49 protein-coding genes, 1 tRNA gene, 1 other RNA gene and 2 pseudogenes (1 of these 53 running past the window's edge) are annotated in these 57,671 nt (G+C 48.5%); 24 read left to right on the plus strand and 29 right to left on the minus strand.

The window, feature by feature from the left end:
• From BMW55_RS16560 to BMW55_RS16585, 6 genes and pseudogenes are all read right to left on the minus strand, one after another.
• A partial coding sequence (locus BMW55_RS16560; protein WP_089972187.1) for an RNA-guided endonuclease TnpB family protein occupies positions 1–803 on the minus strand: 803 nt, incomplete at its 3' end.
• A gap of 4 nt (positions 804–807) precedes the next feature.
• Positions 808–1,192 (minus strand): annotated as a pseudogene (gene tnpA, locus BMW55_RS16565) (IS200/IS605 family transposase).
• 15 nt (positions 1,193–1,207) lie between these two features.
• Positions 1,208–1,558, minus strand: coding sequence for a hypothetical protein (locus BMW55_RS16570; protein ID WP_089972190.1), 351 nt, complete (start codon positions 1,556–1,558; stop codon positions 1,208–1,210).
• A pseudogene (locus tag BMW55_RS16575) lies at positions 1,558–2,502 on the minus strand (ATP-binding cassette domain-containing protein). The gene BMW55_RS16570 and the pseudogene BMW55_RS16575 overlap by 1 nt, the downstream one beginning before the upstream one ends.
• Before the next feature lie 74 nt (positions 2,503–2,576).
• A complete protein-coding gene (locus BMW55_RS16580) occupies positions 2,577–3,293 on the minus strand; it encodes a pentapeptide repeat-containing protein (protein ID WP_089972193.1) in 717 nt (238 codons plus the stop codon).
• A complete protein-coding gene (locus BMW55_RS16585) occupies positions 3,286–3,642 on the minus strand; it encodes a PadR family transcriptional regulator (protein ID WP_089972196.1) in 357 nt (118 codons plus the stop codon). Before BMW55_RS16585 ends, BMW55_RS16580 begins: the two co-directional genes overlap by 8 nt.
• Before the next feature lie 364 nt (positions 3,643–4,006).
• Between BMW55_RS16585 and BMW55_RS20000 the strand changes: the two genes are divergently transcribed.
• The 6 genes from BMW55_RS20000 (at position 4,007) to BMW55_RS16615 (ending at position 7,919) form a co-directional block, all read left to right on the plus strand.
• Positions 4,007–4,069: a hypothetical protein gene (locus tag BMW55_RS20000; RefSeq protein WP_425283879.1), complete on the plus strand. Its 63-nt coding sequence runs from the start codon at positions 4,007–4,009 to the stop codon at positions 4,067–4,069.
• A gap of 37 nt (positions 4,070–4,106) precedes the next feature.
• Positions 4,107–4,607, plus strand: a complete 501-nt coding sequence (gene lepB, locus BMW55_RS20005) for a signal peptidase I (protein WP_089972198.1) — start codon at positions 4,107–4,109, stop codon at positions 4,605–4,607.
• 81 nt (positions 4,608–4,688) lie between these two features.
• Positions 4,689–5,297 carry a YIP1 family protein gene (locus BMW55_RS16600; protein WP_089972200.1) on the plus strand — a complete coding sequence of 203 codons (609 nt, stop codon included), beginning with the start codon at positions 4,689–4,691 and terminating at the stop codon, positions 5,295–5,297.
• A gap of 200 nt (positions 5,298–5,497) precedes the next feature.
• A complete protein-coding gene (locus BMW55_RS16605; RefSeq protein WP_139179534.1) occupies positions 5,498–6,724 on the plus strand; it encodes a pre-toxin TG domain-containing protein in 1,227 nt (408 codons plus the stop codon).
• Between the two features lie 16 nt (positions 6,725–6,740).
• Positions 6,741–7,055, plus strand: a complete 315-nt coding sequence (locus BMW55_RS16610) for a hypothetical protein (protein ID WP_089972204.1) — start codon at positions 6,741–6,743, stop codon at positions 7,053–7,055.
• Positions 7,056–7,370: 315 nt separating this feature from the next.
• Positions 7,371–7,919 (plus strand): hypothetical protein, encoded by a 549-nt coding sequence (locus tag BMW55_RS16615; RefSeq protein WP_089972206.1) that lies wholly within the window; start codon positions 7,371–7,373, stop codon positions 7,917–7,919.
• Positions 7,920–8,199: 280 nt separating this feature from the next.
• Here BMW55_RS16615 and cas6 read toward each other — a convergent pair whose 3' ends face one another.
• The 11 genes from cas6 to BMW55_RS16675 form a co-directional block, all read right to left on the minus strand.
• Positions 8,200–8,958 (minus strand): CRISPR-associated endoribonuclease Cas6, encoded by a 759-nt coding sequence (gene cas6 / locus BMW55_RS16620; protein WP_089972210.1) that lies wholly within the window; start codon positions 8,956–8,958, stop codon positions 8,200–8,202.
• 666 nt (positions 8,959–9,624) lie between these two features.
• Entirely contained in the window at positions 9,625–10,479 is an 855-nt protein-coding gene (gene cmr6 / locus BMW55_RS16625; protein WP_089972213.1) for a type III-B CRISPR module RAMP protein Cmr6, read from the minus strand.
• On the minus strand, positions 10,476–10,895 hold the full coding sequence (gene cmr5, locus BMW55_RS16630; RefSeq protein ID WP_089972217.1) for a type III-B CRISPR module-associated protein Cmr5: 420 nt from the start codon (positions 10,893–10,895) through the stop codon (positions 10,476–10,478). Before cmr5 ends, cmr6 begins: the two co-directional genes overlap by 4 nt.
• 12 nt (positions 10,896–10,907) lie before the next feature.
• Complete coding sequence (cmr4, locus tag BMW55_RS16635; protein WP_089972221.1) at positions 10,908–11,723, minus strand: type III-B CRISPR module RAMP protein Cmr4; 816 nt, start codon at positions 11,721–11,723, stop codon at positions 10,908–10,910.
• A complete protein-coding gene (locus BMW55_RS16640) occupies positions 11,724–12,824 on the minus strand; it encodes a type III-B CRISPR module-associated Cmr3 family protein (RefSeq protein WP_170839992.1) in 1,101 nt (366 codons plus the stop codon).
• Positions 12,824–14,737: a type III-B CRISPR-associated protein Cas10/Cmr2 gene (gene cas10, locus BMW55_RS16645; protein WP_089972228.1), complete on the minus strand. Its 1,914-nt coding sequence runs from the start codon at positions 14,735–14,737 to the stop codon at positions 12,824–12,826. The genes BMW55_RS16640 and cas10 overlap by 1 nt, the downstream gene beginning before the upstream one ends.
• Before the next feature lie 3 nt (positions 14,738–14,740).
• Positions 14,741–15,832 (minus strand): type III-B CRISPR module RAMP protein Cmr1, encoded by a 1,092-nt coding sequence (gene cmr1, locus BMW55_RS16650; RefSeq protein ID WP_089972232.1) that lies wholly within the window; start codon positions 15,830–15,832, stop codon positions 14,741–14,743.
• Between the two features lie 129 nt (positions 15,833–15,961).
• Positions 15,962–16,930, minus strand: a complete 969-nt coding sequence (locus BMW55_RS16655) for a hypothetical protein (RefSeq protein WP_089972234.1) — start codon at positions 16,928–16,930, stop codon at positions 15,962–15,964.
• A gap of 276 nt (positions 16,931–17,206) precedes the next feature.
• Entirely contained in the window at positions 17,207–18,577 is a 1,371-nt protein-coding gene (locus BMW55_RS16660; protein WP_244527609.1) for a tannase/feruloyl esterase family alpha/beta hydrolase, read from the minus strand.
• Between the two features lie 148 nt (positions 18,578–18,725).
• Positions 18,726–19,724: an extracellular catalytic domain type 1 short-chain-length polyhydroxyalkanoate depolymerase gene (locus BMW55_RS16665; RefSeq protein WP_342027767.1), complete on the minus strand. Its 999-nt coding sequence runs from the start codon at positions 19,722–19,724 to the stop codon at positions 18,726–18,728.
• Between the two features lie 905 nt (positions 19,725–20,629).
• The gene (locus tag BMW55_RS16675) at positions 20,630–22,231 is read right to left on the minus strand and encodes a PucR family transcriptional regulator (RefSeq protein WP_089972241.1); all 1,602 of its coding nucleotides are present in this window, start codon (positions 22,229–22,231) and stop codon (positions 20,630–20,632) included.
• Positions 22,232–22,434: 203 nt separating this feature from the next.
• Between BMW55_RS16675 and BMW55_RS16680 the strand changes: the two genes are divergently transcribed.
• From BMW55_RS16680 to ablB, 11 genes are all read left to right on the plus strand, one after another.
• Positions 22,435–23,799: an aspartate aminotransferase family protein gene (locus tag BMW55_RS16680; RefSeq protein WP_089972245.1), complete on the plus strand. Its 1,365-nt coding sequence runs from the start codon at positions 22,435–22,437 to the stop codon at positions 23,797–23,799.
• A 13-nt stretch (positions 23,800–23,812) separates the two neighbouring features.
• Positions 23,813–24,511, plus strand: a complete 699-nt coding sequence (locus BMW55_RS16685; RefSeq protein WP_089972249.1) for a CoA transferase subunit A — start codon at positions 23,813–23,815, stop codon at positions 24,509–24,511.
• Entirely contained in the window at positions 24,496–25,155 is a 660-nt protein-coding gene (locus BMW55_RS16690) for a CoA transferase subunit B (RefSeq protein WP_089972252.1), read from the plus strand. The genes BMW55_RS16685 and BMW55_RS16690 overlap by 16 nt, the downstream gene beginning before the upstream one ends.
• Before the next feature lie 13 nt (positions 25,156–25,168).
• Complete coding sequence (locus BMW55_RS16695; protein WP_089972256.1) at positions 25,169–26,353, plus strand: thiolase family protein; 1,185 nt, start codon at positions 25,169–25,171, stop codon at positions 26,351–26,353.
• A gap of 218 nt (positions 26,354–26,571) precedes the next feature.
• Positions 26,572–27,852, plus strand: a complete 1,281-nt coding sequence (locus tag BMW55_RS16700) for a peptidase (RefSeq protein ID WP_089972260.1) — start codon at positions 26,572–26,574, stop codon at positions 27,850–27,852.
• A gap of 3 nt (positions 27,853–27,855) precedes the next feature.
• A complete protein-coding gene (gabT, locus tag BMW55_RS16705; protein WP_089972263.1) occupies positions 27,856–29,205 on the plus strand; it encodes a 4-aminobutyrate--2-oxoglutarate transaminase in 1,350 nt (449 codons plus the stop codon).
• Positions 29,206–29,224: 19 nt separating this feature from the next.
• Positions 29,225–30,643 carry an aldehyde dehydrogenase family protein gene (locus tag BMW55_RS16710; protein WP_089972267.1) on the plus strand — a complete coding sequence of 473 codons (1,419 nt, stop codon included), beginning with the start codon at positions 29,225–29,227 and terminating at the stop codon, positions 30,641–30,643.
• Between the two features lie 240 nt (positions 30,644–30,883).
• The gene (locus tag BMW55_RS16715; protein ID WP_089972271.1) at positions 30,884–32,314 is read left to right on the plus strand and encodes a sigma-54 interaction domain-containing protein; all 1,431 of its coding nucleotides are present in this window, start codon (positions 30,884–30,886) and stop codon (positions 32,312–32,314) included.
• A gap of 241 nt (positions 32,315–32,555) precedes the next feature.
• Entirely contained in the window at positions 32,556–33,950 is a 1,395-nt protein-coding gene (gene kamA / locus BMW55_RS16725) for a lysine 2,3-aminomutase (RefSeq protein WP_089972408.1), read from the plus strand.
• Positions 33,951–33,988: 38 nt separating this feature from the next.
• Entirely contained in the window at positions 33,989–34,252 is a 264-nt protein-coding gene (locus BMW55_RS16730) for a YokU family protein (protein ID WP_089972280.1), read from the plus strand.
• Between the two features lie 71 nt (positions 34,253–34,323).
• Positions 34,324–35,169 carry a putative beta-lysine N-acetyltransferase gene (gene ablB / locus BMW55_RS16735; protein ID WP_170839994.1) on the plus strand — a complete coding sequence of 282 codons (846 nt, stop codon included), beginning with the start codon at positions 34,324–34,326 and terminating at the stop codon, positions 35,167–35,169.
• 42 nt (positions 35,170–35,211) lie between these two features.
• On the opposite strand, the gene BMW55_RS16740 is transcribed toward ablB, so the two are convergent.
• From BMW55_RS16740 to BMW55_RS16770, 7 genes are all read right to left on the minus strand, one after another.
• The gene (locus tag BMW55_RS16740) at positions 35,212–36,600 is read right to left on the minus strand and encodes an amino acid permease (RefSeq protein WP_244527612.1); all 1,389 of its coding nucleotides are present in this window, start codon (positions 36,598–36,600) and stop codon (positions 35,212–35,214) included.
• Between the two features lie 386 nt (positions 36,601–36,986).
• Positions 36,987–37,136, minus strand: a complete 150-nt coding sequence (locus BMW55_RS19535; RefSeq protein WP_170839993.1) for a hypothetical protein — start codon at positions 37,134–37,136, stop codon at positions 36,987–36,989.
• A 15-nt stretch (positions 37,137–37,151) separates the two neighbouring features.
• The gene (locus BMW55_RS16750) at positions 37,152–38,156 is read right to left on the minus strand and encodes a FecCD family ABC transporter permease (RefSeq protein ID WP_170839995.1); all 1,005 of its coding nucleotides are present in this window, start codon (positions 38,154–38,156) and stop codon (positions 37,152–37,154) included.
• Complete coding sequence (locus BMW55_RS16755) at positions 38,156–39,199, minus strand: FecCD family ABC transporter permease (RefSeq protein WP_425283878.1); 1,044 nt, start codon at positions 39,197–39,199, stop codon at positions 38,156–38,158. Before BMW55_RS16755 ends, BMW55_RS16750 begins: the two co-directional genes overlap by 1 nt.
• A 31-nt stretch (positions 39,200–39,230) precedes the next feature.
• The gene (locus tag BMW55_RS16760) at positions 39,231–40,175 is read right to left on the minus strand and encodes an iron-hydroxamate ABC transporter substrate-binding protein (RefSeq protein WP_244527610.1); all 945 of its coding nucleotides are present in this window, start codon (positions 40,173–40,175) and stop codon (positions 39,231–39,233) included.
• 38 nt (positions 40,176–40,213) lie between these two features.
• Positions 40,214–41,020, minus strand: coding sequence for an ABC transporter ATP-binding protein (locus BMW55_RS16765; RefSeq protein WP_089972304.1), 807 nt, complete (start codon positions 41,018–41,020; stop codon positions 40,214–40,216).
• Positions 41,021–41,312: 292 nt separating this feature from the next.
• On the minus strand, positions 41,313–41,783 hold the full coding sequence (locus BMW55_RS16770) for a hypothetical protein (RefSeq protein ID WP_089972308.1): 471 nt from the start codon (positions 41,781–41,783) through the stop codon (positions 41,313–41,315).
• Between the two features lie 1,005 nt (positions 41,784–42,788).
• Between BMW55_RS16770 and BMW55_RS16775 the strand changes: the two genes are divergently transcribed.
• The 7 genes from BMW55_RS16775 (at position 42,789) to BMW55_RS16805 (ending at position 52,776) form a co-directional block, all read left to right on the plus strand.
• Positions 42,789–43,955, plus strand: a complete 1,167-nt coding sequence (locus BMW55_RS16775) for an MFS transporter (RefSeq protein WP_089972312.1) — start codon at positions 42,789–42,791, stop codon at positions 43,953–43,955.
• A 115-nt stretch (positions 43,956–44,070) separates the two neighbouring features.
• Complete coding sequence (nirB, locus tag BMW55_RS16780) at positions 44,071–46,497, plus strand: nitrite reductase large subunit NirB (RefSeq protein WP_089972316.1); 2,427 nt, start codon at positions 44,071–44,073, stop codon at positions 46,495–46,497.
• Positions 46,498–46,533: 36 nt separating this feature from the next.
• Positions 46,534–46,839 (plus strand): nitrite reductase small subunit NirD, encoded by a 306-nt coding sequence (gene nirD, locus BMW55_RS16785; RefSeq protein WP_089972319.1) that lies wholly within the window; start codon positions 46,534–46,536, stop codon positions 46,837–46,839.
• 18 nt (positions 46,840–46,857) lie between these two features.
• On the plus strand, positions 46,858–49,035 hold the full coding sequence (nirB, locus tag BMW55_RS16790) for a nitrite reductase large subunit NirB (RefSeq protein ID WP_089972323.1): 2,178 nt from the start codon (positions 46,858–46,860) through the stop codon (positions 49,033–49,035).
• 15 nt (positions 49,036–49,050) lie between these two features.
• A complete protein-coding gene (nasC, locus tag BMW55_RS16795) occupies positions 49,051–51,177 on the plus strand; it encodes an assimilatory nitrate reductase catalytic subunit NasC (RefSeq protein WP_089972326.1) in 2,127 nt (708 codons plus the stop codon).
• A 68-nt stretch (positions 51,178–51,245) separates the two neighbouring features.
• On the plus strand, positions 51,246–52,127 hold the full coding sequence (locus BMW55_RS16800; RefSeq protein WP_089972328.1) for a uroporphyrinogen-III synthase: 882 nt from the start codon (positions 51,246–51,248) through the stop codon (positions 52,125–52,127).
• A gap of 358 nt (positions 52,128–52,485) precedes the next feature.
• Complete coding sequence (locus BMW55_RS16805) at positions 52,486–52,776, plus strand: DUF7010 family protein (protein ID WP_089972331.1); 291 nt, start codon at positions 52,486–52,488, stop codon at positions 52,774–52,776.
• 17 nt (positions 52,777–52,793) lie between these two features.
• On the opposite strand, the gene BMW55_RS16810 is transcribed toward BMW55_RS16805, so the two are convergent.
• The 5 genes from BMW55_RS16810 to rnr form a co-directional block, all read right to left on the minus strand.
• Entirely contained in the window at positions 52,794–54,389 is a 1,596-nt protein-coding gene (locus tag BMW55_RS16810) for a TolB family protein (protein WP_089972334.1), read from the minus strand.
• Between the two features lie 507 nt (positions 54,390–54,896).
• Positions 54,897–54,972 (minus strand) — tRNA-Thr (locus BMW55_RS16815).
• Positions 54,973–54,989: 17 nt separating this feature from the next.
• Positions 54,990–55,354, minus strand: a transfer-messenger RNA (tmRNA) gene (gene ssrA / locus BMW55_RS16820).
• A gap of 82 nt (positions 55,355–55,436) precedes the next feature.
• Positions 55,437–55,904 (minus strand): SsrA-binding protein SmpB, encoded by a 468-nt coding sequence (gene smpB, locus BMW55_RS16825; RefSeq protein WP_089972338.1) that lies wholly within the window; start codon positions 55,902–55,904, stop codon positions 55,437–55,439.
• Positions 55,905–56,120: 216 nt separating this feature from the next.
• Positions 56,121–57,671 carry the 3' portion of a ribonuclease R gene (gene rnr, locus BMW55_RS16830; protein ID WP_089972343.1) on the minus strand. It continues 729 nt past the right edge of the window, so the window shows 1,551 of its 2,280 coding nt (coding positions 730–2,280); its start codon lies beyond the right edge, outside the window; the stop codon is at positions 56,121–56,123.

Consider the following 57,671-nt stretch of genomic DNA (forward strand, 5'->3'; position numbering starts at 1 on the left):
CCTTGGTTTTCGCGAATCAGTTTGGTCGATAGCTTATGTAGAAAGTCATGCCTTGCGTTGACAATCTTTTCATGAATCTTTGCCACCTTGATTTTAGCTTTGTGCCAATTCGCCCCCCCTTTTTGACGGCGGGACAAGATTCTTTGCCAGTGTGCCAGTTTCTTTTCATACTTCCTGAAAACCTTTGGAGCGTTGATTTTTGTGCCATCCGAAAGGATGGCGAAGTTTTTTAAACCCAAGTCTACTCCGATGAATTTTTCTTTGTCCACCGGAACATAGGGACAGGCACTCATTTCACAAAGGATCGAAACAAAAAACTTCCCGGCGGGGTTCCGCCGGATTGTCGCGGACAGAATTTTCCCCTCGATTTTACGCGATTTTGCAAACTTCACCCATCCCAATTTGGGAAGTTTGATTTGGTTGCCCACTACTTCGATTGTCGGTTTTCCTTTCTTTGGGTAGTTACATTGGCTCGTGTAAGACTGGACGGGATTTTTCCTGCTTTTGAAGCGGGGACGGTCATTTTGTTTCTTGAAGAAACGGGAGAAGGCATCCGCCAAATTTTTCAATGCGTTTTGCAGGGAGGTAGAGTCTGCCTCTTTCAACCATTCCCGCTCTTTCTTCAACTCAGTGAGCAGCTTGGAGCAAGCGTTGTAGGTCCATCCTTTCCCCGTTTGCTCGTACTGTTCATTCCACTTTGCCAGAAAGTAGTTAAAGGTGAACCGGCTGCAACCAATGGATTTGTTAATGAGAGCCTCTTGTTCTTTGGTTGGATACAAACGAAATTTGAATGCCTTGTGCATGGACTCACCTCCTTGTTTGGGTCTCCATGTACTGATTAACAACTTCCAGTGTGACCGTTCCAACGGTCGCAACAAAAGGGATGGGATTCGTGATTTCAGATGTGGAAACTCTTTCCTCAATATTCGCGATGTGTACCCTTTGAGATGTTTAACTGCCCTGTGGATCCCAAACTCCGGGTCACATTGAATGAGCAAATGCACATGATCGGGCATGATCTCCATACTTGAAACGTCACTTCCAGCTCTCTTGCTTTTTCCATGAACAGCTCTTTCAGCCGGTCACTTACAGGCGGAACCAGCACTTTCCGTCGATCCTTGTGACAAAAAACAATATGATACTTGCAATCATATACGACATTTCGATTACTTTGAACCGTTCCCAAATTCATCACCTATTGCCAATTTTACAAACATTCATTAGACATGCACAAGGTATCTAATTGAGGGAACAAAAAAAGCAAAAGATGGTCAGGCTTGCGAGAGGGGGAAAACCATCCCCTCCCTCGCCTGACGCTCGCTCTCATCCCCATAGCTGAAGCCAGGGGTTTTCTCGCTCGCAAAGATATAAAATCGATATTTTTTACGGAACCGGTATCAATGGCTCCGCCGAACACATAAACAAACATGAACAGCATCATCAGCGGCGTTGCGGTTGCCGTGAGGATGGTGTCGATGTTTAATGAATGGCGCATGGAGCGTCCGGTCAAAACGATCGTATCACTGAGTTTAGTCTTGACTGTTGAAATGATCGGCATCAGGCATCTGCCCTTTCATAATTTTCCCCGATAATCGTAAGGAAAACATCCTCCAGTGTCGGTTGTTTTTGCAAACATTCATCCACAGGTATGCCTGCATGTTCAAGCCGATTCAGAATGGCTGTCAATTGCTTTATACTCCCGTCGGTCGTAACCTTAAGCATGTGATGCTCTCTATGAAGATTTACGTAATCCCCACCGAGTATATCGTGTGCCCGATGCACATCTTGTTCATGACGGAACTTCAGTTCAATATGTCCGCGCGGAAGCAACTTTTTTAATTGTGTGGGAGTTCCTTCCGCAACAATTTTTCCTTCATGGAGAATGGCGATCTGGTCGGCAAGCTGTTCGGCCTCTTCCAAATATTGCGTTGTCAGAAATACGGTAGTGCCTGAATGGGCAAGGTTTTTGATAATTTTCCATAATGCGATTCGGCTTTGTGGATCTCATCCGGTGGTTGGTTCGTCAAAAAAGATAACGGGCGGATTGCCGATCAAGCCCATCGCCAGGTCGAGCCGTCTCCGCATCCCGCCGGAATAAGTGGAAACCTTCCGATCGGCGGCGTCAAGTAACTGGACCTGTTCAAGCAGCTCATCCGCCTTTTTATTCGCATCAGGAAGATGGCGCAGTTTGCCGATCATGCGCAAATTCTCCCTTCCGGTTAACAAAGGGTCGACTGCTGCGTACTGTCCGGTCAAACTGATTTTTTCCCGTACCCGATCCGATTGGCGGACAACATCAAATCCACAAATCTCCACCTTTCCCTTGTCGGGCTTGAGCAAGGTGGTAAGGATTTTAACCGTTGTCGTTTTCCCCGCACCATTGGAGCCAAGCAAGGCAAAAATACTTCCCTTTTGTACAGTCAAATCAATTTTCTTCAGCACTTTCAAATTCTTATAGGACTTTTCAAGCCCATTGACTGAAATAACGGTATTCGTTTGCATCATTTGGTTCCTCCTGATAAAAACGCCATTACTCCTTAGGGAACTTACGCTCCGGACCGTTCATTTGGCGGAAACTAAATGACGGTGACATTTGTCAAATTTGCCTTATAACCTTTCAAAATAGCATAAGTCAACTTATCCATCGTCGCACCGTCAAAAATAGCGTCTTTTACCTTCGTTTTAAAAGAAACATTTCTAAAAACGGCATTTTTAAAAGAGGTTCCCTTTAACCCGGCAAAATCAAAAACAGTACCCGTAAAAATTTGATTATCAAAACAGATCCCGGACAAATCTGTATAGCTAAAATCCGTATTCGTGAGAATGCATTGATTAAACGTGGCTCCTCTCAGGTCGCACCATGTCAATTTTGCTCCAGTAAGATTGGCGCAATCAAACGTTACCTGTCTCAAATCACTGCTGTTAAAGGAACTATTTGTTAAATCTGAACCACTAAAATCTGATCCTTTTAAAGCACAGGATTTAAAGTTTCCATTGTGCAATGTAACGCCTTTAAAATCGGAATTTCGCAGATCTGTTTCTGAAAAATCCCTTAACACCGTCTGCTTCAGCTCTCTTGTCTTTTCAGTGATACTGTCGATGATCTCTGAGATATCTCCAATGGAGCTGATAGTCATACGGTAAGCAGCTTCGTCGTCATAACCCTGCTTTTGCAAATCATTCAGCTTCTCCTGCAAATCAATCAACAACTCTTCTTTCAATTCCTTCACCGGTTGCAAATCCTCGTAGGGTGAAAATAAGCTATCCAAATATTTCTTTAATTTTTCACTCATTTTTATGGCCACCTTCCTCTTGTAATAATCGATCCAGAATACGTTTGGTGAGCTCCCAATTTTTTTTGTTTTCCAAATAGGTTTTTCTCCCCTGATCGGTCAGCCTGTAGTACTTCCTCCGTCCGCCTTGCGTCGCTTCACCCCAATATGAAGTGATACAACCGTTTTTCTCAAGCCTCTTCAGGCTTGAATACATCGTTGCCTCTTTCAGTTCATACTCCCCACCGGAGATAGAATGGATTAATTTCGAGATTTCATACCCATATTTATCTCCGCCCATCAATAACTTCAAAATAATCGTATCTGTATGTCCTCTTAGTAAATCCGAGGAGACTTCATGATTGACCATAGTGTCACCTCCATAGTACTACTATAAAACACAGTACTATGATCGTCAAGGTATTATTACGATTAATTTACCTTTGACATCATTATATAATGATTGTCATAATTTGGCGACGTAACCAAAGTCAGCCTTCAACTTCTCACGCATTCAGCAAGTATAACCTCGGATGTTTGAATGCGAATCGAACGGTCAGAATGAGGAACATTTACCTCAAACAAAGTCGATTGAATTACCGGTTTCTCCCTTTTACTCCCATCTTACGCATTGACCCGATAGCGAATGTATGTTCTAATATAGGAAGTGTTTGTTTCTTCGAAAATAAGGAGGAGAAACTCATGGGTGGAAAAATCAAAAAATCACAACAAATTTGTGGTTTGATTCACAAGCAGAAGAGGCTGCAACGTTTTACGTCATTATTCAACACCAGTGAGTGATATGTAAAATAAATTCGTTTGAAAGGAATCCTTATGCGAAGACACATAGCCAACTTGTTTGTTGTGATGACAAGTGCAGTTTTCATCTTGATTTTTACTATCTTTTACTTCTATGACTGGTACATACTTGTTGGAAAAAGTATGCTTCCTACATTTCAGGAAAGAGACATCGTACTTGTTAACACTCAAACTGAAAGGTTCAAAAGAGGGGATCTTATACTTTTTGACTTTAAGTTTAAAGGAAAGAGCATACACTTTAATAAAAGAATTGTCGGTTTACCCGGTGATCAAGTAGAAGCCAAAGGCCAACAATTACTGGTTAATGGGAAACCATTTTATTCGATGGCAAACTTACCAGGAAGAAACGTTTCTGACTTCAAGTCCGTAAAAGTTCCTCAGGGACATATTTTCGTAATGGGAGATAATACAGATCAGAGCATTGATAGCCGTATGTTTGGACCCATTCCTATGAACCGGATCATTGGACGAATAGATATAATCATATTTCCCTTTTCCAGATTAAAATTTTTATGATTTTTCCATTTTATTGTATTAATCGAAAGAGACTGACTGTATAATATCATTAGAACTAATTTGAAAAGGAGAATAAATACGATGATGGGCTTTTTAAGTTTCGTTTTAAAAGAGCCTCGTCAAACCCTGCGTGATATTCTTGAATCTTCTTTCTCTACATTTATGTGGTTGGCTCCTCTGGCTTTCTTGGGCGGTATTTACGATATGTTCGATAATTCAATTCGAGTCAGTAACGGAGACAAAATGAGTTTAATGGAAATTATTATCCTGTGTATGGGCTTTGGAATCATTTGGGGAGTCCTTTCATGGCTTTTGGAGGCGGCATTGTTACTGGGCTTTGGCCGTTTGTTCTCCGGGACGGCAACCTGGAGGGATACGCTGACGGCTACAGCCTGGGGAAGAGCTCCACTCGTCATTTCTCTTCTCTTGTTCTTTCTCCCGATGATGCTGACTTTTGGGGTTGGAATGTTTCAATCCGAGAGTCCGACCAATGCGGTACAGGATGTGCTGGGTTTTTTGTACACTGTGATCTATCTGGTGCTTTTCGTATTTTACTATTATCTCAATAGTCATTTCGTTGCAGAAGTCCATGAGTTTGCTTCTGCCTGGAAGGGGTTCGGGGTGTTCATTCTTTCTAAACTCGTCTATTTCATAGTGATTGTCCTGCTGTTTCTTTTGGTTGGCTTGTAGGAACTTACCTCTATAACAGAAGAAAGGAGGTTCTTTTTTTGCCTCAATGGATCAGAAAATTGGGAAGAGTGCTAAGCGGGAGAAAAGGTTCTCCCTCCTTGGAATATGTGATCATCATTGCGGCAGGGGCCATACTTGCAGGGATTCTGGTTGCGCTTTTACAAGATGAGCGATCCATCTCCAATCTGTTAAAAGAAAAAGTGGAACAAGCGATTGATGGCAAAAACATCCCCAACCCTCCATCTCCTCAGAACCCTGATCTTCAACTTCATCATCCCCCTTTGCCGGAGGAAGGCAAAACAACACAAACACCTATAAATACGGCAAATACCAATCAAGCATCATCCCCAAGCTTAAAAGACCGGATATTAAACTTTATCGTTCCTCCTCCAGGTCAATCGGCCGAAGAAACGTTATTTAAAATTCTGCGGTTTACCAATCCGGGACTTAATAATTTAGCCCGAATGACCGACAACTCGGTATGGCTGGCCAACAAATGGGATCCATCAGGAAATGAAAAGGTAAACATTTTCGGACATGAACTTCCGGTAAAGAAACGTTCGGTGATTGACTTCGTTGTTGACCTGAACCCAGGTAAAAGTCTGGAAGAAGCAATGACGGGGAAGAACCGGATCACCGGTGAAAAACTAAGCGGATTTGATCGGGTGATTGCCGGAATAGGAAGCATTCCGCTTCCGGGTGAAGGACTGGCAGCCAAAGTAATCGGAAAATATGCGATCAAACCATTGGGCAAACATGTATTCGAGCCTGCCGCCAAAGGAATCGCCAAAAAACTGGATCGTTTATTAGGAAAAACCCAAAAGAAGATTGACGACTTTAAACGAAAACTGGACGATAAGATCGCGTGTAGCGCAGATGAAGAATGTCCTGAAATTAATAAATGGGCAGAAGAGCAAAGGAAAAAAATAGATGAGGATCCGGATCTGTCTGAAGAAGAGAAAAGAGAGTTAAAGGAATTATATGAACAGGAAAGAAAACAGAAGCAGGAAGAATGGAGAAAAGAGAAAGCCGAAATAGCTGAGAAACAAAGAAAGGAACGAGAGGCAAAAGCGAAAGAAGAGGCTAAAAACGCAAAATGGACACCTCATGGCGGAAAACATGTCCCCCCACCAAATAAAAGTTTTAAAGAAATTATTGAGATGACTAAAAACGGCAAACCAGCAAAGTATAAGCCTGGCATTGATATAGAGAAAATAGAAAGGGAAGCTTGGGAAAAGGGAATTGAAGTTAACCCGGGGGAAGGAAAAGGGACAAGGTGGAAAATTATCGAGTTAGATGAAGTTGTAGGTGCCAGTGACGGACAAAAAACGAAATATATGCGTGTGGAATATTCAGCGAATACCATTCATGGACATCCGATTACTGAGTCCGAATATAAAAAATTACTAAAAAGAAAGTTATACTAGTAAAAGGTGATCTAGCATGATGATTGATGAAATAAATTTCAATCCTGGTGAAATTGTCTACAATGATTTCCATGTCAAAACCGATGTTCCTCTTGATCAACAAGTATTTTCGTTAAAAGAAGATATGCTTCAAGTTCATTTTCAAGAAGGGAAATATCTCATCGATGTGGGATGGTATCCCAGTTTTGAAGAGAACGGCAGGTTTAAGGTGTTTGTAATTGAAAATTTTGATTGGGAAAAACCTTTGTTGGAAGAGGAAAGCTACAGTATAAACGAGTTGAAAATGGCATTAGAGAAAGCCATTCAGTTCATTAAAACAAAGATGCTATAGTTGACTCGGTTTTCTGATTACCTGTTCCTTTCTACATGAAGTATATTTCGAGTGGTCTTCCCTAAAAGGTTTATTCAATACTTGACTTCGCTCAACTCCATTACTCTTTCAGTCATTTTCTGCTAAAATCTTACAGTCCCGTTTTTCACATTTTGTTTTGATCCTAACAAAAAAATATGATTCAGTTGTGATACACATCATGGACGGTTTGCAGTATGTGATAAAAAAGGAAAGCATTTAGGCGAAGTTGACTTTGGTTTAGAACACTCAAAACCAGCTGACACTAAAGGTCATCATGATATTAGGATGAAGAAGATGGATGTGGCGAGCAGCGACTTAATACGAGAAATAGAAACCATGTATTCAACGATGACTGACGAGGAGTATCTAAGACTCTGTAAAAGCCGTTTGAGCCTTCCTTCTCAATTTTATGGAATCCTGGATCCAGGAGAGTGTCAAGTAACCGAAATTTTTGCGGATGAGGTTTGGCCATCCATTAGATGGGACTTTGATTTTAATAAAGTAAATCACGGGGATACGATTTTCTCTTTCTCTACAAAGCTGTGTATATCCAAGCTCATGCCCGTTTTTTACATCGAACATCAATTTCAAGTCGAGGTAAAAACTACTTTTTTACATGAACCCACTCTTGATGGATGTTCAAATCAACCCTATTCAAAAAGACAAGTGGATCTTCATTCTCGTTTGAGTGAGGTTCTCAAGAAGTCGGGATATAAAGAAATCAATTTTGCTGAGGCAAGCTCTGTCATATGCAGTCTTTCGATGCCGGTAAACCGTATATTTGGCGATCAAGTGACAGTTGAATATGCTCTCTTTCACGATGTAAAAGATCTTTGTCCGTAAAGAACCGTTCAATCTCTACAAACATGAGCCCGGTTTATACAAGAACCGGGCCTTTCTATGAAAATCTCTCATCGGACTAGCTCCTTTTTCCGGAGCACCAGTGATCCGTTTCCATAAGATATGTATAGTAGACTGGAGAAAATATGTTTGTGATTTAGTATAATTTCAATGATTATTATCGGGCGGCATCTCACATAAAACCAACTCAATTTCGCTCGCGTAAGGGAGAATGCTGTTTGACAGGTGTAAACTTCCTCTTTGTTTGTGATCATGGCGATGTTCAGCCCTGTTTTTTATGTATGATTTCAACCATTCCAAACCCTTGCGACCCGTAACTGCCAAGCCCCGACTGGTAGATCACTTCTTGCACTTTGGGCGGAGCATCAATGGTGAGCGGGATTTGGTAACCTTTAATGTTCTTGTCCTTATACTTGACAAGAACGGCCGCTTTGTTCAGATTAAATGCGGCCGGATCGATCAGGCTGATGTGAATATTCACCTCCTGCGGAAGTTCTTCCCCCCACCGGATGGCATACCAATTGCGAATCGACCGGCGCAATCCATCGTAAAATGGACTCTCCAACGGATGGCAATAATGAAGTTTTTTCTCTCTTTGGATGGGAACGACAATCGGACTCAAAGCGATGTAGGACATAGTTTCCGAAAAGCGTTTAGGTTCCTCCAGTTGTACATCCACCAGCGGGATTTTCGCATCGGCAAGTTGCAGATTTCCCAGGCTTCTGATCCCTTCCACCAGGCGCCGAATGATTTCCGGGTAAATGGAATCCGCTTTAAAGGTGAGCATGCCTTTCACTTTCATGCAAGCCCGCAGGTTGTTCCTGCATTCAAAACGGGGCCGTGAAAAGACAAGCGGCTTATAAGACCTTCTTTGAAACGCAATGCCTTCATTATGCAACCAATCGGCCAACCCGGGATCTGCCTGTTTGATGCACCGCAAAAGATAACTGCTGATCAGGTAGTTCAGATCGTAGGGAAGAGAGATTTCTTCATTGATAAAAAAACGGGCTTCCATTCGCATAAAGGTTTTCCAGCTCTTTCTGTCTCATTTTCTTCTATGATACCATGAAGGGGAACAGACGGATTCGGCTTATGACTGAACCATGTAAAAATGGCTCCGGGTTGCCAAGTCTGTGAACCCCCCGGCTATTTTGCAGGATGGGAGGTTTACAGACTTTTTTGCTTTGGGATATAATGCTAATATCTGATAAAACTGAATTCCGCTTACGGGTTTGAGTTGAATCCATGGTGGAATTGAAACACACGATAGTTTTCTATCATAACGAAACTGGAGGAAGTTTGAGTTGAATCCATGGTGGAATTGAAACCTCCAAGAAAACTCTGACCTTACTGTTACAGTCCTTGTTTGAGTTGAATCCATGGTGGAATTGAAACATTCGCAACCCAATCCAGTCGAAGAATCACCCGGTCGTTTGAGTTGCATCCAAAGTGGAATTGAAACAGCATAATCCGTTGTCACTCCCCTCCCGAGGAGTTTTCGTTTAGGTTCTATTCAAAGTGAATTGAAACGTGAAGTTCACATCACAGAAGATAAAGTCTTGAAATTTAACCCCCCCCTATAACCAGCGGCTTCCGTTCTGCTTGCCGGAACGGCTGCATAAAATAAAGGCCGATTCTCCACCATTTGGAGAGTCGGCCTTTTTACCATTGCCATGATTATGGCGCTCTACCGCTTGTCCACTTTTTCAAACCGTCCGTAGCCAACGGCGGTCTTTGCTCCTGCACCGATCCACATCAACGCTTCTTGCAGCCAGTTTATAACGTTCTCTGCATCTTCGCGGTCTTGTGCGTTTTCCGGTCTGCGGGGAGCGATGGAAAAGATGAACTCCTGATTTTTTCCGACGACCAGAAAAGGAATCGGAACCGGTGCATACCAGTCCACAGGGGGCGTATTTCTGTTCCGGGGGTCCTTATAATATTCACTAAAATGCGGGGTCATGATATCGGGCTCCAGCTGTACCGGTCCGGCGGGAAGGGCATCGAAAAAGATCACGCTGCCCGCCTGGCTGTCCGGGGACTTTGTATCCGGACCGAAGATCCGTTTAATGTCTTTGGATTTTTCCGCTTGCTCTTTTTTCACCCATTCCGTCACCCAGGCGCGCACCAGTCCTTTGACGGAAGAGCCGGGCAGATAAGCGGTTCCCAGAATAGGATGCCAGGCGAATCCGTTCTCCACCGGATTGGAGCGGCCCAGGCCGGTCACAAAGCGGCTGGTCGTGTGCAGATGCAGTTGATAACCGGCCTGCCCCTCGATCAATCGGCTCATACGGTTGGTGAACTCCCGGATCTGCTCCAGGTCCCCAACCCTGTCGGTCCCGATCCATTTGTTTTTATCAATTTTGAGATTATCCCTTTCTCTATACCAACAATCGCAAAACTTTTCATACCACAGTCCGGCGTGCGACTCCTTGGGGCGCTTTTCCGAAGAAACCACGTTTTCCCGGGCTTCCGGGTAGAGGGGGAGAAAGTATGACAGGGATTTACTTTTCTCCGGGTATTTTCTTTTCTCCCGGGATTTCATTGGCTTTCCCCCTCCGATTTCTTCAAATAGGCGACCGACAGTTTTTTATGCCACTCCAGCCATGCCAGCGCTTCTGCCAGCGCCCATTGATAACGTCTGCGATCATTGGACACGATGGCTTCCAGCAAATCAGCCGCGCCCGGATAAGGAGCTTTTTCATCATCCCGGCACAGCCAGCTTTGCAAATCCTGATAAACCAGTCGATGTGGATCTTCTTTTTTGTCCTTCGCCGCCGCCAGCAATTGGGCCAGAGCTTGTCCCAATCCGTTGGAGAGGATGTCGGCGGGCAGTCGCACCACATATCCTGCGTAATCGTCCGCAAATTGCCCGTTGCCTTGGTTTTTATGCTTTTTCTCGATTTCCTTTACTCTTTCCAAGGAATGCATCGCCCGTTTCTGATCCAGTGTATGGTCCACCTTCGCACCTCCTTACGCCTTCACCGCAGTGATCAACCAGCCTTGTCCGACTGTTTCATTGCCTCCCGCCTGCAAATAGGGGTGTCTTTTCAAATGATCTTTTATTTTTTCCAGCACTCCCTCACCCTTTCCGGGCCGCTCCAAAATCAGGCTGTACAGCAAGGTATCCGGAGGGAGTGTTTCTTCAAACCATAAATTTTGGCTCTTTTTCGTTCCGTTTTCCAGTTGGTTGCGGGCCTGAATGGGCAGGCCGAAATGGGCGAAGTGGGAAAAGTCGTCATCATGGAGAATGGCAAGTTGGCGAACCAGTCTGTTCTTCACTGATTCGTGTTTAATCAGGAACGAAAGATGGCCAGCCACGGTTTCCATCACTTGAGGTACGGGAATCGGCTCAAAGGAAAGCTCTTCAAGGAATATCGTGTCCGCCTCGTCGGCGGTTAGGATCTTGCCCTGATCAATCCCGGGTAACTCAGGGAATTCAAACGAGCCCCCGATCAATTGCAGATCCCGCTGGTACCGTTCCAACAGGTACGGACAGGTGATCCAGCGGTAATGACCGGTCAGGGAGCGGATCGGGAGCAGCAAAATCCTGGCATCGGTAATCCCCACCCCGCCCGCCGATTCGCTGTTGCCAAAAACTTCGTCCACGATCTCCGGTTGCTCTTGCTCCGCCTTGTCCCGGAGAGCCCCTTTTAAGCCTGAGCCGGGAATCACCGGAAAACCGGTGGTCGCCTCCCTGGCAACCGGCTGATCAATGCCTGTATGCGATTGTCCGGCGCCCGGATGAACCGGCGTTTCTGCCAGCATGCCCAAGATAAAACCTTTCATTTATGATTCCTCCTGTTTCTTCCAGATTCCGACCACCATCTGTCCCATTCCGTATTCTGTCTTCATCCCGCTGAAGGAACCGTGCAGATGCTCAATTTCTTCCCGAAGCTCCGGCGGGGCTTCAAAAAACCAGGTGGACCCGGCCGGGAGGATGGGCGTTAAAGGACGGGGGCAATTATGTTTCAAATCCCAGCCTCCCATTGTTCCCGCTTTACCCATGCACGCCGAAACACATCGTCCCGGAACACCCAGTGGCCCGTTCCGAATCACATCTTGAGGATTCTCGTACTGTCCCGGTGTCAGAAGCGAAACGGTAAATCGCACGATCCCGTCCTTCGCTGTTACGATCTCCGGCATGGCGGGAAACGGGTTTTCCCGGCACTCATCGCCAATCTCCACACGGGCAAATCTCCCTTCCCCGCCCAGCGGGAGTCCCAGCATGCCGGACGGATGCCAGCTGTCGGGGATTCCGTCCACTTTCACGATCACTTCCAATTTCCGGCTCGGGCGGATCTGCGTCAGTGTGTACAAATGTTTATCTTCTGCCTGACGGGTTTGGCGGTTCCGCCTGATCCCGATTTTTTGCTCTTCCTTCCATAACTGATCCGGAAAGATCAGATGTTCTTCCCGCACCTCCTGATGGGCCAGCACCGCTTCAAGCCCTTCCCGCGTCAACCATGCGGACAACGGTTTTCCGTCTTTGCGGGAGATTTCCGGCAGCAAAACTTTCCCCAGATCACACTCCACCTCATTTCCCGGGACCAGCCGCGCAAAGCTCCATTTCCCCTGGGAATCCTGTTTTCCCACCAATTGCGACGGCGGGACAAAAAGACACTTCCCTTCAAACCGAAGGTAAGGCCCTTCCAGTTTCAACTGCCCCAGTGAATCAGGATCGCCCAGTTCAGGAGGAAATGGCTTGCCGTTGTCAGGGGTCCATCCCTGCTTCCGGGCCAAACAGGTGCGAATGGCTCCCTGCAAGGGCATGATCGACGGAGGAAACAGCGTTGCCGGGGGCACCGAGCCGGTTTCCCCTTCGTTAAAAGGAGTGCCGTCACGGAAAAACAACGTGTCCAATGCCCGAAACGCCCAGATTTTGCCCATCATTCGTCTCCTCCTTTCTGAGCCAAAAACCGCACCAGCAATGCCCCGTCAACAAGAAACTCCCCTTCCTCGACGCGGACGAGTTTATGTTCATCCCGCCGGGAACGGAAACAGAGATCCAGCAGCTTTTTGATCCTTGCTTCCGCTTCTTTCGTGCCGATTCCCTTCTCCGTCCCTTTGATCCTGAGATAATCTGCCGTGATAAGGCGGGTCAGAATCTCCCGATTTTTCCTGGAATCCTGTGAAAAAGCAGGGGAACCCTCATACAGCTTTTTTAACTTGTACACAAAACGGCCGGAGAAAAAAGCTTCATCTTCATCAGTGCGAAACTCTTCCGCCAGCTGCTCGAGGCGGGTGGCGTGCTCGGGATGATCCCGGTCGATCACTACATCCCAGGGGGCAGACCATTCCAGGACAGCACCTGATCTTTTCCACACCCCGACAGCCAGGGAGTCCCGTCCGGTCTTGTCCTTGGCAACCTCGTCCAGCAGTTTCCGCCCGTACTCCAGCACCTTTTGCAAAGGGAGAAAATAGTGGGCATAGACGATGGACGCCGAGATGGTAGCAACCTGGTGCTTGTCATAAGCCCGATTGATGTCTCGAAAATGATCCATATAAGCCTGTCGCAGTTTGACAGCGGCGGAAAGAACCCGCTCTCTGGTGAACATCGCCAGCACATCATCCCCGCCGGCATAAATGGTGACACCATGATGCTTTTTCACACATTCGGCCACGCCGGCTGCAAAGTTCGCTACCGCCTGGCTGATTTGCTTTTTGTTGTCGCTTTTTTGCAGCAAATTCCCCAGGCCGTCGCCATCCATAAAGAGCAGTGCGTAATAAGGCTGGGGTTCTCCCTGCACCGCCTCCGTTAAACGCCTGTACTCTTCCAGCAATGCGTCCACGCGTTCAGAGCCGATGCTATTCCGGAATTTTTCCAGTTCATGCGGAAAGAAGATTCTGCCCTCCAATTGCGAAAAGGGCTTTAACTCCGGTTCCGCTTCCGCCCGCTGGTAAATATGGGGAAAAAGATGTTTTGGATTGATTTTCGGAAGCTCGCAGTCCCTGGCGACCTCAGCCAAGCGTTTGGCTTCGTCTTTTGCCTTTTCCATCGTCTCTTCGATCCACGGAAGCGCCGCAAGATGAGAGGTGGAAGGAAAGTATTTGGCCTGCCGTGGAAAGTCCCATCCCAACGCTTGTTTAGACACGAGCGGATACAGGCGTTTGATCAGCGCGATGGCACTTAACCGCTCGTTTTCCGCCAGTTCAAAGGATGGTAACCGCTCTCTCAGCTCCTTCCAAAATTTCTCTTGCTGCTGACGTTCGTGTTTCCTGTTGCGCAGATAACCGGACAATTCTTGCAAATGCGGCATCAACGTGCATTTATCCCCCGGCTCTATAGTGGGAACAAAGCTGCGCCAGGCTTTTCTGCGGTCAAGCAAGCCGCCGTCTTCTCCGATCACCCAGGTGATCTCCCAACAGTGACAGACTTGACGGTTCCAAATCTCCCGTGTTCCATTTCCGTAACGCTCGACCCTGGCCACCGCATACTCCCAGACCGCGTCCGCCATCCTTCTCCATGCGGCTTTCACGGCTTCCACACATTCTTCGGGCTGGAAGCCGTCCGGAATCATGGCTGTAAAGCGGTTGGGAAGGGTCCCGATCCAGGGCCCTTTTTCCACTGGCGGGCGGTAAATCGCCTGTAACAGGGGGTTTTGAAAATGAGATTCGCCGCTCTGGTCCTTGGATTGGCCAATAAAGGGAAAAACAATCGACCCGCCCTGTTCGATCACATACATCATGGCCCGCCCGGACAGATACGAGAGCAAAAAAGAACCGGCGAGCAGATCGCGGGTTCGGCGGGATTGGGCGATAAATCCCTGGACAGGACCGATCGTGAATTGCAAGGTTCTCACTTATCAGGTCACCTCCTGGAAACCTTCACCGATCAAATATTCAGCAAATGCATCCAGCGCATTTCCTGTAGGCGGGTTCAGTCGCTCCGGCTTTTTTTTCTGGTTTCCTATCTTTTCTTCACGCACGAGATCCGGAAAAGGAGGGACAGTCAGGATGGAAAAGAACGGATAATACTGATCCCCTATGGTTATCACCCGCAACCAAACCGGGGAAGCGATCCGGTTAAATCTTTTCGGTCTGATGGTCACCGTCGGCCCTTCCTTTTGCCTGGCCGGGATGATCATCGGCAGTCCCAGCGCCAACCGATCCCGTTTATGGTTCTGACGGAACGACCGGAGACAACTGACCCCCGACGCCAGGGCATCGTTCCAACACGTATAACCATTCTCTGCCAGATAAAAGGAGGCACCGGAAACCAAAGGATGGGTGACTTCGGAATGTTTCTCCGGCCAGTCCAGAATCTTGTCCAATCCCTGTACAAACTTGCTCTTCCACTCTTCGGGGGATTTCGCCTGATCGGCGATGGGCAGTTGGCGGAGCAGATCTTGAACCATTGTATTTTCCCCATCATATTGCCACTCTTCCAGCGCCACCGTTCCAAATCCCCTTCGCGAACGGGTTCCCAGGGAGCCGATCTGCCCCAGCAGCCAGACACTGGAGATCAACGCTTTCCAAAAAGACACAGCCTCTTTATTACGAACGGGCCGCATCAGAAACTGAATCGAAAATTTATTGCCCGGCAACCAGTACGGCCTGTTTTCTTTTATAGAATAAGTGATATAATTCAGGCCGATGAACCAGCGGTTACGTTTGCTGAAATGACTGTGTCGCAAATTCCGAACGTCTTCTTTCATCAAAAAGGCCGCTTGTCCGGCTGATGAGCCCGAGCCGCCGAAGATCTTCTCTTCCCAGGTGCATCCTTTGCCATTATCCGCGTTTTGGTTATATCTGCCGTCAACGGCTCGATACCAGTACCGCAAGGCTCCTTTAATGGATGGCAGGCGCAGTTCCGCCTGCTGAGGATCCGCGCCAGACATAAACATCGGTGTAACGATCCGGTATGTAACCGTCAATCTCTCCACCAATCTCTCCACTCAACCACCTCTTCATTACAGAATTGAACTTTTTCATCAATAATTGTAATATATATTAATTTTGAGTATTTTTCTATAAAGGGTGTACAAAAATTTCATGTAAGATCAGGATTCCGTCGTATCTCATATCTAAAATTCCTCATGCTCAACAGACGAGGGGACCTTTGCTTCTTGTTTGTAAAACACTTGGTATAAGGAAAACAGATTGGAAATAAGAGAAGACGGTATATTGGCGTAGGACCTCAATAAATAGGTGTTCAACTCCGGGTCATCGATTTTCCCATAATCTGAATAAACCAGCAACGGCAGTTGACGGCTATGTTGTTTCAACATTTGCGCCAATATTCCCACGCTTGATTGGTAACCACCCTCATTGGTTTTAGGATATCGGTAAATAATAATGTCGAACTCGTTATTTTGCAATTCCTTCGCTATTTCTGCCTTGTCAAAAGGTTTTACGGTAGTTTTATATACCTGCTTGTTCAGGATCTTTAATTCATTTTCTTCCATCTTTTTGATTTCGTCTTCCGGACCTGTGACCAAAACTCTGACTTTCTTATTTTTCAACTCTTTGTCAATCAGTTCATTGAGTGCCTCCAGACTTTCCTTATAAGTGTCCATTTCTTCATTAATCAGTTGTGCTGCAACTTTTTCCATTTCCTTTTGAAACTTCTTCCTTACTTTCTCCGTAAACTCGTATTCCAGTTGATTTAGTCGATCTTGCATTTCTTTTTTCATCGTATTAATCTGATCATCAAGTTCTTTTCGGGACTGCCCAACTTTAAAATAGAAGATAAACCCAACTATTGTAATGGATAGACCTGCAACTCCAATAATGCCGGTCAACAAGCCGAGATAAATATTAAACGTATTGGTTAAGGACTCCCGTTCTTTTTGGACCGATTCCCGAAAATTTTTTACCTCCTCTTTCAGAAAATCGTAGTTCTCTCCCTTCGCCTTCAACCTTTCCATTTCCGCTTCCAATTCGGCCATTTTCTGTTCAGGGGTTTTTGCTTCTTCGGCATAGACATGTATGGTGTGTGAAAAAAGGAAGAAAAAGAGGCAACAAACCATCATCAGCCCGTTTCGCAATCTCAACACGATCGGCTCCTTTCGTGATGGAATTATTAATTTTTAATCTATAGATTGGATTTTATACCTGGAAAAATATTTTGAAAAGGGGAACATGAGGGAGTTATATAAAATAATGACCTTTTCCATGGATCACCAGGTGTTCAGCCCGGATAATTTTGCTACATGGATCTCCGCAAAAAAAGTGAGCCATTGTGACAACCTCAGTGAAATAGGAGTCGGCCTCCCCATCAAGGATGTGTCAACAATGACTCAAGTTCAGATTCGTATGCTCGATCTCTCTTATTCCCTAATCCTGCATTTATTCGCCGGATCCCCGCTGTCCGGACGACGGACCCATCCGCTCTCTATCGGTTTCTTGCCCTTCTCCACCCAGTTTTCCAATTGTTCAAAGGCTTCACGATAACAGGGGAGAATGGGGCGCAACCGGTCGGGGTATTGATCATAGAGCGAATCTACGTGCGTTCCGCCTTCAATCACATAATAGCGGTGCAGATGGGAACGACCCGCTTCCTGCACCAGGTTGCGATACACATTGGAATCGGTGCGGATCGGCAGAAGAGCGTCCATGTTGCCGTGAAGAGTGATCAGCGGTTTGCCGATGTTTCCGCTGAGGGAGACTTTTTCGACAGCCTTTTTTACCGACTCCGGCCGGCTTTGATAATCATAATCCGCGTCGCAGTTGGGAGTCCCCGGCCGGCAAAAGGGAATTCCCGCCTCCAGATCGCCGTCATAATCCGGATCAAACTCTTCCCGGTAGATCCGCTGGGTGAGATCCCAATAATAAGTATAATGATACTCCCAGAGAAACTCCGAGCCCGGTTCAAACCCCGCCTGGATCATCGCATCTTGGGCGGATTTGTCCCCGGTCTCCCGGTAATTCGGATAATGGCGCAAAGCGGGCGGCAGGTATGTTAGCAGGTTGGGCCCTTCGGACCGGAACAGGGTCCCTTCCCAATCGACGCCTCCGTCATACAATTCGGGATGGTTTTCCAGCGCATATCGTGTCAGATATCCGCCGTTGGAAATTCCTGTCATGTACGTATATCGGGGATAATGGCCATATCGTTGGCGCACGACCTCCTTCGCCGCCTTGGTCAGCTGGGTCACCCGCTGATGCCATTCGGCCACCGCATCTCCGGGCTGTTCCCCGTCCCGGTAAAATGTGGCACCATTGTTTCCTTTATCCGTAGAAGCAAAGGCATAACCACGGGACAATGCCCAGTCGCTGATCAGGAAATCGAGCGAGTATTGGCGGCGGACGCCCGGAGCTCCGGTGATGATGAGTTTGCCGTTCCAGCGCTGGGGAAGCCGGATGACAAACTGGGCATCATGGTTCCAGCCGTGATGGGGATTAAAAGCTGAGGTGTCCGGGAAATATCCGTTGATCTGAATCCCGGGGACCGGACCGGTGGGATTTTTCGTCCGGTTTGAGTGAAGTCCGGCCCAGTCCGAGGCGTCCGTGAGTCCGGACTTTAGCAGGCCGGGGGTCATCAAATCATTCAGGCAGAAAAGTTCCTGCTTTTCAGCTCCCGGAACACGGATCGGCTTCTCATGGCAACCGGACGCCCGGGCCGGTCCCCCCGGAAAGAACGAAGAGAACAACACAGATAATACCATCAGCAAAACGACTAGCATGTATCTGAATGGCAAAACGATTCCCCCTTAAAGGTTCGATCAAATACGGGACCCCGGCGCCGCGGGAGCCTGATGGCCTTGTCCGCTTCGCGGGAAGACGGCCGGGGTCCAGACTGAACAATCCTCTGAATTAGATTGAAATGTCCGTTTATTTGAAAGCGCTTTACTTTGGATGGTTGACAAAAAAGCTCCACATCATCGAACTGGCTTCCGGCCCCGCCGGATCGGTGTAAGTACCCGCCGTACTGCCGCCTGACCAGGCATGTCCCATTCCGTTTACCATGATTTTTTCCATCACGACATTTCCGTTTTGATCCTTATAGAGGTAGCGTGTATAAGTTCTTCCGTTGGGTACGGAACCGTTCATTGTGACATCCGCTTGATCATCAATATGGTTGTTATCGACTCCGTCACCGGCCCGGTCGTTGGTTTGCGCCCATTGAGAGATGACTTGATGGCCGTTTACCGGATAAACCGTGTAATCGGATGTACCGTGAAAGACAATCACCGGAACCACCCGCGCATGACTGCCCATCGCCTGATAGGCCAAGTTCCCCTGTTGTACCGGGTCAGGTCCTCCGTTAATCATGGCCATGTAAGCAGATGTCATCGAGGTCGCCGCCTTGTATTCCAAACCGGAGCCAACCCCGATCGCTGCAAACACATCCGGGTAAGTGGCTCCCATGATCACACTCATGGCTCCGCCCGCAGACAACCCGGCTGCATACACACGCCGACTGTCCACCGAGTAATTCCGCTTAACGTCTTCCACAACGCCTGCAATCGAGGCCGGTTCCCCCCGCCCCCGGGACTGGTGATTGGAATCAAACCAATTCCAGCATTTATTCAGGTTTGCTGAAGAAGGCTGTTCGGGATAAGCAACCAAGAAGTTGTTCTGCTCCGCATACACATTCATTTCCGTTCCTGCAGCAAAATCATCCGGGTTTTGGGTGCAACCGTGAAGCATGACGACCAGCGGCAAAGGGGTACTGCCATTATAGCCGGAAGGGATATACAATTTGTACACACGTCCGTCCGGCGCAGTATCCCGAATAAATTGCCCCGCCGCATGAACCGGTGTTGTGAACATCCCTGTTCCGATGAGTGACGTCACCAACGCAAGGAGGAACATCCACCTGAACAAACCATTTTTTCCCCTCATCATTCATCCCCCCGAAAGCGCATGAACATAAGTCAATGTAAGCCCTTTCACCCATAGAAACCATCGTTTGACGGAGATTTGAAGAAAACGTTTCTGATCTATTATCCAGCAAATTTAATGCCAATTGTTTAAAAGTGATGGGACATAAGCATATGTACAAATTTCCGGAAAGTGGCCGGAGATGTTCCCATAAATACTGTTGATGAAACGAATCTCCCCATGTCCAAACAACCGCACCAAATTCCAAATTTTCGGAATGAAGAGCCAAAAAACAAAGGTTATATAACCATGAATGATCACTCTTTTTTTATGATCGGTTTGACACCGTGCCAATGGAGGAATATGTTTTCCGGCGAAACGACTCTGCCACTGCACTCACGCGAAGACGGAAAACCATTTCCGGAGCGGGGTTCATCCCAGAGGTAGTATCAAACTGTCATGGGCTCTATCCTTTGCAATCTCCATAAGCAGAGCCGGCGGAGAAATCTTTTTGGTGACGAGTGACTCTGCCACCGCATCGGAACGGATTCTCAAAAGATTTCGGAACTAGGGGAAAACCGTTTCCACTTTCATTCATGGTTTGTGTCAAGTAGCCATGATCGTATTCTGTAAAAGTGTGCTTTGAAAAAAGAGTGTTTCTGTGGTGGTGCTTTCGGGGCGGTTGGCCGTGTTGTTCTTCGTGCTCTTGAGGCCGGCATGAAGTAAAAACTTGTCGCTCCGGCCCCTCACTGTCGGGCGCGGATCCAACCCGCTGCCGCTTCAGACACGCGATCCGCTTCCTCCTCCGTTCAGGGCCTCCGCCGGGGACGGCCTCACAGGCACTACGTCCAGTCACGGCCTCCCTGCACGATCTTGCGTTTCATCTCCAGATTGACTCATCCCGGCAAACCCGGATTCCTTTTTTCTCACACGTTTGACAGCTTGTAGGCCATGAGAGCCAATTGCAGTTTCATCCGGTCATCGGCCGACTGAAGATTTAATCCTGTGATCTTTTCAATCTGCTTCAGCCTGTACTTTAATGTGTGGCGGTGAATAAAAAGTTCGGCAGCCGTGTTCTGGATGTTCTGGTTGTGCATGAGAAAAGTTTCCAATGTGTAAAGGAGATCCGTTCCCTTCCGGTGAATCAGGCCGCCCAGGTGTTCTTCATAAAATTGTTGCAAGTTGACGCCCGACTCCCTCATATGAATCAGCAGATGGTACAAGCCTAAGTCGTCATAATGAATGACCGGTTTGGATTTGGCCAGGAGCTTGGAGTAATGAAGGGCATACTCCGCTTCCCGCGCGCTTTGCGTCAGTTGGCGGAGATTTCGGTAGGCTCTTCCGATTCCGATTTTCAGCGGTTCATCCGGATCCAGGCGGTTCCACCTGTCCAGAATGAGTTCAGCCAGTTCGATCGTCTCTTTTTTGGCCTGTTGGGCCCGGCCGGCCACCACTTCGGTCAACACGATCACGGAATCCATCTTGCCCTGCAGGATGGCCTGCCGCCCTTTTTGTTTCATGATCTGGCTGATGATCTGGCTCAGATAATAGCCTTTTTCCTTTGCCGCAGGAAATTGAATGTGGAGAACCGCCTGGTTGAGAGCGAGATTGAAGCCCAGTTTCTTTCCCCGTTCCAATGTCTTGGATTCACTTTTGAAGTTTTGATTGAAGATCTCTTCCAAAAAATCGCCTTGCAGCCGAATTTTTGTCTCTTCCACGGCTTTTAGCATTAAATATTCGATGGCATATACGGTGGCCGCATGTTCGATGGCGATATAATCCAGCTCCTGCCACTCATCCTTCTCCTTAATCGCCATGATATATCCGAAGTTGACTTCATTGGCGATGATCGGGTGAATGACGATCATGACGTTCTGTTCCTGCAATTCCACCCGTTCCTGAAGGGTCTGGACCGGCTCTATTTCCCGATGCTTGATTTTGACTCTCATGTCATCCAAACACTCAATCCAATCATGGATGAGATAACGGTGGGAAATCTCCAAAAATTCATTAAAGAGGATAATGCTGCCCTGAATCAGGGAGGAGAGCGTTTTGGTAATGGGAGCATCCCCCTGGCTCCCCAAAACCAGTTGGGTAAATTGTTTGTGAATGCTTAGTGAATACTCCAGGGATTGCATCTGATTATTGACAATCTGCTCCAGGATGGCTTTGGTGATCATCGAAAAATTAATGTCCGTCGGAATTTCAATTAACGGAAGAGCATGCCGGTTCGCGAGTTCAATAAAGCTGTCCGGGATCTCCCGCAGATAAAATCCGGTATAGATGGCCACACCGGACAATTTTTTCATCGACAAGAGCTTGTGGAATTCATTTCGTTTTTGTTCGCTCTCCATCAATCCGTATCCGGTGGTAATCAAAAATTCTCCCTCTTGCAACCGGTGAATATCTTCCAGCACTTCCACAATGGTCACCCATTTGATGGGATGATGAACTCCCTGGTGACCGGCAACCAGCCGGGTCCTTTTCATCACGGGCAATTGCAATGCTTCTTGTATGCTGATGGCCATAGCTGATCCCTTCCCCCGGTAAATTTCTGGGTTTTTGTATATAACGGACAGAAAAACGGGATGATCAACGGATTTTGTTTAATCCAATTATACATGATGTATAAAAATCATTTGTCGATTTTCAATTCTATGGACAATAGTAAATAAAAAAATTTTCTCATATGCTGAAAGTACTCAGGCACAGGATGAAGGAGGCAGGAGCGATGAACCGCACTTATTTGATCAAGCCGGTTTTGGATTACGATTATCCGACGGCTGTATACGGTGAAGGCATCTACCTGTATGACCACACAGGAAAACAATATATCGACGGTTCTTCCGGTGCGGTGACAGCCAGTATCGGGCACAGGGTGAAAGAGGTGGTGGAAGCCATGATCGCCCAGGCAAATCAAGTCTCTTTCACTTATCGCTCTCAGTTTACCAATGAACCTGCCGAAAAATTGGCAAAGAAACTGAGCGAATGGGCCCCGGGGGATCTCAATTGGTCGTTTTTTGTCAACAGCGGATCGGAAGCGACAGAGACGGCCATGAAGATCGCCATTCAATACTGGCAGGAAAGAGGATACGGGCGGAAAAACAAAGTCCTTTCCCGCTGGATGAGTTATCACGGAATTACGTTGGGCGCTTTGTCGATGTCGGGCCATGTGCTGAGAAGGAAGCGATTCATCCCGCTGCTGGAGGATTTCCCCAGCGCTTCCCCTCCTTATTGCTATCGGTGTCCTTTTAACAGTACGTATCCCGGTTGCAATCTGATGTGTGCAAAGGAATTGGAAACTGCCATCAAAAGGATCGGCGCGGAAAATATCGCCGCCTTTATCGCAGAGCCCATTATCGGTGCATCCGGCGGAGCGGTGACCCCTCCTGACGGTTATTACCAGGAAATCAAGGCGATCTGTGAGCGAAACGAGATCCTCTTTATCGCGGATGAAGTGATGACCGGGATCGGCCGCACCGGAAAGAGGTTTGCGGTGGAGCACTGGGGGGTCGTACCGGATCTCATCGCGCTCGGCAAAGGGATGAGTGCCGGATATACGCCCATCGCCGCCACCCTGGTGAGCGACCGTGTCATGGAACCGATTCTCAGAGGTTCCAAGGCGATCATGGCCGGCCACACCTATAGTGCCAATCCCCAATCAGCGGCGGTGTCCCTGGCCGTATTGGAGTATATCGAGAAACACCGTCTGGTGGAAGCAGCCGCGGAGCAGGGCCAATACTTGATGGAAAAATTGCAGCAGCTGGCAAATATGTTTGAAATGGTTGGCGATGTCCGGGGAAAAGGGCTGTTGCTCGGAATGGAGTTTGTTGCCGATCGGTTATTAAAGACCCCATTCCATCCGGAAACAGACGTCACCAACCGGATCGTCGCCCGGGCATTTGAAAAGGGATTGCTCGTCTACCCGGCCGCAGGAGGAATCGACGGGGCGGGCGATGCCGTCCTCATTGCCCCTCCGCTGGTCATTCAAAAAGCGGAGATTGACCGCCTGGTTTCCATTCTGGAAGACACGATTCGGGAAGTGGAGTCCGAATTGCGGTCGGAAGGCTGGACAGGGCAACTGTTTGCCGGATAGGAGGAGGACTGTGATGCAAACCGGAGCAAAGAAAAGGAATAAACTCGCAACTCTGGAAGAAGCTCTCACCCATATCCATGACGGCACAACGCTGATGTTCGGCGGCTTTGGAGGGGTTGGCAACCCGCCTACACTGGTGGAAGGCATTTTGCAAAAGGGAGTCAAGGATCTGACCCTGATCGGAAACGATGCGGGCTTCCCGGACATCGGCATCGGACGCCTGGTCAGCCGGGAGAGGGCAAAAAAATTGATCGCTTCGCACATCGGGTCCAACCCGGTCGCCGGGAAATTGATGACGGAAGGAAAGCTGGAGGTGGAGTTTTCCCCTCAGGGAACATTGGCTGAACGAATCAGAGCCGGCGGGGTCGGGCTGGGTGGAATCCTGGTCGATGTGGGCATCGGGACGATTGCCGAGGAAGGAAAAGAAAAAATCTCCATCGGCGGCAAGGAGTATCTGGTGGAGCCGGCACTCACTGCTGAGGTGGCGATCGTTTACGCCAGGAAAGCCGACCCGTTCGGAAATCTCGTCTATGACAAAAGCGCGCGCAATTTTAATCCGTTAGTGGCGATGGCCGGTGCGTTTACCATCGCCGAGGCGGATGAGATTGTCCCGCTGGGCGAGCTGGACCCTGAATGTATTGTCACTCCGGGGGTATTTGTGGATATGGTGATCCAGAGCAAAGGGGTGAACTGGAAATGGGTGTGGGAGTAGAGAGCAGAAACCGCATTGCCCAAAGAGCGGCTAAGGAGATTAAAGACGGCATGATCGTCAATCTGGGCATCGGCATTCCCACCTTGGTGGCCAATTATATTCCGGAAGAGGTTCACGTGATGTTTCACGCGGAAAACGGAATCCTCGGCACAGGTCCCAGCCCGGCGCCCGGCGAGGAGGATCCCAACCTTTGCAACGCGGGGGGATATCCTGTCACCCTTCAGCCGGGAGCCTCTTATTTCGACAGTGCCGTCGCCTTCGGGATGATCCGGCGTGGCTATCTGGATATTACCATCCTCGGCGCGCTGGAAGTGAGCGAAAAAGGGGACTTGGCCAACTGGATCGTTCCCGGCAAGCGCGTTCCGGGAATGGGCGGAGCCATGGAACTGGCCCAGAAAGCGAAAAAAGTGATCGTCTTGATGAACCACGTCAACAAACAGGGAAAATCCAAAATCTTAAAACAATGCACCTTGCCTTTAACCGCCAAGGAAGCGGTCGATCTGATCATCACCGATATGGCCGTGATGGAGGTAACCAAGGATGGGCTGCTGTTAAAGGAAGTGATGTCCCCCTATACGGTGGAAGATGTGATCCAACATACCGAGGCGGAGCTCATCCTGGCAGATAGAGTCACCCGTTTGTAAAGGAGGCGGAAGGATGAAAGAAGCGGTGATCGTGGCCGGAGTCCGGTCGCCGGTCGGAGCATTTGGCCAGTCCTTGAAAAACGTGCCGGCAACGGAGCTGGGACGCCAGGTTCTCGAAGGATTGATGCAAAAAGTCCCCGCGCTGAAAAAAGAAGAAGTGAATGAAATCATCTTTGGACACGGCTATGTTCACGGATGCGGATTAAACGCAGCGAGAATTTCATCACAGTTGGCGGGATTCCCCCGAACGGTTCCCGGCCATATCGTGATCAAAGCTTGCGGCTCCGGTTTAAAAGCGATTACCAGTGCGGCCCTGGCGATAGCCGCCGGTCAGGAAGAAGTGGTAATCGCAGGCGGGGTCGAGAATATGAGCCGGGTCCCCTATCTCGTCAAAAACCGGTGGGGAAGCAAGTTCGGCAATCTGGTGATGGAAGATGCCTTGCTTTCCGACGGGCTCATCTGCTCCCTGGAGAACGAACACATGGGAGTTACCGCGGAACGATTGGCCGAGCGTTACGGAATCACCCGTGAAGAACAGGACCTGTTCGCCTTCCACAGCCATAAAAAAGCGATCCGGGCGATCGAAGCTGGTAAGTTTGAAGAAGAAATGATCCCTCTGGAAGTAAAGGAGCGCAAAGGAACAAGACGGTTAGACCGGGATGAGTCCGTGCGGATGGAGATTGATCTCGAAGCGCTTGCCCAATTACCCCCTGTCTTTAAACAGGGCGGCATGGTCACAGCGGGAAACGCCTGCCCGATGAATGACGGCGCCGCCGCCCTGGTGCTGATGTCGAAAGAGAAAGCAGAGGAAAAAGGCCTTCGCCCGCTCCTCAAAGTGAAAGCGTTTGCCAGCGCCGGGGTAGAACCCGGTGTAATGGGAATCGGTCCGGTTCCGGCGACGAGAAAAGCACTGGAGAAAGCGGGGTTGACCCTTGACGACATCGGTCTGGTGGAACTGAATGAAGCCTTCGCTGCACAGGCATTGGCCGTCATGAAAGAGCTGGAATTAAACCCCGACCGGGTCAATGTCAACGGCGGTGCGATCGCACTCGGCCATCCGGTGGGAGCAACCGGGGCCAAGCTGACGGTCACATTGATGCACGAGATGCTGCGTTCCCGGGTGAAGTACGGCATGGTGACCCTTTGCATGGCCGGGGGCATGGGGCTTTCCGTGATCTATGAAAATATGACCGTCTAAGCAGGATTCTTAACCTGAGAGAGACAGAAAGTTACTTCCAACAGCCGGCTGACAGGACTGAACACTAAGCGGGAACGAAGGTAGAGCTTTTTAAAGGGCCGCTCCGGAAATGGTTTTCCGTCTCCGCTCCGATGCAGTGGCAGAGTCGCTCCACCGGAAGACCATATCCTCCGCTCACTCGTGCATCTCACTTCACACATTAGAAAGAGGTGTTCGGCTTGAAAGATTACAAAGCGCTCATCCATCAGTGGATGGAAGATCACCGCGAGGAAGGAATCCGCTTGCTCCAGCGGATGGTACAGGCCCCCAGCACCCAGGGGAACGAAGCTGCGGCACAGGCCATTGTGGCGGAGAAACTGTCGGAAATGGGCCTGGAAGTGGAAATTTGGGAGCCGGATGGCCAAGAATTGCAAAAACACCCTTATTTCTATTCCCCGCGAACCGAGTTTAAAGGAAGTCCCAATGTGGTAGGCGTATGGAAAGGAACCGGCGGGGGCCGGTCCATCATCCTGAACGGTCATATTGACGTGGTGCCCGAAGGGGATCACGAACAGTGGGACCATCCTCCCTATAGCGGAAAAATCATCGACGGCAAAATGTACGGACGCGGCGTGACCGATATGAAGGGAGGCAATGTTTCCCTTTTGCTGGCCATCGAATCCCTTGTGCAGCTCGGCATCAAGCTGAAAGGAGATGTCATCTTCCAGAGCGTGGTGGAGGAAGAAAGCGGCGGAGCGGGCACATTGGCCGCCGTTTTGAAAGGATACAAAGCAGATGCCGCCCTGATCCCGGAGCCTACCCATATGCGCATCTTCCCCAAACAACAGGGATCGATGTGGTTCCGCATCTGGGTGAAAGGCCGCTCGGCGCACGGCGGGACCCGGTACGAAGGCGTCAGCGCCATCGAAAAAGGAATGAAAGTAGTCGAACACATCCGGGCACTGGAAGAAGAGCGAAACCGCCGCATCACCGATCCTCTCTATAAAAACACCCCCATTCCGATTCCGATCAATATCGGCGTCATGGAAGGAGGCAACTGGCCTTCATCCGTCCCTGATTTGGTCAAGCTGGAAGGACGAATGGGCGTGGCTCCCGAGGAGAAGATGGAAGACGCCAAGCGCGAGATGGAAGAATGGTTGAAGATGCTGGGGCGTCTGGATCCGTGGTTTGAAGAGCATCCGCCCGTTTTGGAATGGTTTGGGGCCCGCTGGGTTCCGGGCTCCATCGATCTGGAGCATGAGCTGATGAATACCCTGGTCAACCAGTACCGGAGCGTGCTCGGCCAGGAACCGGTCATCGAAGCATCGCCATGGGGAACGGACGGCGGATTGCTCACTCAAGTGGGGGAAACGCCTTCCATTGTATTCGGCCCCGGCGTGACGGAAATGGCCCACTATCCAAATGAATATATCGAACTGGACAAAGTGTTTGAAGCGGCTGAAATTATCGCTTTAACCCTCATTCATTGGTGCGGCGCAGAAAGCGTAGGGAGGAATTGAACCATGAAACCGATGAAAAGCAAACAAATCCAGTTAAAAACTGCGATCCCCGGCCCCAAAGCGAAAGAGCTCCTGGAGAGGCGGAACAAACATGTCCCCCGGGGACCGTTCAATACTGCGCAGACTTTTGTGGAAAGCGCAAAAGGGGCACTCGTCACCGATGTGGACGGCAATACCCTCATCGATTTTGCAGGCGCGATCGGAACATTGAACGCCGGCCATTGCCCGCCGAAAGTCGTCGAAGCGCTGAAAGAGCAACTTGACAAGTACATTCATCCCTGCTTTCATGTGGTCATGTATGAGCCGTATGTGACGCTGGCCGAGAAATTAAACCGGATTACGCCGGGAAATCATGAGAAAAAAACTTTCTTCTTGAACAGCGGTGCGGAAGCGGTCGAGAATGCCATAAAAATCGCGCGCAAATATACGGGCCGGAAGGCGATCATCTCCTTTGAGCGCGGTTTTCACGGCAGAACCTATATGGCCATGTCGCTGACCAGCAAGGTAAAACCATACAAAAACGGGTTTGGCCCCTTCGCACCGGATACCTACAAAATGCCCTACCCTTACTACTACCGCGCACCGGTCGGCATGCAGCCGGAGGAGTTGGATCAACAGATCCTGAACAAGTTTGAGGACTTCTTCCTCGCGGAAGTCCCGCCAGAAGAAGTGGCTGCGGTCATTATGGAGCCGGTTCAGGGTGAAGGTGGATTTATCGCCCCCTCTGCCCGTTTTGTGCAAGAAATCAAGAAAATCTGTGAAAAATACGGAATCCTCTTCATTGCCGACGAAGTACAAACCGGTTTTGGACGGACGGGGAAAATGTTTGCCATGGAGCATTACGGCGTCGTTCCCGATTTGATGACCATGTCCAAATCGATTGCCGCCGGGCTGCCCATCAGTGCCGTAACGGGCCGGGCGGAAATCATGGATGCGGCCAATCCGGGAGAAATCGGCGGCACCTACGGCGGAAGCCCGCTGGGTTGTGTAGCCGCCCTGAAAGTGATCGAGATGATGGAAGAAGAAGGTTTGCCGGAGCGGGCGACAGCGATCGGCGAGATCGTGACGGATCGCTTCCACCGGCTCCAACAGCGCATTCCCCAGATCGGCGATGTCCGCACGCTGGGAGCCATGAGCGCGGTTGAACTGGTGAAGGACCCGGCAACCAAAGAACCGGCGAAGGAATTGACGGCTGAGATTCTGCAAGAAGTGAACAAGCGAGGGGTCATTTTGATGGGAGCCGGGCTGTATGGTAATGTGATCCGCGTCCTCAGCCCGTTGGTGATCACCGACGAACAGCTCACGGAAGGCCTGGACGTGATCGAGCAGGTCATGATCGAAACATGCAGGTAAGCGGGAAAGGAGAAGCTTCATGAAAAAAAATCTCTATATTAACGGGAAATGGGTCGAGGCCAAGGAGTACCGCCCTTTGCATTCGCCGTACAGCGGAGAAGTGATCGCGGAGATCCCCTTTGCCGGGGAAGAAGAGACGGAGCTCGCCCTTCAGGCAGCGGAACAGGCCAGGCCGGTCATGGCGAAGATGCCGGCCCATCAGCGCGCTTCCATCCTGGAAAAACTGGTCGCCCTGCTCGAGAAAAATGCGGATGAGTGCGCCCGCCTGATCGCCCTTGAAGCGGCTAAACCGATCACCACAGCGAAGCAGGAAGTCGCCCGGACGATGATGACCTATCAATTTGCCGCCCAGGAAGCCCGCCGGATTCACGGGGAAACCATCCCCATGGATGCGGCGCCGGGCGGAGAAGACCGTGTCGCTTTTACCATCCGGCAACCTTTGGGCGTGATTGCCGCGATTACTCCGTTCAACTTTCCGATGAACCTGGTCGCACACAAGGTGGGACCGGCGATTGCGGCGGGCAATACCATCGTTTTGAAACCGGCTGCGCAAACACCTCTTTCCGCTCTGTTTTTGGCGGAACTATTGGAGGAAGCGGGTCTGCCGCCAGGAGTGCTCAATGTGGTGACAGGCAGCGGTTCAGTTGTCGGCGAACGCCTGGTTCAGGATGATCGGGTCAAAATGGTCACATTTACCGGCAGCCCCCCTGTCGGGATCGGAATCCGCAATAAAGCGGGCTTAAAAAAGGTCACATTGGAACTCGGCTCCAACTCGGCTCTGATCGTGGATCGGGGTGTCGATCTCGACAATGTGATTCCGCGGGCAGTGACCGGCGCATTTGCCTATGCGGGTCAGGTCTGCATCTCCTTGCAACGGATTTATGTTCATCAAGACGTCTTCGAAGCCTTTGTGGAGAAGTTTGCAGCCCGCACGAAAACATTGAAAATGGGCGACCCGCTCGATCCCGCGACGGACGTATCGGCGCTCATCAGCCCGAAAGATGTGGATCGCTCTCTCAATTGGATTGAGGAAGCGAAACAGCGGGGAGCCGTGGTGGCAACCGGCGGAGTGCGGGAAGGCAATATCCTCCACCCCACCGTGCTGACCCATGTGGATCCAAAGGCCAAGGTATCGTGTCAGGAAGTTTTCGCGCCGATCGTGCTGATCAATCCCGTTTCCTCGGTCGAAGAAGCGATTGGCTACGTGAATGATTCCCGCTACGGATTGCAGGCCGGAATCTACACCGACAATATCCGGACAGCCATGTCTGCGGCCGAACAATTGGAAGTGGGCGGCGTGATGATCAACGATATCCCCACCTTCCGTGTGGACCATATGCCCTACGGCGGAGTGAAAGAGAGCGGAATGGGCAGGGAAGGGCTGAAATATGCCATTGAGGAAATGACCGAAATGAAACTGATTTGCATGAAAAAATAATCCTTTTGCCATTCAGACGCGGTTCTCGAAAGGGTAACACGAAACCAAATACCGGCATGAAAAAACGGCACCAGAACCGGTGTCGTTTTTTTATAAAAAATATGAAATAAACATACAACAAATATAATTCATTCACAAATCACGCAAGATAGTTATCTTTATGATGCAAAATTTTTTGCGCATTTGTATGATTCTTCAGATATAATAGATTAATAACAGGGAGATTAAGGTGATAGGCAAATGAGCAAAAAGTTGGTGGACTGGTCCGCGCAGTTTGAATGGATTTTAAATATGATCAATGTGGGTGTTCATATTGTTGACCGTCAGGGAGTGACCGTGTTTTACAACGAGATGATGGCCGACATCGACGGACTGAGCCGTGAACAAGTGCTCGGCAAAAATATTTTCGAGGTTTACCCTTCCCTGACCGATGAAACCAGCACACTCCATCTCGCTTTGCAAAAGGGAAAGCAAATTGTCGACAAAATCCAAACTTATGTGAACAAACAAGGCAAACAAATCACTTCGATCAACAGCACGTATCCGCTGATCGAAGACGGGCAAATCATCGGGGCGGTGGAGATCGCCAAGGACATCACGAAAATCATGAGCTTATACGATCAAGTCCTGGATTTGCGCAAGCAGCTCCTGGAATCCAAGCAAAAAGACAAGTCCCCGGCCGGAACGGCTGATTTTCACTTCAGTGATTTGATCGGGAAAAACAAGAGGTTTAGACAGGCGCTGTCCATCGCCAAGAAAGCCGCCCGCACCCCGTCCCCGGTGCTGATCTACGGGCCGACAGGAACCGGTAAGGAATTGGTTGCCCAAAGCATACACAATGCCAGCCTCCAGCGTGAGGGGCCGTTTATTGCCCAGAATTGCGCGGCTGTTCCCAAAGAGCTGATGGAAGGTCTTCTGTTTGGCACAACCAAAGGAGCGTTTACCGGGTCGATTGACCGTCCGGGCATCTTTGAACAGGCGGATGGCGGAACCCTGTTTCTCGATGAACTGAGCAGCTTGGAGCTTCCTTTGCAGGCGAAGCTGCTCCGGGTGCTTCAGGACGGGAAGATCAGGCGGATCGGGGGAATGACGGAGAAAGAAGTAAATGTGAGAATTATTGCCGCCATGAATATCCATCCACAGGAGGCCATGGAAAAAGGAATTTTGCGCTCTGATTTATATTACCGGTTAAATGTTGTGCATATCGAATTGCCTCCACTCGCAGAACGAAAAGACGATATCCCGCTACTGGCGGATCATTTCATCCAAAAGTTTAATGACACCTTTGGCACCCAGGTGGAGGAGATCAGCGAGAGAGCGCTTGAGCGATTGTACTATTATGATTGGCCGGGAAATATCCGTGAGTTGCGCCATGCGATCGAATCCGCCTTTAATCTGATCGATCCGGACTGCGAGATCCTGGACGAGCATCATTTCCCGCCCCATGTCATGGATGCTTCGGAGGGAAAGTTGCCTGAACAAAACAGATTTAAGCCTGAAAACGGCAATATCAACCTCCCCGACCTGCTGGAAGAATTTGAACGGGGGACGATTATGGATGTGTTGGAGGAATGCAAAGGAAATATCAGCAAAACGGCCGAATTGCTCGGGTTGAAGAGACAGGCACTCCAGTATAAGTTGAACAAATACGGGATCAACAGGGATTCGTAATCGCAAGAAAAATGGCAGTCACCAGAAAAAAGTGCCAAATTTTCGGCATCTGCCCGCAAAAAAGAGAGGCTCCCCTCTTCTCATTGTTGCGGGAAAAAAGGCTTGAGAACAGCAAAAGCCGGCCCTTTTTCTCTTTCTCTTCCCCGGTTGGCATGAATCTTGCGTTATATACAGGTGACTGCAAACAAGGAGAATGAAAATCCGGGGAGGAGATCAGATGAGCATCACGGAGAAGGATGTAATGAAATCGAAATATTCGGGCCAACGCCGTCACTACCGGGAGATTGAGCTGTGGAAAGATGTGACGGATGAACAGTGGAATGACTGGCTGTGGCAGTTAACCCACACCATCCGCACGGTGGAAGATTTGAAAAAAGTCGTCAATCTCACACCGGAAGAAGAAGAAGGGGTTCGCATTTCGACCCAAACCATCCCCTTGAACATCACCCCTTATTATGCGTCCCTGATGAATCCGGATGATCCGCGATGCCCGATCCGGATGCAATCGGTACCCGTTTCCGCCGAAATTTTAAAAACGAAATACGATCTGGAGGACCCGCTTCATGAAGATGAGGATTCCCCCGTCGCGGGCTTAACCCATCGCTATCCGGACCGGGTGCTGTTCCTCGTCACCAACCAGTGTTCCATGTATTGCCGATATTGTACGCGCCGCCGTTTCTCCGGGCAAATCGGCATGGGCGTTCCCAAAAAGCAATTGGATGCGGCGATTCAATATATCAGGGAAACTCCGGAAGTCCGCGATGTCTTGATTTCCGGAGGGGACGGACTCCTGATCAATGACACCATTTTGGAATATGTACTCAAAAACCTGCGTGAAATTCCGCATGTCGAAATAATCCGGATCGGAACGAGAGCCCCTGTGGTCTTCCCGCAACGAATCACCGAAAACCTGTGCAATATATTGAAAAAGTATCATCCGATCTGGTTAAATACCCACTTCAACCATCCGCTGGAAATTACTGAAGAAGCGAAACAAGCCTGTGACATGCTGTCGATGGCGGGCGTTCCCCTGGGGAACCAGGCGGTCATCCTGGCCGGAATCAATGACAGCACACGCATCATGAAAAAACTGATGCACGAACTGGTCAAAATCCGCGTACGCCCTTATTACATCTACCAGTGCGACCTGTCTGAGGGGATCGGCCACTTCCGCGCCCCCGTATCCAAGGGATTGGAAATTATCGAAGCTCTGCGCGGCCATACTTCCGGTTACTGTGTTCCCACCTTTGTGGTCGACGCTCCCGGAGGAGGAGGAAAAATCGCCCTTTCCCCCAACTATCTGATTTCGCAAAGCCCGGACAAAGTGGTGCTCAGAAACTATGAAGGCGTGATCACCTCCTATCCGGAACCGAAAAACTATGTTCCCGGCCGCGCGGACGAATATTTTAACGAAGTGTACGGTATCGAAGAGGAGAAATCAGTCGGGATCACCTCCCTCTTAAATGACGAGCAATTCAACCTGGTGCCCGAAGGGCTGAGCCGTTTGAATAAACGCAAAAAATACCAGGAGGATCAACACCACACTTCCTTGAAAGACCGGCGCGAGCAACGGGACAAAATGAAAGCCAAACTGATGAAAAATCAGGAGAAAAAAGCGCAGTCATCCGCGAAGTGAACGTCCGGAGCAATATTTTTTCAAAAAGGAGAATCCCCATGGAATGCGTATGGTGCGGTAAGGATCAGATTGAGGAAAGCAAGCAGGATTGTTATTGGGTCTTGCCGGACGGAAAAAGGTCAGTTCAAATCAGGCAAATCCCCGCTGTCCATTGCGAAAGCTGCGGTTTATACATTACGGAAGAGATGAACCAAAAGGTGGAAGAGCTTCTCTATCTCAGCGAGCTGTCCCAACTTCCCGACACATTCACCTATGAAGAACTGGTGAACGCGCCGAAGATCCAACTGTTTAAAATCAAGTAAGGAAAATGAAAAAAGAGTACCTGTTTTCCGGTACTCTTTTTTCTCAGGAGGTGTGGTACGTGACGTTGTCGATGAACGTTGCCGTCAAGCAAATGGAGAGCGGTAATGACTTTACAATGGAAGTTTGTCTGGATGCCCCCAATAAGCGGTTGCGTGTGGATGATTACCGGGGTAACACCCGCTCGATCATGAAACGCATCGAGGAGTTGGCCAGACGTTATTCGTTCACCAAAGTGTTTGTCAAAAGCAGGCAAGAAGACTGGCAGTCTTTTTTAGCCGGAGGTTACATCCTGGAAGGCGTGTTTAAGGGATATTTTAACGGCAGCGATGCCTACAGCATGGCTCTGTACTTCGATCATGAACGGAGAACGAGTGACTACTGGCTGGAAGAAGACGCCATTCTCAAAGAAGTGCAGGCTCTCCCCTTAAAACCGGACATACCGGAGCTTCCCAAAGGATACCACAAACGCCCGGGAACCATAGACGACGCCGGACAGCTTGCCTCCTTATACGGCAAGGTATTTCAAACCTATCCGACACCGATGAACCGGGAAGAGTATGTAAAAAAAGTGATGGAAGAGGGAACTCTCTTCTATGTGATTGAACAGGAAGGCCAAATTGTCAGCGCCGCTTCCGCAGAAGTGAACACGGTCTATCATCATGCGGAAATGACCGATTGTGCCACGCTGCCGGAACACCGCAAACACGGCTTTATGAAAATATTGATTCACGCCCTTGAGGCTGAACTCATTCAAAGGAAGATTTTTTGCGCTTATTCCCTTGCGCGTTCTCTTTCCTTTGGCATGAATGCGGTGTTTCACCAGCTGGGCTACGAGTATGCGGGGAGGCTGATAAAAAATTGCAATATCTACGACAAGTTTGAGGATATGAGCCTGTGGGTGAAAAAGCTGGCTTAAAAAAGGAGGCGACGAAATGACTCGTTGCCTCCTTTTTTCTCCTTAACTTTTCTGGTTTACCGCTTGAACCGGCTCGGGTTTCACATCGGATACCGGCTTTTTTCCGCGATTTTTCAAATAATAGATCAGATAACATCCGGCGATAAACGGGATTCCTGCATAGAGGGCCATCCTTTGATCCGGAACAAAAGCCAGACTGATCAGGGTGAGAAAACACAAGATAAAGGCGAGTATGGGAACAACCGGATAAAGAGGGGTGCGAAACTTCAAATCTTCCGGTTTACCTCCCCCTTCGAGAAAGCGCTTGCGAAACATCAATTGCGATCCGGCAATACTCAGCCAAATCACCATTCCGGCCATCCCCGAAATCGACAACAACCATAAGTAAACGGTATCTTCAGCGACTACACTGGAGAGAAGGGATAAGCAAGCCACTCCGAGAGTCACCAGCAACGCAGGCAGGGGAACGCCTTTCCTGGTTAATTTGCCTAAAAAGGGACTTGCCATCCCGTTGCGGGAGAGGGACCAAAGCATCCGGGCGGACGCGTAAAGACCCGAATTGCCTACGGACAAAACAGCAGTGAGAATCACAAAGTTCATCAAATCAGCCGCATATGGAATGCCGATGCTTTCAAATACAGCCACAAACGGGCTTTCAATGACCCCCGCCTGCCTCCAGGGAATCAACCCGACCAGCACAAACATAGACAAAATAAAGAAAAACAGAGTCCTCCACACGGTATTATGGATCGCTTTCGGAATGGTCTTTTCCGGGGTTTCACTCTCCCCTGCGGCAATTCCGATGAGTTCGGTTCCCTGAAAAGAAAAGTTGACGGTAATCATCATCAGGAGGACTGCCGTCAAACCATTGGGAAAAAGGCCGCCGTCACCGGTAAAGTGAGAAAACATGGGCGCAGGTTTTTCTCCCATGCTGATCAGCCCGAACATAGCTGAACCGCCGATCAGGATAAACAGCAGAATCGTAATTACCTTGATGCCGGCAAACCAGAACTCCGCTTCCGCAAAACTGCGGGCCGACAGCGCGTTGAGCAGGAACAGGATCGCTGCGAAAATGCTGCACCACACCCAGATCGGAACATCGGGAAACCATCTTTTCATCAGCATCCCTGCGGCCGTGAATTCCACACCCACCGTCACCGCCCAGTTTAACCAATACATCCAGCCAACCGTAAATCCGGTGGCAGGACCGATAAATTTCGTGGCATATGTTTGAAATGATCCGGCTTCCGGCATCGCTACCGCTAATTCTCCCAGACATAGCATGACCAAATACATAATCAGGCCGCCAACCAGGTAAGCTAGAATCGCCCCTCCCGGGCCCGCCTGGCTGATCGTGTAGCCCGAACCCAAAAAAAGCCCTGTGCCGATGACTCCGCCAAGCGAAATCATAAACAGATGCCTGCTTTTCATGGAGCGTTGCAATTGTTGATGATCTTTGCCGTCCGTTTGTGTCACAGCAGAGTACCTCCTTTTCCCGTTCTGGATGTAGTAACAAGCAAGTCTCATGCCAAATTTTAAAATATTATAAAAACAGGATTCATGCCCTCTCCATCGTAGCAAGGAGCAAAAATACTGGCATATGATCAGGGATTTGGCCGCAAAATTTTTGTCACGGATTCAACAGCCGTGTTCTTCCGGACAGGATGTATAGGGTGATTCTTTCTCTACAAAAATCATTCCGTCTAAACGAAGGGAGATCAGGATCCGTGAGACATCTAACAGCGCTGCTTCTGAAGTTTGTCACCACCACCGCCGTTTTGTAACTGATTCTCGGTTTATTTTTCCGGGTTTCTTGGTCAGCCGTAAGAACCGGGATGTGGTTGATCCACCGGAATTCCCCAATCGGCAACCCTTTTTTCATCCGCCTTATTCTCATAAGCAGCTCCTTCCCCAAAGAAAACAACACTCGCCAGCTGTGGGGGCTGGCGAGTGTTGTTTTTCCGCACTCCTCCGATTTCAACCTATTTTTTCGCCATCAAATACATAAAATAGGGAGCACCGATGATTGTAACGACAATTCCGGCGGGAATGCCGCTTGGGTCTAGTAAGACCCTTCCAATGGTGTCTGCACCAAGGAGCAAAATGGCTCCGATCATGGCCGCAATAGGAAGGAATCCCTGATGTCGGGGTCCTACCAAGAGTCTGGCGATATGCGGTGCCATCAGTCCGATAAAGGCAATGCCGCCGGAAACCGATACTGAGGCGGAAGAAAGGGCCACTGCGATAAAAATAAGGATTCGCCGCTCTCTCTCAACATTGACTCCCAAACCGACTGTTACATGTTCATGCAGATTCAAAACGTTCAACACATGCGACTTGGCAAACACCACAGGGAGGAGTAAACAAATCCAAGGGAGTAAAGCCAGAACAAATGTCCAATCATCTCCCCAGATTCTCCCTGCCATCCAGTTGGCAAAAAAATCATATTGCTCTCGTTCCAAACGAGTCGACAGGATTAAAATAGCGCCATTGATGGCCGCCGCCATCCCGACACCTATTAAAACGAGTCGCGTCGGCTCAACACCTTCCCCTTTTTTAAAGGCCATCATGTAAATGACTGCGGACGTTAACAATCCCCCGATGAACGCAAAAAGGGGAAGGACATATAAAAAATTTGTCGATTCAATGGTAAAAAAGTTAACATAAACAACAATCATTAACCCTGCGCCTGCATTAATTCCTAAAATCCCCGGGTCTGAAAGCGGGTTTCTGGTAATACTTTGCAAAATTGCACCGGAAACAGCCAGTCCTATACCAGCCAGAATCGTAATCATAATTCTGGGCAGCCGGAAGCCAAATAAAATTAAATTTTCCTTGCTCGTACCATTCCCTAAAATGGTACGCCCCAATTGAGCAGGAGATAAAGACACATATCCGGTGGCTACACTTATCACAAAAATCGCCAGCAGCAAAATCAAAGCGAATATCATGGTGAGCCGAACTCTTTTCAGCTGATCTGACAGGATCATGCTACTTTTCTTCCTCCCTTCCGTGCGAGATAGAGGAAGAAAGGAACGCCGACCATGGATACGATTGCACCCATCGGGGTTTCATATGGAGCATTTACCATTCTCGCCGCTGTGTCGGCAAGAACCATTAATACACTCCCACATATGGCTGAACACGGAATAATCCAGCGATAATCCGTTCCAACCAGAAAACGGACAACGTGAGGAACCATCAAGCCGACAAACGCAATGGAACCGACCAATGAAACGGCAGTTCCGGCAAGGATCAGCACAACCGTCATAAGAATCCCTTTTGTCAATAAAGTACGCTGTCCCAACCCTTTGGCCAATTCTTCACCAAAACTGAGAATGGTTAACTCTTTGGAAAGCATGATGGCGATCAAAATTCCTACACCAATGACCGGAGAAATAAGCTTCAGTTGGAGCCAGTTTGTGCCCGAAACACCTCCGGCGATCCAAAATGCAAGATCCTGGGATAGTTTATAATATATGGCCATCCCTTCCCCTAAAGCTGATAATAATGCCGAGACCGCTGCACCGGCCAGGGTAATCCTGATGGGAGACATTCCTCCCCGCCTCAAAGACCCGAGGCCAAATACCATTACGGCTCCTATTCCGGCACCAATAAATGAAACGAACATGAGTGATAAATAGGATGGACTCGAGTGGAAAGCAAACACACAAGCAAGAGCCAGACTTGCCCCGGCGTTCAAACCAAGCAAACCGGGATCTGCGAGCGGATTTCTTGTTATTCCCTGCATAATGGCCCCGCTGACTGCAAAAGCAGCCCCAACGACGGCTGCTCCCAGTTCCCTTGGCAGCCTGAGGCTGACGATAATCTGATCTGCTTCCCTCGTAGAATCATAGTTAAAAATGGATCTCCACACGGTCAGAAAATCAATATTGGCAGCCCCTACAGAGATCGCCAACACAATACTGCCCATAAGAAGTATGAATCCCAAAGCCAAGATCGACGTGCCAATGGCCGGTCGGGAATCCGCTTTACTCTCTTTTAACTGACTGTTTCTCATCATCATCATACGGTGTAGTCCTTTTTAATAAGCTCAAAAATTATTTTTTAGTCAGTGCTTGTACGATAAATTCCATCTCTTTTTCCAGTGAGATCGGGTCATTATAATAGAAAGAATTTGAATCAAATTTAATGACCTGGTTCTTCTGTACTGCTGGTATCCCTTTCCATACATCTGTTTCCATAAAGGAATTATTCCCGGCTCCTACACCAACAAAAATGTAATCACCTGCGTACTGCGGAATCATCTCGGTTGAGATCGCTTTATATCCACGTCCAAATACATCTTGTTTCACCTTTTCAGGCGCCTTAATGCCAAGAGCCTGATAGATGACCTCAGTTCCACGTCCCCAGTTTTTACCATAGATATACATCTCTTTTCCGTATGATTCAAGAACGAGAGCGGTAGCATCCTTGCCAATTGCTTCTTGCACCTTTTTTCTCGCAGCTTCCGCTTTCTTTTTCCACTCCTCCACCCACGCTCTTGCTTCCTTTTCTTTACCAACGATTTTTCCTATTTCAATGTGCTGTTCCAGATAGTTATATTTTTCATATGTTAAAACAACAGTTGGAGCAATCTCGGAGTATTTCTTTATATTTTTATCGGTCGAGAACGTGATGATCAGATCCGGGTTTAATTCCACGAGCTTCTCTAATGAATCTGGTGTTACGACCTCTACATCATCCAACTTGCCTTCATAGAACTTATTCGGGATCTTCTTCTGCCATTCGTTTACAGCAATTGGTTTAATTCCGAGTTTGAGCAGATTTCCTGAATAGGTCGCTGCAAGCACGGCAATTCTTTTGGGATTGGCCGGCACTTCAATATCACCATTTTCGGAGTGGTAAATCCTCGTTTTTGCCGAAGAATTAGATGTGGTGCCGGAGTTGGATATTTGGCTCGTTTGATTTGCACACGCCGCCAACAAGCCAACTAGAAGAACCGCAATCAAACTTAGAAACATATGTTTTTTGTTCGTTTTCATAGCTTCTCATCTCCAACATATGTAATTATGAAAAATCTTTATATCGCCATAGCATGAGCCCGGTCGATCAAATCATAAGTGAGGCAGATCGGTTTATTGGTTCTCGGGTCCACGCCGATCTCAGCATCAATATGAAAGACACTTCTAAGAACCTGACGGGTTATTACCTCCTCTGCCGCCCCTTCCTTTATAATCTGACCTTCTTTCATGGCCACAATATGATCAGCAAAACGGGCTGCATGATTTAAATCATGAATCACCATCACAATGGTACGTTTTTCTTTTTCATTCAAGTATTTCAAGAGCTCCAAAATCTCCAGCTGATGGGGTAAATCAAGATATGTTGTCGGCTCATCAAGAAGAATGATATCCGTTTCCTGGGCTAACGCCATTGCGATCCAAACTTTCTGCCTCTGTCCTCCTGAAAGGGTATCCACCTCTTTGTCCCTTAAGGATGAAATGCCGGTTACCTGAAGCGCCCAATCGATGACTTCCAGGTCTTGATCCTTCAGCCTTCCAAACCCCTTTTGATAAGGAAACCTTCCATATGAGACCAATTCCGCAACAGTGAGTCCCTCCGGAGCATCCGGTGACTGGGGCAAAATCGCCATCTTTTGCGCGATTTTTTTGGTAGATTCTTTAGTAATTTCCTTTCCATCCAGAAACACGGTACCGGATTTTGCAGTAAGTATGCGGGCAAGAGTCTTCAAAACGGTGGATTTACCGCAACCATTGGGTCCGATGATGGTAGTGATTTTCTCATCAGGAATGGTTAGGTTTAGATTTTTAACAATCTCATCGTCTCCATAGGCTATTCTCAAATCCTCAGTAAAAAGCCTGGACATGATGTTCCCCCTTTGTATCTCTTCTGACAAATTACACAGAGGCAACGTATTTCTATGTGCTAAAATCTGTGTCTTATCTTTTTGTTCATGGTTCATCCCCGGCTGTCCAACGAGATAACCGAAAATGATTATCAATATCAGTCATATTTTATTTAAAGGGACACTCTGTGTCAATAAGAGTCACCTGCAAGCAGATCATTCCCATTATCATTAGAGCCACCCGGATGACCGGCTTGTATCTTTCCCGCCTCATCTGTAAACATTTTGCCATAAGCGAATCCCGATTCTCGTCCTAGTGCCGGATTGGCTGATTTTGACGCCGAAACCCCCTCTGATCCATGGACAGCGGAAAAGCTTCTTGTTTCATATTTTTTATGAGTTCGATATAATCCAAAGACAGCCTGACTTGGGTTTGTTCGATATTGAATTTTGTCACTTTCCCTTCTAACAGGTTAATTATCTCGATATTTCCCGCAAGACCATTTAAATGATGGTGACAAAATAAAGTAATCATATGCTTGAGCGACTCGATATAAATCGGATGATGATACACGACGTATTTTTTTAATGTGAAGGAGTCGGGTGTCAGGGAAACGACATGAAGATGAAGTTGCAGCCGGACATTAATCTCTTTAATCCAGGTATCTATTTGTTCAAACAGAATAATCGGCGATTCAATATTCCGATCCGCCTGTAAAAATTGCATGAGATGATCCGTTGTGGTTATCAACGTTTTGTAATAATGCTTTTTCGATTCGAACAAACCGGTATCTTTTGTCCACTGTTCCCCTATTAACTCAAGGATTCGAAGGCAGGATCGCCTTTCCACGGGAAGTTGATAATATTTAGCAATCACTCTGCACACGGATTGATGTACAACTTTCAACCAGCTGGGATACATTTGCTTGTAACAGCACGGACAACAAGTTAAGGATGCAATATCTGCCTCAGATAAAAATGAACGATGGCTTATAAGTGAAGTCACTGTCAACCACTTTCTCCTTTTTAAGGTAAGTCGTGAACTCCTTGCCATAATTCCCGCATCAATTTAAGTCATCGCCGGAGGGGCTCCATTCCACCCTTTAACCCGCCCAAAATAATCCCGGCTTTCGATTCCGCCAATGATTTTCATTATCCATTTCAATCCATGTAAATGATAAAAAGCTTTTGAAACGGAACACCTCGTACAGACCTGCCAACCTCCAGCAGAATGGATGATCACATTTGAATGAGAATAATTATCAACGATCACTGTTAGTTTAATTGATATTGATTATCATCGTCAATATCTCTGTCCGATTTTTTATAAGAGTGACTGATTCTACTGATAACATGGCAAGGATAAGTTTCAAAGAAACGAATCATTTGATTAAATCCGGTTGCAAAGGGCATCTATTCTGATTCCTTTCATCACGGGAAATGAACGCGGCTGTGATCACATAGAAAAAGTCTTCCAAACAGAAGGCTTTTTTCTTCATATACTCTTCTCTTCCGCCGATCCCCGCACTCCCCTGTATGTTATAATTATTAACATTTATTGTGAGAATTACATTTTTCTTGCAACCATTTAATCAATATTTATTGTTAGATAAACTAACATAAATGATTGAACCCGATGATCGAATGTGTTTATAATGAGTTTGAGTAATATTCTATGTTAATTAACCTAACATAATTACCGTAATAATGGGTTCGATGGGGTGAGACCAGTCGATTTCGTGAGCTCGTGAACAAGGGCTGGACTCATTCACCGGCGGGGAGGTATGCGATGAAAGGTCAGACATCAGCACTGGTGTTATCCACTGTCTCCATGATTGTCTGTTTTGCGGCATGGTCGGTTTTTCCGCCGATTGCCGGAAAGATCCAGGAATTTTATCAGTTGAGTACGACGGAGAAAAGCATTTTGATTGCCGCCCCGACTCTGTTAGGCTCAGTCATGCGCATCCCGCTTGGGATTTTGACCGATCGCTACGGGGGCAGAAAAGTCTATGTCTTGACGATGTTGTTTCTGATCTTACCGCTCCTCGCAGCGGGGTTTGTCAACTCTTACGGCCCGATGTTGTTGTGTGCGTTTTTGATCGGTATGGCCGGGACAACATTTGCCATTTCGATTACCTATGTTTCCGGGTGGTATCCTCCGCAGAAAAAGGGGTTTATTCTCGGCATTGCCGGGATGGGGAATTTGGGCATAGCCGTGGCAAATCTTACGATCCCAGTCATGTTAAATGAATTCGGAATCTCCTGGGTATTTTGGACCCTCGCCATCGTCACGGCGATGATGGCTCTTATTTTCTGGATGGGAACGAAGGATCTGCCGGTATCGGATCAATCGGAGGGACTGAAGGAATCTTTGTCTGTGGTCAATCGGAAAGAAACCTGGCTTTTATCCCTCTTTTATTTTCTGACCTTCGGGGGATTCGTTTCCTTCAGTATGTATTTGCCCACTTTCTTAAAAGAGCTGTTTCATCTCACGGCTGTGGATGCCGGATTGAAAACAGCCGTTTTCGTCATGATTGCCACATTCATCCGTCCGCTCGGCGGGTATTTATCTGACCGGGTTGGGGCTGAAAAAGTGTTAACCGTTGTATTTAGCGGTATTTTCATTTGTACTTTGTTCATCACTTATTCAACAAACCATTTTGTTGTATTCAGTGTCAGCTGTTTGATCCTGTCCATCCTTCTGGGCACGGGCAATGGGGCGGTTTTCAAGCTGGTACCCGAAGTTTCACCCAAACATACGGGAGCGGTAACGGGCATTGTCAGTGCGGCCGGAGGGATTGGGGGATTTTTCCCGCCTGTCGTCCTCGGAATGATCAAAGATCTGACCGGAGATTATCTGTTAGGTTTTTTATTACTGGTCGGTTTTTCCGTCGTCTGCCTGTGGATGAACCGGAGTCAACTGAGCCGGAGAGAAACCCGTTTCGGTATGCGATAAGGTTTCCTGTTGTTCATGTCAGAGAATGTGGACTTATTGCCCGAACCGATCGGGTCCATGCCAGCGAATGTTGGTTCTCTATTTATAGATGATCTCTTTCAAGGAGTGATCGAAATTGGCAAAACGAAAGCTGGTTTTAGTAGGAAACGGGATGGCCGGTGTCAATTGCATTGAACATATTTTGAAGCTATCCCCCGAATCGTTTGATATCACGATTTTTGGCGCGGAGCCTTATCCCAATTACAACCGGATTCAGCTTTCTTATGTGTTGCAAGGAAACTCCGGCATAAAGGATATTATTTTAAACGACTGGGATTGGTATGAGAAGAACCATATCAAACTTCATGCCGGTCACAAGGTTACGCGCATTGATACGAAAAATAAATGTGTCTATACCGACACCGGTCTCACCGAATACTACGATGATCTGATCTTGGCTACAGGCTCCAATCCATTTATGCTTCCGCTTCCGGGAGCAGATCTGGAAGGAGTCATGGCATACCGGGACATTAAAGATTGCGAGACGATGATTGAAGCATCCAAGAAATACAAGAAAGCGGCTGTCATCGGCGGCGGATTGTTAGGATTAGAAGCTGCGAGAGGATTGTTAAACCTTGGCATGCAAGTGGACGTGGTCCATATATTCCCGAATTTGATGGAACGGCAACTCGATCCGATAGCGGGACAACTGCTGCAAAGAGAACTGGAGAAACAAGGGATGAACTTTCTCCTGGAAAAGCAAACGGAAGCCATTCTCGGACGCAAACGGGTGAAGGGACTCAAGTTTAAAGACGGCTCAAAGATCGAAGCCGATTTGGTGGTCATGGCCGTGGGAATCCGACCGAATGTAGCTTTGGCGAAAGAGAGCAAAATCAAAATCAATCGCGGAATCGTCGTAAATGATTATCTGGAAACCAACATTCCGAATGTTTATGCGGTTGGGGAATGTGCGGAACACCGTGGAATCGTCTACGGTCTAGTCGCTCCCCTATACGAGCAGGGAGCTGTGTTGGCCAAACGGATTTGCGGTGTGAAAACCGAGCCGTATCAGGGATCTGTTGTTTCAACCAAGCTGAAGGTTTCCGGAGTGGATGTTTTCTCCGCGGGAGAATTTATGGATCAGCCGGATACGGTAGCTCTCCGTTATCAGGATGATTTCAACGGGATCTATAAGAAAGTGCTCCTTCGTAACAACAAAGTTGTGGGTGCGGTTTTGTTCGGAGATACGAGCGATGGTGCGCGTTTGTTCCAGATGATCCGTGCCGGCGCAGATGTTTCTGAGGTAAAAGAGATGTTTGCCGGTGCACAAGGCAATCAGAGCCAACCAGCCGTGGCAAGCGTTGCGGACCTTTCAGATGATGAATTGATTTGCGGCTGTAATGGCGTAACCAAAGGAACGATTGTCAAAGCGATTCAGGAACAAGGGTTGGAAACGGTAGAGCAAGTGAAAGGATGTACAGGGGCTTCCCGTTCGTGCGGGGGGTGTAAACCGCTGGTCGAATCCATTTTGCAATACACCCTGGGAGATCAGTTCCAGGCGGTTGAGAAAGAGCCGATTTGTTCATGCACCACGCTCAGCCGGGACGAAGTGGTTGAGGAAATCAGGTCCAAACATCTGACCACAGTCAAGGAAGTCATGCATGTGTTGGATTGGAGCAATAAGGAAGGCTGTTCCAAATGCCGCCCGGCCCTCAACTATTATCTGGGCATGATCTGGCCCGAAGAGCATCAGGATGAACGGGATTCCCGGTTTGTCAATGAACGCCTTCATGCTAATATTCAAAATGATGGCACCTACTCGGTCGTTCCCCGGATTTACGGCGGAGTGACCTCTCCGGAACAGTTGCGCCGGATCGCTGATGTGGCAGAGAAATACCATGCGCGAATGGTCAAAATTACCGGCGGTCAGCGGATCGACTTATTGGGGATTAAAAAAGAGGATCTTCCAAAGGTGTGGGCCGAACTGGAAATGCCATCCGGTTACGCCTACGGAAAAGCACTCCGAACGGTGAAAACCTGTGTCGGAGCGGACTTTTGCCGCTTTGGAACCCAGAATTCGATTCAAATGGGCATCGATATGGAAAAACGCTTTGAACGTCTCTGGACCCCGCACAAGGTGAAAATGGCCGTATCCGCCTGCCCGCGAAACTGTGCCGAATCCGGGATCAAGGATGTCGGAGTTGTCGGAGTGGACGGCGGCTGGGAAATCTATGTCGGCGGCAATGGCGGTGTTCAATTGCGGGCCGCTGAACTGTTGGTCAAAGTGAAAACGCCCGAAGAAGTACTGGAGTGGTCCGCTGCGTTTTTACAGTATTACCGCGAGTCGGCGAAATATCTGGAGAGAACGTCTCACTGGGTAGAACGCGTCGGGCTGAAAAAGATCAAAGAGGTGCTCAGTGATCCCGAGACGCGCAAATCCTTGATCGAACGGCTGGATCAAGCACTGGCAGTCACCAAAGATCCGTGGAAAGAAGCGATTAAAGACCAGCAGTTGCGTTCGTTGTTTGAAAAAGTCAACATTCCAAACACGATCGGAAACTAAATCCGTACATCACAGCTGAGGACAGGAGGATCTGACATGTACCGGATCAAAGTGGCCGTCATCACGGAGCTTCAGGAAAAGATCGGCAAAACGGTGGAAGTGGACGGGCAGGAGATCGCTCTGTTTCGCCTGTCTGACGGAAAAATCCGGGCAGTGGAAAACCGCTGCCCCCATAAAGGTGGAACCCTGTCGGAAGGAATCGTTTCCGGTGAATATGTTTTTTGTCCCTTGCATGATTGGAAGATTTGCCTCAATGACGGGCTCGTCCAGGCTCCGGATACGGGATGTGTGAAGACGTATGAAGTGATGGTGGAAGGCCAAGATGTTTACATCCGTGTTTAATCCCTTTGGAGGTCGGCCATGCAAAAGAAAAAGTTAGTCCTGATCGGAAACGGAATGGCGGGTGTGCGCGCAATTGAAGAGATTTTAAAGCTTGCCCCGGAGGCCTTCGACATCACCATCTTTGGCAGTGAACCGCATCCGAACTATAACCGCATTCTTTTATCCAAGGTATTGCAAGGAGATACCTCCATAGATGATATTACGATCCACGACTGGAACTGGTATAAAGAGAATCATATTCGACTGTTTGCGGGCGAAACCGTTGTCCGGATTGATCCGGAGCAACAGGTCGTGATGACCGACCGGAACCGACGGGTGGAATATGATGCGTGCATCATCGCCACCGGCTCCTTGCCGTTTATGCTGCCCCTGCCGGGTGCCGACAAGGAAGGGGTCACGGCATTCCGCAATATTCAAGATTGTCAGCGGATCATCGAAACATCGAAAAACTATAAAAAAGCGGTTGTCATTGGCGGCGGATTGTTGGGGCTGGAAGCTGCCAGAGGGTTACTCAACCTCGGCATGCAAGTGGACGTGGTCCATCTCTTTCCCTATTTAATGGAAAGGCAGCTGGACCCGACGGCGGGAAAGCTGCTGCAAAGAGAGCTTGAGAAGCAAGGGATGAACTTTCTCCTCAAAAAGCAGACGGAAGCGATTATCGGCCGAAAGAGAGTCAAGGGCTTGCGATTTAAGGACGGATCAAAAACAGAAGCCGATTTGGTGGTCATGGCTGTCGGCATCCGCCCGAATGTGGCTTTGGCGAAAGAGAGCGGAATCGAAGTCAACCGCGGAATTGTTGTCAATGATTATATGCAGACGAATATCCCCAATATTTACGCGGTGGGAGAATGCGCGGAGCATCGGGGAACCGTCTATGGACTGGTTGCCCCCCTGTATGAACAGGCGAAAGAATTGGCCAAAAAGATCTGCGGAATCGACAGTAACGGTTATCAAGGTTCGATCCTTTACTCGCAATTGAAAGTGTCTGGTGTGGATGTGTTCTCTGCAGGTGAATTTATGGAAGATGAGCACACCCGGGCGATTTCGTTTTATGACGAAATCAACGGTGTTTACAAAAAAGTGTTGATCCGGAACAACAAGATGGTAGGAGCCATCTTGTTTGGCGATGTGAGCGAGAGTGCCAAATGGCTCCACATGATTTCACAGCAGGCAGATGTATCCGAGGTGGTTAAACTTTCTCTCTTTCCATCCTCCCCCGAAGACAGCGGATCATCGATGGTTGCCAAGATGCCCGACCATGAAGTGGTTTGCAGATGCAACCGTGTCACCAAGGGAGCCATCATGAAGGCGATTTGCAACGAAGGATTATCCACCGTGGAAGAAGTGAAACAGTGTACCAAAGCCTCCGGATCTTGCGGAGGGTGTAAACCACTGGTCGCTTCGATCCTGGAATATACCCTCCATGAAGCACCGGACACCCTTCCAGCTGCAAAAGAACCCATCTGCGACTGTACCACATGGAGTCACGATGAAGTCATTCAAGCGATCAAAGAAAAGCAGTGGACCCATCGCGAGGAAGCCATGAAAGCGCTGGGCTGGATCAGAGAAGAAGGTTGCTCCGTCTGTCGGCCTGCACTCGATTATTATATAAGAACGATTCATCCGGAGAAGCCGGAGACGGCAGAAGAATTCCCCCCTCACCATCAACAAGGGTGCGGTTCGCCTTTTTGCGGTTCCAATGTAAAAGGAAATCAGTTACTCAGTGTCTTGGAAACGAAATTTGCCCGCCTTCCAACCCCGCATCGAGTGAAAATCGGTGTTTCCCCCTGTCAGTGCAACGCTGCCGAAGCAATGATCAAAGATTTTGGAGTCGTCGGTGCGCCGGGTGGATGGGAACTGTATGTCGGAGGCCGGGGGGATACGCAAGTCCGGGCTGGTCAGTTATTGTGCACGGTTGATACCGAAGCGGAAGTTCTTGAAATGGCGGGAGCTTTTTTGCAGTATTATCGTGAAACGGCCCATTTCCTGGAGCGGACGTCGAAATGGATCGAGCGGCTCGGTGTGGAACAGGTGCGAGAAGTATTATTTGATCCCGAAGCCCGCACTGAATTGCTGGAGCGATTAGAGGTCGCACGGTCGATGAGCAGCCGGGAGACGGGACGAGAGGCCCGGGAACAAGCGGATCAAAGGACCGATTCTCAGCCGGCCCGGAATGTGATGAGTATTTCAAAGTAGAAAGAAGGTGAACCGATGGTCACTTCTAAGCATACCCTGTCTGAAGCTCCGCACACCAAACCGGTGCAGGCCTTTGAAACCCAGTGTCCCTTTTGCAGTGTCCAATGCAAGATGGAATTGATTGAGCAAGAGGCGATGGGACGTAAAACCCATCTGGTCAATCCAATCGAGAATCCCGCCTCGGAGGGGAGATTGTGTGTCAAAGGCATGAATGCCCATCAACATGCTCTTCACCGGGACCGGCTCCTCTATCCGATGGTGAAAGTGAATGGGAAATTTGAGCGGATTTCCTGGGAGAAAGCATTGGATCTGATCAAAGAAAAGTTTACGCAAATCCAGCAGGAAGACGGTCTGGATGCGCTGGGGGTCTACGGCGGAGGATCTTTAACCAATGAAGAGGCCTATTTGTTGGGAAAGTTTGCCCGCGTTGCCTTAAAAACCAGGCATATTGATTACAATGGCCGGTTCTGCATGTCGGCAGCCGCTTCGGCCGCCAACAAGGCATTTGGGGTGGACCGGGGACTGACCAACCAGCTCTCGGAAATCCCGTTTACAGAGTGCATCATTTTGGCCGGGACAAATGTAGCCGAGTGCCAGCCGACCCTCTTGCCCTATTTCACCCGGGCGAAAGAAAACGGAGCCTATGTGATTGCGATTGATCCACGGGAAACGGCGACAACGCAACTGGCTGATTTGCATTTGAAGATCAAACCGGGAATGGATGCAGCATTAGTGAACGGGCTGTTAAAAGTGATTTTGGAAGAAGGATACGTCGATCAAACGTTTGTGGAAGAGCGGACGAAAGGATTTAAAGAGCTGGAAGAACACCTTTCCTCTGTGGATCTTGATCATATTGCCGACATCACAGGGATCTCTGTGCAACACATTCGCGAGGCGGCCACCCGGTTTGGCCGGGCAAAAACAGGAATGGTCTTTACGGCCAGAGGGGTGGAACAACAGACGCATGGATATATGGGAGTGCGAAACTTTATCAACCTGTTGCTGGTCACCGGCAAAATGGGAAAAGCCGGCTGTGGATATGGTGCCATCACCGGCCAGGGAAACGGGCAAGGAGGAAGAGAACACGGCCAGAAAGCAGACCAGCTCCCGGGATACCGTTCCATCGAAAATCCCGAACATCGCTCCTACATTGCCAGGGTGTGGGGAATCGACGAACAGGATCTGCCCGGACAAGGGGTTTCCGCCTATGAAATGATGGTAAAGATCCATCGCCGGGAGATTACCGGGTTATTGGTGATGGGTTCCAATCCGCTCGTTTCCAATCCGAACGCCAACTTGATCGAAGAAGGTTTGAAGAAACTCAAATTTCTTGTTGTCATCGATCTGTTTGTTTCGGAAACAGCCAGATTGGCCGACCTGATTTTACCCACATCTTCTTATCTGGAAGATGAAGGGACCATGACCAACCTGGAAGGAAGAGTTACCCTGAGGCCGGCGAGCCGCCCCTGTCCGGGCGAAGTGAAACATGACTGGCAAATTCTGTGCGAGATCGCCCGGGTGCTGGGAAAAGGGAAATTCTTTTCATTCGGGTCTGCTGAAGAGATTTTTGATGAACTTCGCCTGGCCAGCCGCGGGGGAGTCGCTGACTATTATGGAATCACGTATGAACGCCTGAAGCGCGAAGGAGGGGTGTATTGGCCCTGCCCTTCACCCGATCATCCGGGACAGGCCCGCTTATTTGAACATTCGTTTGCCCACCCGGACGGGAAAGCGGAAATCATGCCCGTGAACAATCATTTTCCAAATGAACAAGTAAATGATGACTTTCCCCTTTATCTGACCACCGGCCGTGTGATGACGCACTACCTCACAGGAGTGCAAACCAGAAGAAGCCATTCCCTCGCCGCGCGCAATTTTGAATCATTCGCGGAAATCCATCCGAAAACCGCCAAAAAGTACGGGATTGAAGATCAGACGCTCATCCGGTTGGAGTCGCGCAGGGGAAGCATCATCGTGCGAAGCAAAATCACCAGTGAGATTCGGGAAGATACGGTGTTTGTCCCGATGCATTGGGCGGATTTGCAGAATGTCAATCTAATCACTCTGGATGCACTTGATCCTATATGCAAAATGCCGGGATTTAAAGTATGCGCGGTCAAAATAAGCCCGCTTGTGATTTAACGATAAGGACGATGGAATCACAGGATCACGGATCATGATCATTCCAGTTCAGATAAGGAGGGGAGCATATGGGGAAGCGGACACTTGAAGGAAAGAAAATCGCGCTGGCAGGATCGCGCAGAGTGGAAGAGATGAGTAAACTGGTTGAATCGTTTGGAGGCATTCCTCTCCCCCGTCCTGTTCAGGGAACCGTCCTGCCGGAAGAAGGAGAGAACCTGGAAAGGAGGCTGATCGAGTGGGTTCGCGGGGACATGGACTGGTTTATCTTCACAACCGGCATCGGCATTCAAACCCTATTAAATACTGCTCAGCGGATGGGAATCGAGCAGGAGTTGGTGGAAAGGCTGAAGCAAGCCAAACTCGCCGGCCGGGGTTATAAAGTTGCCGGAGAGTTGAAAAAGTTAGGGCTCCAATGCGTGGTTCATGATGATGACGGGACAACAAAAGGGCTTGTTCGTGCGCTTTCCCCATATGAGTTCGAAGGATGTTCCGTGGCATTGCAACTGCCCGGAGAGCCTGTTCCCAATGTGGTTCAACTCCTCGGGCAAAAAGGGGCCCGCGTTCATGAGATTCTCCCCTACCGCCATGAGCCAAATGGCACCGACCTGTTGGATCAACTCGTCAATGAAATATTAAATGGAGAGGTGGATGCGGTCGCTTTTACCAGCGGCTCACAGGTTCGTTTTGTTTTTTCCTATGCCAGGAAGAGAGGATTGCACATCCCTTTGGTTGAATCATTCTCGAGCCGAACCGCAGCGGTCGCCGTGGGAAAATATACGGCCGGATGTCTGCGGGAAGAAGGTGTCGGCCGGGTCATCGTACCGAAGGTAGAGCGAATGGGCAGTATGATTGTCGCGCTTTCCAGATATTATGAATCGATCGAAAAGGGGACAGTTCCCAAAACGGCACTAGGAACGAATCTGATGATCCATTCTGCAAATGACCTGTGACCGGATGTGCAATCGCTGAGAAAGATATGCCCTCCCAGGAGCTCTCCCATCGCGAGGTTGCTAACCGCCGACCCCGGTTAAACCCTATGCCCGCCATTGGTGCCGGGCTTTTTCTGTGCCCGGATTCATGTTAGGACTGGCCTGCTGAAACGGTACCCCTATGGAGCGGAAGTGAGCTTCAACAATAAAAAAAGGATGATTTTACCTTCACAGCTCCTACGGTTACTTGTTTGCTGTGATTGAGAAAGAGGCTATTCAGAAGTGATGGCAAGGTGATATTTTAGATATTAAGGGTAATATACCGAATCATGCGAATAGTCATCAAAAATTTCGATTGATTTGACAAGGGGGATTTGCAATGACACAAGAGTCTTTATATTTAATGAAGATCAAAAATGAGCTATCCGTAGGGGGCAAAAACGGGATCGCGTTCCTATTGTCTGCTTCAATCATCTGGACAATCATTACAGGGATATTTCTACTGCCAATTGAAATCTTTCAGAAGAATATTTTCATGCTATTTTCAACAGGTCTTTTGTTCCCTTTATCCGTTGCTACTTGGATGCGAAATGCGGATCAAAGAGAAACGAGTCAGGTGATCCATCTGGGACACCTGACTCGTATCGGTTGGCTACTTTATATTGGTTGAATGCTTTTTGCTCAGGGTTAATAAGGAGGAACGAATACTTTTTGAGTAGTTCTCGTTTTATTACCGGCTAAGTCAGTCGCTGTATAGGTGATGATATATACACGACCTCTCCCTTTCCATGATTCCGCACGTAAATAAAAAGTGGTGTCAGCTGTGTTCAATTGAGCGCCTTGAATATCGTTCGCTTGGTCAAGAGGATCTGAACTAGTATCTGGTTGATTGCTAATGATGGAAGTTAATGCCCAGGAAACAGAACCTGAAGTAGCATCACTGACACTTACTTGTGCCCGTATCGGAAAAAGCCTGTGATTTGCAGGTCGCAGAATGGTTCTATTTAATTGGACATTTAACACAGGTGCCGTTTTATCGATTTTCACTTGAATCGACTTGGTTTGTTCGATGTTACCAGCTTGATCTGTGCTTCGATATTCAACCGTGTTGGTTCCTTCATTGGATAAAACGAATGGTTCTGAATAGCTGGTCCAAGCTCCCCCATTGATCCGGTATTCTGTCTTGGAAACTCCAGATTCGTTATCAGTGGCAGAGAGGGAAATGGATACATTGGATTTATACCAACCATTACTATTTGGCAAGGAAGGAGTGAGCGAGTGGGTAGTCACAGGCCCTTCATTGTCGGAAGCGAGAGCATACATGTAAATATCGGCGTTTCCATTTCGATTATCCTGCCAAACGATTTTATCTCCATAGATCGCTGGATTTGATTGACTGCTTGAGTTTGAAGTGATTTGCGTTTCTGTAGCTGTACTCAGGTTGTACATATAAATATCTGCATTTCCATTTCGGTGATCCCGCCATACGATCTTATCTCCATTGATTTCAGGATCCCACTGTTCACTTGAGTTTGAAGTGATTTGAGTGGTTGAACCTGTACTCAGGCTATACATGTAAATATCCAGATTTCCAGTCCGATTATCTTTCCAAACGATTTTATCTGCGTAGATCCTGGGATGCACCCGAGTACTGTGCAGATCGCTGATTAGGGTTTTTGTACCCATACTCACGTCATACAGATAAATACCGGCATAATCTTCCCAAACAATTTTATCTTCATAGATTGCAGGATCAGATTGAAGATAAGAGTCTGAAGTGATTTGGGTTTGTTTACCCGTACTCAGATCATACAGATAGATATCATTATTATATTCCCATACGATACGATCTCCATAGATCTTAGGATTTGACGTGGTACCCAAGTATGTGGTGATTAGGGTTTCTTGACCTGTACTCAGATCATACATGTAAAGCTCCGCATGCTTGTTTCGGAAATCTCTCCATACGATTTTATCTCCATAGATTGCAGGATTCCACTCATTATTTGGGCTTGAAGTGATTTGGGTTTCTTTACCTGTACTCAGATCATACATGTAAATATCCCAGTTCCCGTTTCGATAATCCTGCCAAACGATTTTATCCTGATAGATCGCAGGGTTACTTTGAGCGCTGGTGTTTGTAGTGACAGCCATTTCATGAGCAAATGTTTTGGGTACATTCACGATCAAAGAGACGGGTAAACCTAACAAAATTACTAAGAGGGTTATTAACACCCTTCGCCCATGTTTAGATTGTGTTCGTTGTTTAATCAGATTCACCATTCAGATATCCCCTCTTGAAGTAATAAGTGTTGGCTTTTAGACCTGCACCTATTCATTCGTATGTTAAACGTGTTTTCTGTACAAAAAAAGTGGATGATATTCTTTGATTTATGTTGATACCTTGTGAATAATTAGCATTTTTAATGGATTTAACCAATTTTTATAGAAAAAAGCGTAAGTATACTGCTTATCATTAAAAGGAGGTGTTTATTGTGAAAAATTTAATGGTCGTTGTTTCGTCTCTAACTCTTGCTTTTTTATGCTTTGGATCTGCACTACGTGGGGTCTAGGACACTTTCTACGCCAGAACAGCATCCTATTAAAAAGAAGACTTTTAAGTCCTGACTTTTAAGTCCTTTTTTCGTTTGACTTTAGAAGCAACCACGACTCTGGCTTCAAACATGGACCAGAATCACTTTAGTCGAATATGAATTAGAAAATTGGCTTCAAATAGCCATATCCACTTTTCTCAACGCAAAAAACCCCTGGATTCCCAAGGGTTTTGTCTGGTGCTGGAGACAGGACTCGAACCTGCGACCCCTTCATTACGAGTGAAGTGCTCTACCAACTGAGCTACACCAGCATGTACATTTAGGTTTTTGGTGGAGGCGAGCGGAGTCGAACCGCTGTCCGAAGACATCGCCACGCCAGCTTCTCCGAGCGCAGTCACTGTATTCAGATCTCGCCTTTGAAACTGCCCAGTGACAGGCGATTTCGCAGGCCAGCCACACGAAGTTTCGCTTCCCAGAGGGTGGCGCCCTAGGTCGCTAGCCTACTAAATGATGAGACCCGACAGCTCCACATAGGCGATGGAGAAGCGGATCCTGGCTGGTTAATTAAGCAGCCAGAGCGTAGTTTTCTTGTTTGCCAGTTACATTTGGCATCTGCGTGTTTAACGAGAGACGCAGCCCCTCGGCTCGCTACTGACGCTCGAACTATCCCCGTCGAATCCCAAGAACGCCCCCGAGATTCCGAACGAGAAATACGAGCAAATTGCCGATTACAGGATTAGATTATAACATCTGTACTACAAAAATGCAATACTTTTTATCTAAAATTATGTTCCTTGATCTTGCGGCGGATTTCGCGCTCGGCATCCCGTTTGGCCGCGACGGCGCGTTTATCGTAAAGCTTCTTCCCTTTGGCGAGGCCGAGCTGGATTTTGGCGAAGCCGTTTCGGAGATGGACGTCGAGCGGAACTAGGGTATAACCTTTCACTTTGGTCAGCCCCAGGAGTTTGTCGATCTCTTTTTTGTGCATCATCAGCTTCCGGGTGCGGGTGGGATCCACGTTAAAACGGTTTCCCTGTTCAAACGGGCTGATGTGCATGCCGAAAATAAACAGCTCGCCTTTATCAATGCGGGCATAGCTGTCCTTCAGGTTCACCCTTCCCTGGCGGATCGACTTGATCTCCGTTCCGGTGAGAACGATGCCGGCTTCATATTGCTCTTCAATATGGTAGTCATGAAAAGCTTTTTTGTTTCTGGCTATGACTTTGGTACCTTTGCTGCCCATCGTTTTCACCTCACCCCCGCAAAATGCTGCAAAGTAAATTATATTACAGATAAACATGGGTAGTCAATTTAAATTCTATTAAACACAGACGGGACCCATGTGAGCGATCACGGGAGGGGAATGGACTGGTGACTAGGGACTGGTTTTGCGCAGATCTTTTTGACACCGAACCGGGGAGCGGGCTGTTGAAATGGCATGTCAACAGCCCGCCCTTTTTTATTTTTTCTTACCCTTGTTATTTCGGTATGCCTTCTTCTTTTTCTTCTTGCCTGTGGTGCCGTTCGCTTTTCTGTTTTCCGGAGCTGCTTTGGCTTTTTTGCTCTTTTTCGCCTTGTTTTTCCCTTTTGGCATCGGTTCAAATTCTTCGTCCGTCAAATGCTCCAGGAGTTCGAAATCGATTTTCCGCTCTTCGAGATTGACACCGCTGACACGGATGCGCACCCGGTCCCCGATGCGGAAGATGCGGCCGGTCCGTTCGCCGATCAGGCAGTAGGCCCGGTCATCATAATTGTAATAGTCATCCGTCAGGTAACTGAGATGGATCAGCCCCTCAATGGTGTTGGGCAATTCCACAAAAATGCCAAACGAAGTGACACTGCTGATGATTCCTTCGAACTCTTCCCCCACTTTGTCCATCATGAACTCGGCCTGTTTCAGGGCCTGGGTCTCCCGCTCGGCATCGACGGCGATGCGTTCGCGAATGGAAGATTGTTGTGCCGCATCGGGCAGGAAAGCGTTGAGCTGGTCGATTCGTTCCACAGTCAGGCTGCCTTGGGTGAGCACTTCCCGAATGATGCGGTGAATCAGCAGGTCCGGGTACCGGCGGATCGGCGAGGTGAAGTGCGAGTAAAATTCAGCCGCCAGGCCGAAGTGGCCGATGCACTCCGCGGCGTATTTCGCTTGTTTCATCGAACGCAGCATCACGGTGCTGATCACATGCTCCTCCGGCTTTCCGCTCACTTTTTCAAGCAGCGTTTGCAGGGCCCGCGGCTTGACTTTATCCGGCTTTCCTTTGACCGAGTATCCGAAGGTGGAGACGAACTCATAAAAGGCCTGCAATTTTTCTGCATCCGGATTTTCGTGGATCCGGTAGACAAACGGAACTTCCAGGCGATAAAAATGTTCCGCCACGGTCTCATTGGCCGCCAGCATAAACTCTTCGATCAACTGTTCGGCAATGGTGCGCGGACGTTTCACAATATCGACCGGTTTGCCTTGCTCATCGACGATCACTTTGGCTTCCGGAAAATTAAAGTCAATTGCCCCCCGTTTTAAGCGTCTTTTCCTGAGCACCATGGCCAGATCGGCCATCAGGCGAAAATCTTCGACCAGCGGCTCGTATCTTTGGATCAGCTCCGGATCTTCATCCACTACGATTTTTTTCACATTCGTATAAGTCATCCGTTCATTGGTGCGAATCACGCTGGGGTAAATGTCGTAATCGACAATTTGCCCGTCGGGATCGATTTCCATGTCGCAGGTCATGGTAAGACGGTCCACCTTGGGATTTAAACTGCAAATTCCGTTGGACAGCCGCTTCGGAAGCATGGGGATCACCCGGTCGACCAGATAGACACTGCATCCGCGTTCATACGCTTCGCGGTCCAAAGCGGTCCCTTCTTTTACATAATAACTGACATCGGCGATATGAACACCCAGTCGGATATTGCCGTTTGGAAGCCGCTCCACGGAAACCGCGTCATCCAGATCCTTGGCATCTTCCCCGTCGATGGTGACCATTTTCCGCCCGCGCAGATCGCGCCGCCC

Source organism: Lihuaxuella thermophila (assembly GCF_900110165.1).
Taxonomy (GTDB): domain Bacteria; phylum Bacillota; class Bacilli; order Thermoactinomycetales; family Thermoactinomycetaceae; genus Lihuaxuella; species Lihuaxuella thermophila.

Coding starts and splice junctions, on each gene's coding strand:
- BMW55_RS16570 (WP_089972190.1), bottom strand. CDS start 1,558: ATGCCGATCATTTCAACAGTCAAGACTAAACTCAGTGATACGATCGTT.
- BMW55_RS16580 (WP_089972193.1), bottom strand. CDS start 3,293: ATGAGTGAAAAATTAAAGAAATATTTGGATAGCTTATTTTCACCCTAC.
- BMW55_RS16585 (WP_089972196.1), bottom strand. CDS start 3,642: ATGGTCAATCATGAAGTCTCCTCGGATTTACTAAGAGGACATACAGAT.
- lepB (WP_089972198.1), top strand. CDS start 4,107: ATGCGAAGACACATAGCCAACTTGTTTGTTGTGATGACAAGTGCAGTT.
- BMW55_RS16600 (WP_089972200.1), top strand. CDS start 4,689: ATGATGGGCTTTTTAAGTTTCGTTTTAAAAGAGCCTCGTCAAACCCTG.
- BMW55_RS16610 (WP_089972204.1), top strand. CDS start 6,741: ATGATGATTGATGAAATAAATTTCAATCCTGGTGAAATTGTCTACAAT.
- BMW55_RS16615 (WP_089972206.1), top strand. CDS start 7,371: ATGGATGTGGCGAGCAGCGACTTAATACGAGAAATAGAAACCATGTAT.
- cas6 (WP_089972210.1), bottom strand. CDS start 8,958: ATGCGAATGGAAGCCCGTTTTTTTATCAATGAAGAAATCTCTCTTCCC.
- cmr6 (WP_089972213.1), bottom strand. CDS start 10,479: ATGAAATCCCGGGAGAAAAGAAAATACCCGGAGAAAAGTAAATCCCTG.
- cmr4 (WP_089972221.1), bottom strand. CDS start 11,723: ATGAAAGGTTTTATCTTGGGCATGCTGGCAGAAACGCCGGTTCATCCG.
- BMW55_RS16640 (WP_170839992.1), bottom strand. CDS start 12,824: ATGGGCAAAATCTGGGCGTTTCGGGCATTGGACACGTTGTTTTTCCGT.
- BMW55_RS16665 (WP_342027767.1), bottom strand. CDS start 19,724: ATGAGGGGAAAAAATGGTTTGTTCAGGTGGATGTTCCTCCTTGCGTTG.
- BMW55_RS16675 (WP_089972241.1), bottom strand. CDS start 22,231: ATGGCCATCAGCATACAAGAAGCATTGCAATTGCCCGTGATGAAAAGG.
- BMW55_RS16680 (WP_089972245.1), top strand. CDS start 22,435: ATGAACCGCACTTATTTGATCAAGCCGGTTTTGGATTACGATTATCCG.
- BMW55_RS16685 (WP_089972249.1), top strand. CDS start 23,813: ATGCAAACCGGAGCAAAGAAAAGGAATAAACTCGCAACTCTGGAAGAA.
- BMW55_RS16690 (WP_089972252.1), top strand. CDS start 24,496: ATGGGTGTGGGAGTAGAGAGCAGAAACCGCATTGCCCAAAGAGCGGCT.
- BMW55_RS16695 (WP_089972256.1), top strand. CDS start 25,169: ATGAAAGAAGCGGTGATCGTGGCCGGAGTCCGGTCGCCGGTCGGAGCA.
- gabT (WP_089972263.1), top strand. CDS start 27,856: ATGAAACCGATGAAAAGCAAACAAATCCAGTTAAAAACTGCGATCCCC.
- BMW55_RS16710 (WP_089972267.1), top strand. CDS start 29,225: ATGAAAAAAAATCTCTATATTAACGGGAAATGGGTCGAGGCCAAGGAG.
- BMW55_RS16715 (WP_089972271.1), top strand. CDS start 30,884: ATGAGCAAAAAGTTGGTGGACTGGTCCGCGCAGTTTGAATGGATTTTA.
- kamA (WP_089972408.1), top strand. CDS start 32,556: ATGAAATCGAAATATTCGGGCCAACGCCGTCACTACCGGGAGATTGAG.
- BMW55_RS16730 (WP_089972280.1), top strand. CDS start 33,989: ATGGAATGCGTATGGTGCGGTAAGGATCAGATTGAGGAAAGCAAGCAG.
- ablB (WP_170839994.1), top strand. CDS start 34,324: ATGAACGTTGCCGTCAAGCAAATGGAGAGCGGTAATGACTTTACAATG.
- BMW55_RS16740 (WP_244527612.1), bottom strand. CDS start 36,600: ATGAAAAGCAGGCATCTGTTTATGATTTCGCTTGGCGGAGTCATCGGC.
- BMW55_RS16755 (WP_425283878.1), bottom strand. CDS start 39,199: ATGATGATGATGAGAAACAGTCAGTTAAAAGAGAGTAAAGCGGATTCC.
- BMW55_RS16760 (WP_244527610.1), bottom strand. CDS start 40,175: ATGAAAACGAACAAAAAACATATGTTTCTAAGTTTGATTGCGGTTCTT.
- BMW55_RS16765 (WP_089972304.1), bottom strand. CDS start 41,020: ATGTCCAGGCTTTTTACTGAGGATTTGAGAATAGCCTATGGAGACGAT.
- BMW55_RS16775 (WP_089972312.1), top strand. CDS start 42,789: ATGAAAGGTCAGACATCAGCACTGGTGTTATCCACTGTCTCCATGATT.
- nirD (WP_089972319.1), top strand. CDS start 46,534: ATGTACCGGATCAAAGTGGCCGTCATCACGGAGCTTCAGGAAAAGATC.
- nirB (WP_089972323.1), top strand. CDS start 46,858: ATGCAAAAGAAAAAGTTAGTCCTGATCGGAAACGGAATGGCGGGTGTG.
- nasC (WP_089972326.1), top strand. CDS start 49,051: ATGGTCACTTCTAAGCATACCCTGTCTGAAGCTCCGCACACCAAACCG.
- BMW55_RS16800 (WP_089972328.1), top strand. CDS start 51,246: ATGGGGAAGCGGACACTTGAAGGAAAGAAAATCGCGCTGGCAGGATCG.
- BMW55_RS16805 (WP_089972331.1), top strand. CDS start 52,486: ATGACACAAGAGTCTTTATATTTAATGAAGATCAAAAATGAGCTATCC.
- BMW55_RS16810 (WP_089972334.1), bottom strand. CDS start 54,389: ATGGTGAATCTGATTAAACAACGAACACAATCTAAACATGGGCGAAGG.
- smpB (WP_089972338.1), bottom strand. CDS start 55,904: ATGGGCAGCAAAGGTACCAAAGTCATAGCCAGAAACAAAAAAGCTTTT.